27 protein-coding genes and 1 tRNA gene (1 of these 28 running past the window's edge) are annotated in these 57,671 nt (G+C 75.3%); 18 read left to right on the top strand and 10 right to left on the bottom strand.

The window, feature by feature from the left end; genetic code table 11:
* The 9 genes in view from D5H75_RS37385 to D5H75_RS37345 are tightly spaced (at most 23 nt apart) and all read left to right on the top strand, a layout consistent with a single transcriptional unit that may run on beyond the window.
* A protein-coding gene (locus D5H75_RS37385; protein ID WP_119931349.1) for a Rossmann-fold NAD(P)-binding domain-containing protein crosses the window boundary here: on the top strand, window positions 1-204 show its end. The gene continues 897 nt to the left of window position 1, outside the view; only the last 204 of its 1,101 coding nucleotides appear in the window; the start codon falls outside the window, past its left edge; the stop codon is at window positions 202-204.
* A 23-nt stretch (window positions 205-227) separates the two neighbouring features.
* The gene (locus D5H75_RS37380; protein ID WP_119931348.1) at window positions 228-1,604 is read left to right on the top strand and encodes a DUF6002 family protein; all 1,377 of its coding nucleotides are present in this window, start codon (window positions 228-230) and stop codon (window positions 1,602-1,604) included.
* Window positions 1,604-3,301 carry a beta-ketoacyl synthase N-terminal-like domain-containing protein gene (locus D5H75_RS37375; RefSeq protein WP_119931347.1) on the top strand — a complete coding sequence of 566 codons (1,698 nt, stop codon included), beginning with the start codon at window positions 1,604-1,606 and terminating at the stop codon, window positions 3,299-3,301. Before D5H75_RS37380 ends, D5H75_RS37375 begins: the two co-directional genes overlap by 1 nt.
* Window positions 3,298-6,336: a thioesterase domain-containing protein gene (locus D5H75_RS37370; RefSeq protein WP_119931346.1), complete on the top strand. Its 3,039-nt coding sequence runs from the start codon at window positions 3,298-3,300 to the stop codon at window positions 6,334-6,336. Before D5H75_RS37375 ends, D5H75_RS37370 begins: the two co-directional genes overlap by 4 nt.
* Entirely contained in the window at window positions 6,333-9,857 is a 3,525-nt protein-coding gene (locus D5H75_RS37365) for a non-ribosomal peptide synthetase (RefSeq protein ID WP_119931345.1), read from the top strand. Before D5H75_RS37370 ends, D5H75_RS37365 begins: the two co-directional genes overlap by 4 nt.
* Complete coding sequence (locus tag D5H75_RS37360; RefSeq protein WP_242454745.1) at window positions 9,854-15,088, top strand: type I polyketide synthase; 5,235 nt, start codon at window positions 9,854-9,856, stop codon at window positions 15,086-15,088. The genes D5H75_RS37365 and D5H75_RS37360 overlap by 4 nt, the downstream gene beginning before the upstream one ends.
* 4 nt (window positions 15,089-15,092) lie before the next feature.
* Complete coding sequence (locus tag D5H75_RS37355) at window positions 15,093-15,278, top strand: MbtH family protein (RefSeq protein ID WP_119931344.1); 186 nt, start codon at window positions 15,093-15,095, stop codon at window positions 15,276-15,278.
* The gene (locus D5H75_RS37350) at window positions 15,275-20,746 is read left to right on the top strand and encodes a non-ribosomal peptide synthetase/MFS transporter (RefSeq protein WP_119931343.1); all 5,472 of its coding nucleotides are present in this window, start codon (window positions 15,275-15,277) and stop codon (window positions 20,744-20,746) included. The genes D5H75_RS37355 and D5H75_RS37350 overlap by 4 nt, the downstream gene beginning before the upstream one ends.
* Window positions 20,739-22,688, top strand: coding sequence for a non-ribosomal peptide synthetase (locus tag D5H75_RS37345; RefSeq protein ID WP_119931342.1), 1,950 nt, complete (start codon window positions 20,739-20,741; stop codon window positions 22,686-22,688). The genes D5H75_RS37350 and D5H75_RS37345 overlap by 8 nt, the downstream gene beginning before the upstream one ends.
* A 65-nt stretch (window positions 22,689-22,753) precedes the next feature.
* Here the strand turns inward: D5H75_RS37345 and D5H75_RS37340 are convergent, their stop codons facing one another.
* The gene (locus tag D5H75_RS37340) at window positions 22,754-24,139 is read right to left on the bottom strand and encodes a cytochrome P450 (protein ID WP_277950002.1); all 1,386 of its coding nucleotides are present in this window, start codon (window positions 24,137-24,139) and stop codon (window positions 22,754-22,756) included.
* A 331-nt stretch (window positions 24,140-24,470) separates the two neighbouring features.
* On the opposite strand from D5H75_RS37340, the gene D5H75_RS37335 reads away from it, so the two are divergent.
* Window positions 24,471-24,544: transfer RNA gene (locus D5H75_RS37335), tRNA-Ile, on the top strand.
* Window positions 24,545-24,632: 88 nt separating this feature from the next.
* Here the strand turns inward: D5H75_RS37335 and D5H75_RS37330 are convergent.
* From D5H75_RS37330 to D5H75_RS37310, 5 genes are all read right to left on the bottom strand, one after another.
* Window positions 24,633-25,034, bottom strand: a complete 402-nt coding sequence (locus D5H75_RS37330; RefSeq protein WP_119931340.1) for a DUF397 domain-containing protein — start codon at window positions 25,032-25,034, stop codon at window positions 24,633-24,635.
* 38 nt (window positions 25,035-25,072) lie between these two features.
* The gene (locus D5H75_RS37325) at window positions 25,073-25,516 is read right to left on the bottom strand and encodes a DUF5753 domain-containing protein (RefSeq protein ID WP_119931339.1); all 444 of its coding nucleotides are present in this window, start codon (window positions 25,514-25,516) and stop codon (window positions 25,073-25,075) included.
* 86 nt (window positions 25,517-25,602) lie between these two features.
* Window positions 25,603-27,033 carry an aldehyde dehydrogenase family protein gene (locus D5H75_RS37320; protein ID WP_119931338.1) on the bottom strand — a complete coding sequence of 477 codons (1,431 nt, stop codon included), beginning with the start codon at window positions 27,031-27,033 and terminating at the stop codon, window positions 25,603-25,605.
* The gene (locus D5H75_RS37315) at window positions 27,030-28,985 is read right to left on the bottom strand and encodes a GMC family oxidoreductase (RefSeq protein ID WP_202638893.1); all 1,956 of its coding nucleotides are present in this window, start codon (window positions 28,983-28,985) and stop codon (window positions 27,030-27,032) included. Before D5H75_RS37315 ends, D5H75_RS37320 begins: the two co-directional genes overlap by 4 nt.
* A gap of 206 nt (window positions 28,986-29,191) precedes the next feature.
* Window positions 29,192-30,070, bottom strand: coding sequence for a 1-aminocyclopropane-1-carboxylate deaminase/D-cysteine desulfhydrase (locus tag D5H75_RS37310; RefSeq protein WP_242454744.1), 879 nt, complete (start codon window positions 30,068-30,070; stop codon window positions 29,192-29,194).
* 153 nt (window positions 30,071-30,223) lie between these two features.
* On the opposite strand from D5H75_RS37310, the gene galK reads away from it, so the two are divergent.
* Window positions 30,224-31,348, top strand: a complete 1,125-nt coding sequence (gene galK, locus D5H75_RS37305) for a galactokinase (protein WP_119931335.1) — start codon at window positions 30,224-30,226, stop codon at window positions 31,346-31,348.
* 287 nt (window positions 31,349-31,635) lie between these two features.
* Here galK and D5H75_RS37300 read toward each other — a convergent pair whose 3' ends face one another.
* Both D5H75_RS37300 and D5H75_RS37295 read right to left on the bottom strand, forming a co-directional pair.
* The gene (locus D5H75_RS37300) at window positions 31,636-34,824 is read right to left on the bottom strand and encodes a S41 family peptidase (protein ID WP_119931334.1); all 3,189 of its coding nucleotides are present in this window, start codon (window positions 34,822-34,824) and stop codon (window positions 31,636-31,638) included.
* 735 nt (window positions 34,825-35,559) lie between these two features.
* Window positions 35,560-36,264 carry a hypothetical protein gene (locus D5H75_RS37295; protein WP_147425410.1) on the bottom strand — a complete coding sequence of 235 codons (705 nt, stop codon included), beginning with the start codon at window positions 36,262-36,264 and terminating at the stop codon, window positions 35,560-35,562.
* 339 nt (window positions 36,265-36,603) lie between these two features.
* On the opposite strand from D5H75_RS37295, the gene D5H75_RS37290 reads away from it, so the two are divergent.
* The 3 genes from D5H75_RS37290 (at window position 36,604) to D5H75_RS37280 (ending at window position 39,631) form a co-directional block, all read left to right on the top strand.
* A complete protein-coding gene (locus tag D5H75_RS37290; protein WP_119931332.1) occupies window positions 36,604-37,590 on the top strand; it encodes an ABC transporter substrate-binding protein in 987 nt (328 codons plus the stop codon).
* Between the two features lie 245 nt (window positions 37,591-37,835).
* Window positions 37,836-38,846 carry a FecCD family ABC transporter permease gene (locus tag D5H75_RS37285; RefSeq protein ID WP_202638900.1) on the top strand — a complete coding sequence of 337 codons (1,011 nt, stop codon included), beginning with the start codon at window positions 37,836-37,838 and terminating at the stop codon, window positions 38,844-38,846.
* Window positions 38,843-39,631, top strand: a complete 789-nt coding sequence (locus tag D5H75_RS37280) for an ABC transporter ATP-binding protein (protein WP_119931331.1) — start codon at window positions 38,843-38,845, stop codon at window positions 39,629-39,631. Before D5H75_RS37285 ends, D5H75_RS37280 begins: the two co-directional genes overlap by 4 nt.
* A 111-nt stretch (window positions 39,632-39,742) precedes the next feature.
* Here the strand turns inward: D5H75_RS37280 and D5H75_RS37275 are convergent, their stop codons facing one another.
* Window positions 39,743-39,925: an antitoxin gene (locus D5H75_RS37275; RefSeq protein ID WP_277950001.1), complete on the bottom strand. Its 183-nt coding sequence runs from the start codon at window positions 39,923-39,925 to the stop codon at window positions 39,743-39,745.
* A 65-nt stretch (window positions 39,926-39,990) separates the two neighbouring features.
* Window positions 39,991-41,088, bottom strand: coding sequence for an endonuclease/exonuclease/phosphatase family protein (locus D5H75_RS37270; protein WP_119931329.1), 1,098 nt, complete (start codon window positions 41,086-41,088; stop codon window positions 39,991-39,993).
* Window positions 41,089-41,356: 268 nt separating this feature from the next.
* On the opposite strand from D5H75_RS37270, the gene D5H75_RS37265 reads away from it, so the two are divergent.
* The 4 genes from D5H75_RS37265 to D5H75_RS44440 all read left to right on the top strand — a co-directional run.
* Window positions 41,357-43,150: a fatty acyl-AMP ligase gene (locus tag D5H75_RS37265; protein WP_202638891.1), complete on the top strand. Its 1,794-nt coding sequence runs from the start codon at window positions 41,357-41,359 to the stop codon at window positions 43,148-43,150.
* Window positions 43,151-43,153: 3 nt separating this feature from the next.
* A complete protein-coding gene (locus D5H75_RS37260) occupies window positions 43,154-43,510 on the top strand; it encodes an acyl carrier protein (RefSeq protein ID WP_242454743.1) in 357 nt (118 codons plus the stop codon).
* Window positions 43,511-43,538: 28 nt separating this feature from the next.
* Window positions 43,539-45,851 carry an MMPL family transporter gene (locus tag D5H75_RS37255; RefSeq protein WP_119931327.1) on the top strand — a complete coding sequence of 771 codons (2,313 nt, stop codon included), beginning with the start codon at window positions 43,539-43,541 and terminating at the stop codon, window positions 45,849-45,851.
* 291 nt (window positions 45,852-46,142) lie between these two features.
* On the top strand, window positions 46,143-57,671 hold an 11,529-nt coding region (locus tag D5H75_RS44440), incomplete at its 3' end, for a non-ribosomal peptide synthetase (RefSeq protein ID WP_119931326.1).

Below are 57,671 nucleotides of genomic sequence, written 5' to 3'. Positions count from 1 at the left end.
GGGCTGGACCTGGCCGGCGCCGTCGCCTTCAACCAGCGGGCGGCGGCGTACGACGGGGTCGTGGTGGACGGCGACCGGGTCAGGTTCACCGAACCGGCGGCGCCCGAGCTGCCCCGGGAATTCACCGTCGCCGAGATCGAACCGGTAACCGGCCTGTTCCACGAGTTCAGGGCCCGGCTGCGCGAACGCTCCCCGCATCTTTAGAAGCAGAACGAGGTCCGTCAACGATGCCGAACTCCTTTGTGCCCGCCGCGTCCGGGTCCGCCCGCACCGCCAACCTGCTGGCCGACTTCTACGACCGGCTGCCCCGCGCTATCGCCGCCTGCGTGGACGACCCCGCCCCCGTCAAGGACGGCAGCGCGTTCTCCCCGGGCTTCCTGCTGCCCGAGCTGGACGACCGGATGCGGGAGTACCTGTCCGTCGCCACCGCCTCCTGGCAGGGCCTCGGGACGTACGGCGGGCACCGGCTGTCCCTGCTCGACCTGACGGGCAACCCGGGCACGGGCACCACCAAGACCTTCGCGTCGCTGCTCATCGTGGCCCGCGCGGTGGAGTACATCCGCAGGCACGGCGAGCGCGTCACGATCTTCTCGCCCACGTCGGCCAACAAGGGCACGGCCCTGCGCGACGCCGTGCTCCGCGCGATCGAGGCCGGCCTCGTCGAGCCCGGGCAGCTCCGCGTGGTCGTGCTGGCCCCCGAGTCGTGCCTGGCCAAGCTGCGTTCCAGCAGGCTCTCGACGGACCCGGCCCTGCGCGAGCTGAACCCCCTCCTGGTCTACACCGGGGAGCACGCCGAGGACGTCAAGGCCATCGGCCGCAGGTTCGCGGACAAGCACATCGGCGACTTCGCGGCCATGGGCGACAACCTCTGGTACTCCCTGGAACTGGCGAACTACCTGGTCGCCGACACCGCCCGCGCCTTCTTCGAGCACGCCGCGGACCCCGCGGGGGAGCGGCCGCGCCTGCACGCGCACGCCGTCTCCAGCGCCTTCGGCCTGCTCGGCTACCACCGCGGCCGGGCCGTGCTGGAGGAGGAGGGCGCCGCCGACCCCGCGACCCGCCCCGCCAGCCTCCTCGTCCAGCACCTGGGCACCCCCGACATGGTGCTCAACCTGCGCCACGGCGACTTCGACCGGGCCGCCATCCCCGCGTACGCCCTGGGCGAGGACGGCCTGTACGCCCAGTCGGCGGACCCGCGCTTCCCGCAGGTCACCTACGACCCGGACGAGGTGCTGGACCCGACCTTCTACACGCACAGGCCCGCCACGTCGCCCGCGATGAACGACCTGATCGCCCGCTTCGGCGGCGACGGGATCGTGGTGTCCCTGGCCGAGTGCGTGGCCCGCTACCCGCGCCTTCGCGCGATGCTCGCCGGGACGGGCTGCGAGCTGCCCGCCGACCCGCGCACGCTCCGCGAGTGGTCGCTGGTGATGGCCATGACCGGCGTGCTCAACGCCGTGGACCGGGGCCTGGTGGACGAGGGCCGCGACATCGTGGTCCACGGCTCGGGCTGCTACACGGCGGCCGGCTACCGGCCGGTCGAGGACGCCGCGATCACCCGCGTGGGCACGGTCGAGGACGTCGCAGAGGCGGTCATCGGCTGATGGGCGGGGACGCGATCGCCGTCGTCGGGATGGCCGGGCGGTTCCCCGGCGCGCCCGACGTGGCGGCCCTGTGGCGGAACCTGCTCGGCGGCGTGGACGCGGTCCACGACCACACCCCCGCCGAGCTGCGGGAGCTGGGCGTCGGCGAGCGGCTCATCGCCGACCCCGCCCACGTGCCCGCGCACGGGCGGCTGGAGGGCGTGGCCGACTTCGACGCCGAGTTCTTCGGCGTGCCCGACGCCGAGGCCGTACGGATGGATCCGCAGCAGCGGCTCTTCCTGGAGCAGGCGTGGGCGGCGCTGGAGGACGCCGGGCACGACCCGGCCGCCCGCGACGGCATCGTCGGGGTGTTCGCGGGCTCCTCGCTCAACCGGTACTTCCTGTTCCGCCAGTTCGGGAACCCGTCGGCCACGGACGACTGGGAGTCGCTGCTGCTGCCCGGGTCGGCGGCCGACTACCTGCCCGCCCAGGTGGCGTACCGGCTGGGCCTGACCGGGCCGGCGATCGCGACCCAGACGGCCTGCTCCAGCTCCCTGGTCGCGGTGTGCACGGCCGCGCAGAGCCTGCTCGACTACCGGTGCGACCTGGCGCTGGCAGGCGGGGTGAGCGTCACCGAGCCGCGCTTCCGCCACACCCCGGGCGGGCTGGTCTCGCCTGACGGGCGGTGCCGCGCGTTCGACGCCGCCGGGCAGGGCGCCGCGTACGGCAGCGGCGTCGCCGTGCTGGCGCTGAAGCGGCTGGAGGACGCCCAGGAGGACGGCGACCAGGTGCTCGCGGTCCTGCGCGGCTGGGCGGTCGGCAACGACGGCGCGGCCCGGGCCGGGTTCGCCGCCCCGGGGCTCGACGGGCAGGCCGCGGTCGTGGCCGAGGCGCTGGCGAGCGCCGAGGCGAGCCCCGCGGACATCGGCTACGTCGAGGCGCACGGCAGCGGCACCCTCGCCGGCGACGCGATCGAGGTGGCGGCGCTGGCCAGGGCGTTCGGCGACGGCCTCGCGCCCGGCTCGTGCGCGCTCGGCTCGCTCAAGACCAACCTGGGCAACCTGGACGCGGCGGCGGGCGCGGCGAGCCTCATCAAGGCCGTGCTCGCCGTACGCCACGGGATCGTCCCCGCGAACCTGCACTTCCGGACGCCCAACCCGGAGATCGACTTCGCCTCCTCGCCGTTCTTCGTCCCGGTGGAGAACCACCCGTTCCCGGCGGGGCCGCGGCTGGCCGGGGTCAGCTCCTTCGGGCTGGGCGGCACCAACGCGCACGTGATCGTGGAGAACGCGCCCGAGGAGGCCCCGCGCGCCGGCGCGGACGGCGGATGGCACGCGCTGCCGGTGTCGGCGCGCACGCCGGAGGCGCTGCGCGAGGCGCTGACGCGGCTGGCCGATCACCTCGCCGCCCAGGTGGCGGCCGGCGCGCCGCCGCGGCCGGACGACGTGGCCCGCACGCTCGCGGGGCGGCGGGCGTTCGCGCGCCGGGCGGCGGTGCTCTGCCGGGACGTCGCCGAGGCCGTGCCGCTGCTGCGCGCCGCCGCCGGCGCGGCCCCGCCGGACCACCCGGCCGGCGCGCCCGCCGAGCTGGTGGCGCGGGCGTCCGCGTGGGTCTCCGGGGCCGACGTGGAGTGGCCCGGCACACCCGGGGCGCGGCGCGTCTCCCTGCCCGCGTACCCCTTCCAACGGCGGCGTCACTGGATCGAGGCACGGCCATGAGCGACTGGTTCAGCACGCCCCACCACCGCCCCGGAGCCCGGGCGCGGTTGTTCTGCCTGCCGTACGCCGGCGCGGGGGCCGCCGCCTTCCGGGGCTGGTCGGCCGCCGCGGGACCGGACGTGGAGGTCCTGGCGGCGGTGCTGCCGGGCCGGGAGAGCCGGATCCGCGACAACGCCCCCTTCGACCTGGCCGAGCTGGCCACCGAGGTCGCCGCGCTCGCCGACCGGCCGTACGCGATCTACGGCCACTCCATGGGCGGCCGGATCGGCTTCGAGCTCGTCCGCGAGCTGCGTCGGCGCGGCGTGCGCCCGCCCGTCCGGCTCTACCTCGGCGGCTGCCGCCCGCCGGGCCTGGCCGACCCGCTCGCGGGCCTGTCCGCCGTGGACGACGAGACGCTGCTCGCCCGGCTGTCGGCGCTCGGCGGCATGCCCGCCGAGCTGCTGTCCGAACCCGAGCTGCTCGACCTGGTGCTGCCCGCGCTCCGGGCCGACTTCGGCTGGCTGGACGCCTACCGCCACCGGGAGGAGGACCCCCTCCCCGTGCCGATCACGGCGTTCGCCGGGAGCGAGGACCCCGCCGTGCCCGCCGAGGCCATGCGGCACTGGGCCGCGCACACGGCGGCCGGGTTCGGCCTGCGCGTCGAGCCGGGCGGCCACTTCTTCCTGCACGAGGCCCGCGACCGCATCCTCGGCGAGATCCGCGCCGACCTCGCCGCGGCCACGCGCGGCCACCTCATCCCGCTCGGGGACACGGGCTGGTCGGTGTGGCGCGACGCCATCCTGCGCAGCACCGGCTTCCCCGCCGACGGGCTGGACCTGTTCGCCGCGCCCGGATGCGCCGAGGCCGCCGACGACCTGCTCGCCGGGCGGACCGACGCCGCCCTGTTCGACAAGGCGTTCGCCGAGGCGCTGGCCGAGGGCGCGGCGCGGGCGAGCGAACTGGCCGCGGACCCGCTGTTCCGCGAGGCCGTGACCTGGCAGAACCGCAACGCGCTGACGGCGCTCGACGGGCTCGTGCGGGGCGGCCCGGAGGAGCGGCGCAACCACGAACGGCGGGCCCGCGAACTGCTGGTGGCCAAGTACTGGCAGCGCTACTGCGCCAAGAACGAGACGATCGGCTTCTTCGGCCCCGTCACCTGGACCGAGATCGACCCGGCCGCCCCGGCCGCCACCGTCGCGCCGGGCCCGCGCCCGCTCCGGCGGCGGCGGGTCTCCTTCGAGGACTGGGCCGTCCGCGCCTACGCCGGGACGCTGGCCGCCGACCCGGGGTTCCGGCGGCTGATGCCCGTCGGGCTCCGCCCGCACCTGACCCTGCGCGGCCGTGAGCTGCTCCGGCCCGCGCAGCCGCCGCTGGCGCTGTCGGCCGCCGAGGCCGCCGTGCTGGCCCACTGCGACGGCCGCCGCTCCGCCGCCGACGTCGCCGCTCTCGCCGCGGGCGCCGCCGGCATCCGCACCGAGGCCGACGCCCTCCTGCTGCTGGACCGGCTGGACGAGCGCGAGCTGCTGTCCTTCGGCCACGACCTGGCCCAGGACCCCGACGCCGAGGTACGGCTGCGCGACCTGCTCGGCCGGGTCGCCGCCGCCGATCCGGCGTACGACGTGAGCGGGGCCCTCGCCGGGCTCGACCGGCTGTGCGCCGCCCGCGACCGGGTGGCCGACGCGGCGGGCGACCCCGGCGCGCTGAAGGCCGCCCTCGACGCGCTCGACGAGGAGTTCACCGCCGTCACCGGCCTGCCCGCCGCGCGCCGGGCGGGGCAGACCTACGCCGGGCGCGGCCTGGTCTACGAGGACACCGTCCGCGACGTGGACGTCCGCTTCGGCGGGCCGCTGCTCACGGAGCTCGCCGAACCGCTCGCCCTGCTGCTGCGCGCGGCCCGCTGGCTCACGGCGGCGCTGGCCGACGCCTACGGCGCGGCGCTGCGCGAGCTGTACGAGGAACTGCGCGCCGAGGGCGGCGAGGTGCGCCTGTCCGACGTGTGGTTCCTGGCCCAGGGCCTGCTGTTCGGCTCGGGCCCGCGCCCGGTGGACGAGGTGGCCCGCGAGTTCGCCCGCCGCTGGGCGGCCCTGTTCGGGCTGGACCGGCCCGCGGACGGCGAGCTGCGGTTCACCGCCGCGGAACTGGCCGAGGCGGTCGCCGCGACCTTCCCCGCCGACCGTCCCGGCTGGTCCTCCGCCCGGCTGCACAGCCCGGACCTGCAGATCTGCGCCGACAGCGCGGAGGCGATCGAGCGGGGCGACTACCTGGTCGTGCTGGGCGAGATGCACGCGGCCTGGCCCACGTTCGACTGCGCGGTGTTCACGCGCGCCCACCCCGACCCCGGTTCGCTGCGGGACGCCCTGGCCGCCGACCTCGGCCCGCACCGGGTCCGGCCGCTCTACCCGGCCGACTGGCCGCGCTACACCGGCCGCGTGTCGCACAGCCTGGACGGGCCTGCCGACCGGCAGCTCGGGTGGACCTCCGCGCCGGGGGCCGACCCCGACCGGCTGCTGCCCGCGACCTCGGTGCTCGTGACCGAGGAGGAGGGCGAGCTGATCGCGCGCGCCCCCGACGGGCGGCGGTGGCCGCTGCTGGAGATGTTCGCCTCGCTGGTGTCCATGCACGCGGTGGACGGCTTCAAGCTGACCGGCGCGGCCACGCACGAGCACACGCCGCGCATCTCCATCGACCGCCTGGTGGTCGCCCGGGAGACCTGGCGGACGACCGTGGGCGCGACGGGCCTGACCTCGGCGCGCGGCGAGCGGGACTGCTACCTGGCGGTGCGCGCCTGGCGGCGGGCCCTCGGGCTGCCCGAGCGGGTGTTCGTGAAGCTGAGCACCGAGATCAAGCCGACGTACGTCGATCTGGGCAGCCCGCTCTACGCCTCGCTCCTGTGCGCGATGCTGCGCCGCGCCGGCGACGAGTCCGCCCGGCTCGTGATCACCGAGCTGCTGCCGGGGCCCGGCCAGGCGTGGCTCGCCGACGCCGAGGGCCGCCGCTACTTCACCGAGCTGCGCCTGCACGCCACCGACCCGGTACCGGCCTGGGGGACGACATGAACACCACCGCCCTCGCGGGCGCGACCCTGCCCGGCCTGATCCTGGACCGCGCCGGCCTGCGGCCGGACGCGACGGCCGTACGCCAGTGGGACCGGGCCCTGACCTACGCGGACCTGGCCGGCGCGGCCCGGGCGCTGGCGGCCGAGCTGCGCGCCCGGGGCGTGCGGCCCGAGCACCGGGTGGGGGTGTGCCTGCGGCGCAGGCCGTCCCTGGTCACGGGCGTGCTCGGCGTGCTGCTGTCCGGCGGCGCCTACGTGCCGCTCGACCCCGACGGGCCGGCGGAACGGCGGGCGGAGATCGTCCGCGACGCCGGGATCGACGTGGTCGTGGCCGACGAGGAGACCGCGGCGCTGTTCGACGGCGCCGTCCTGGTGCCCGCCCCCGGAGGAGGCCGGGGCGCCGGGGACGGCCCGGCCGGCGCGGAGGAGGCGGCGTGCCCGGCCCGCCCGGGGAACGCCGCCTACGTCCTGTACACCTCGGGCTCCACGGGCCGCCCCAAGGGCGTCGTGGTCAGCCACCACAGCCTGCTGTGCTACGCCCTGGCCTTCGGCCGCTTCACCGGCGCGGACGAGGACACCCGCGCGTTCGGGTTCGCCTCCCTCGGCTTCGACGTGTCCGTCCTGGACATCCTGGTGCCGCTGGCGGCGGGCGGCTCGGTGCAGCTCGCGGGCGAGGCCGACCGGGCGGACCCGGCGCGGCTCCAGCGCTTCGCGGCCGAGCACGGCGTCACCTGGGGCTGCGTGCCGGTGGCGCTGCTGCCGCTGCTCGACCCCGCCGGGCTGCCCGCCTGGCGCACGGTGATCACCGGGGCGGAGGCGCCCGGGCCCGAGCAGGTCGAGCGCTGGTCGGCCGGGGGACGCCGGTTCCTCAACTGCTACGGGCCGACCGAGGCGACGGTCTGCGTGACGGCGTTCGAGGCGTCGGGCCGCTGGGAGCGGCCGCTGCCCATCGGCCGGGCGCTGGAGGGCCACCGGGCGTACGTCGTGGACGAGGACCTGCGGCAGGTCGGGCCGGGGGAGCCGGGCGAACTCCTGATCGGCGGCTTCGGGCTGGCCCGGGGCTACCTGAACGCGCCCGCGCTGACGGCCGAGCGGTTCGTGCCCGACCCCTTCGGGGAGCCGGGCGGCCGGCTCTACCGGACCGGCGACCTGGTGGTCCGGCAGGAGGACGGCGAGCTGCTGTTCCTCGGCCGGACCGACCGCCAGGTCAAGATCAGGGGCCAGCGCGTCGAGATCGGCGAGGTGGAGACGGCCCTGCGGGCGCACCCCCGGGTCGCCCACGCCGTGGTGGAGGCCGTCGAGGGCCCGGACGGCGCCCGCCTGGTGGCCTTCTGCACCCCGGGCGACCTGCCCGGGGACGAGCTGCTGGCCCACTGCGCCCATCGGCTCCCCGCCGCCATGGTGCCCTCCCGCGTGGTCGCGCTCGCGAGCCTGCCGCTGCTCGCCTCGGGCAAGGTGGACGGCGAGGCCCTGCGCGCCCTCCTCGGACGCGCCGCGCCGCGGGCGGGCCGCGCCCCGGAGACCGGGCTCGAACGGCGCGTGGCGGACCTGTGGGCGCGGGTGATCGGCGTCCCCGCCGATCAGGTCGGGATGGACGACGACTTCTTCGCCTCCGGCGGCCACTCCATCAGCGCGATGCGGCTGGTGTCGGCGATCCGCTCGGAGCTGGGCCGGCCCGTGGCGGCCGAGGACGTGTTCGCCGGCCGTACGCTGGCCGGGCTCGTGGCCGCGGTCGAGCGCGCCGAGCCGGGGGACGACCCGCTTCCCCAGGGCAGCCCGCCGACGCTCACGGCCGCGCAGCGCCGCCTGTGGTTCGTGGACCGGCTCGCCCCCGACAGCGCCGCCTACAACATCGCGCTCGCCGAACGGCTGCGCGGCCCCCTCGACGTCGCGGCGCTGCGCCGGGCGCTCGCGGCGGTCGCCGCCCGGCACGAGGTGCTGCGCTGGCGGGTGCCGGACGCGCGCGGCCTGCCGTACGCCGAGGCGGACCCGCCGGGCGAGGTGCCGCTGCCGATCGACGACCTGAGCGGCGACGACGCGCGGGAGACCCGGCTGCGGCGGCTGCTCGACGCGGAGGCGGGCCACCGCTTCGACCTGGCCACGGGACCGCTGTGGCAGGCCCGGCTGGCACGGCTCGCGCCCGAGGAGCACGTCCTCGCGCTGACCTTCCACCACGCGGTGTTCGACGGGTGGTCGCAGCGGCCGTTCCTCGCGGACCTGGCCCGCGCCTACCGGGACCCGGACCTCGGCCCGGCCCCCGCCGGGTTCGCGGACTACGCGGTGTGGCGGGAGGCCCGGGACGCCCGGCGCGGCGCGGGCGACCTGGCCTGGTGGAAGGAGCACCTGGCGGGCGTCCCCGCCACCTTGGAGCTGCCCGCCGACCGGCCGCGCCCCCCGGTCCAGACGTACGGCGGCGCGATGGCGACGGCGGCGCTGCCCGCCGGGGCCTCCGAGGCGGTGCGGGCGCTGGCGGCCCGGCTCGGCACGACCGCGCCGACGGTGCTGCTGGCGGCGTTCGGCGAGGTGCTGCGGCGGGTCACGGGCCGCGACGACCTGGTGGTGGGCACGCCCGCCGCGGACCGGCGGCACGTCGCCTTCCAGGACCTGGTGGGGTTCTTCGTCGAGGTGGTGCCGCTGCGGTTGCGCATGGGCGGCGGCCAGAGCTTCGCCGAGCGGGTGCGCGACTGCGCCGAGGAGTTCCTCGCCGTCCTGGCCAGGCCCGGGGCGACGCTGGAGCGGATGGTGGAGGCGCTGGCCCTGCCGCGCGACCCGGCGCGCGCGCCGCTGGTGCAGGTGCTGTTCAACGTCTACAACTTCCCCGAGCCGCGGCTGGACCTGCCCGGCGTCACCGCCGAGCGGGTCCCGCCGGGGCTGGCGGGCTCGCCGTTCGACCTCACGGTCTACGTGGTCGAGCGCGACGGGTCGTACGCCGTGGACTGCGTCTACAACCCCGACCTGTTCACCGCGGGCCGGATCGGGACCCTGCTCACGGCGTACACGACGCTGCTGGGCGAGGCGGCCGCGGCGCCCGAGCGTCCGGTCGCCGGCCATGACGTGCCCGGCGTCGCCGCCCTGGCGTCCGGCGTGACCGGGGTGACCGGGGTGACCGGGGTGACCGGGACGACGGGCGGGACCGGGGCCGCGGGGGTGACCGGGGCGTCGCCGTCCGCCCCCGTGCCCGTGAGCGCCCCGGCCGCCGGATCGGCCGCGCCCGCCACCGAGACCGAGCGCCGGGTGGCCGGCGTCTGGTGCGAGGTGCTGGAGCGGTCCGCCGTGAGCGCGACCGACAACTTCTTCGACGTGGGCGGCACCTCGCTGACCCTCGTCGTCGTGCAGGACAGGCTCGCCGAGCTGACCGGGCGGCGGCTCCCGCTGGTGGACCTGTTCCAGCACACGACCGTACGGGCCCTGGCCGCCCACCTCGACGGCGGCACCGGCCGGCCGCTCCTCGGCAGGGCCGAGCAGCGGGCCGAGGCCCGCCGTCAGCGAACCGACCTACGCAGGAAGAGAGGGCGACAGTGACAGAGTTCGGCGCGGAGCCCATCGCGATCATCGGCATGAGCGCCCGGGTGCCGGGGGCCGGCGACCTGTCCCAGTTCTGGCGCAACCTGGTGGACGGCGTCGAGTCGGTGACCGTCTTCAGCCGCGAGGAGCAGCTCGCCCGGGGCGTCCCCGAGGCGGAGCTGGACAACCCCTCGTTCGTGTCCGCCCAGCACGTGCTGCCGGGCATGGAGGACTTCGACGCCGCCTTCTTCGGGATGACCGCCCGCGAGGCCGAGCTGGCCGACCCGCAGCAGCGCCTCTTCCTGGAGCAGTCGCACGCCGCCCTCGTGGACGCCGGGTACGACCCCGAGCGCTACGACGGCGAGATCGGCGTGTACGGCGGCGCCGGGCCCAGCCAGTACCAGTGGCTGAACCTGCGCACCAACCCGCGCGTCGCGAACGGCGCGGGCGCGCTGGGCCTGTCGGTCGGCAACAACCCCGACTACATCGCCACCTCCGTCTCCTACCGGCTGAACCTGCGCGGCCCCAGCCTGACGGTCGCCACCGCCTGCTCCACCTCGCTGGTCGCGGTCCACCTGGCCTGCGAGGCGCTGCGCGGCGGCGAGTGCGACATGGCGCTGGCCGGCGGCGTCTGCGTCGAGCTGCCGCACCACCGCGGCTACGTCGCCATGGACGGCTACACCTCGCCGGGCGGCCACGTGCGCCCGTTCGACGCGGGCGCGGACGGCACCATGTGGGGCAGCGGCGTGGGCGTCGTGACGCTCAAGCGGCTGGAGGACGCGATCGCCGACGGCGACCACATCCGCGCCGTCATCCTCGGCAACGCGATCAACAACGACGGCACCAGCAAGATCGGGTTTTCCGCGCCCAGCGTCCAGGGGCAGGCTGAGGTGATCGCCCAGGCGCTCGGCGTGGCGGGCGTGGACCCGCGCACGATCGGCTACGTCGAGGCGCACGGCACCGGGACCGCCCTCGGCGACCCGATCGAGATGTCGGCGCTGACCGCCGTGTACGGCCGCGACACCGACGAGACCGGCTGGTGCGGCATCGGCTCGGTGAAGTCGAACCTCGGCCACCTCAGCCAGGCGTCCGGCGTCGTCGGCCTGATCAAGACCGTGCTGTCGATGGAGCACGGCCTGATCCCGCCCAGCGTCAACTACGAGCGGCCCAACCCCGCCATCGACTTCGACGCGAGCCCCTTCTACGTCGTCTCCAGCCTGACCAAGTGGGAGGGGCCGAAGCGGGCCGCCGTCAGCTCGTTCGGCATCGGCGGCACCAACGCCCACGTCATCCTCCAGGAGGCGCCCCCCGCCGAGCCCTCGCCCCGCGCGCCCCGGCCCGAGCTGCTCCAGCTCTCGGCCCGCACGCCCGAGGCGCTGGAGGCCACCCGCGCCGCCCTGGCCGAACGGCTGGAGCGCGACCCCGGGCTCTCCCTCGCCGACGTGGCGTTCACGCTGCGGCACGGCCGCAAGGCGTACCCCCACCGCCTGGCGGTCCTGGCCGAGGACGCGAGCGCCCTGGGCGACCGCAAGCGGTGCCACACCGGCCAGGCCGCCGACCCCGCGCCGTCCGTGGCGTTCCTCTTCTCCGGGCAGGGCGCGCAGTACGCGGGCATGGGCGCCCGGCTCTACGAGGCCGAGCCGGCGTTCGCCGCCGCCGTGGACCGCTGCGCCGAACTGCTCCTGCCCGAGCTGGGCGAGGACATCAGGCCGCTGATGTTCGGCGCGGACGACGAGCCGCTGCGGCGGACCCGGCTGGCCCAGCCCGCGCTGTTCACGATCGAGTACGCGCTCGCCGCCCTCTGGCAGGAGTGGGGCGTACGGCCCGCCGCCATGATCGGCCACTCCATCGGCGAGTACGTCGCCGCGACCCTCGCGGGCGTGTTCTCGCTGCCCGACGCGCTGCGGCTGGTCGCGGCGCGGGGCAGGCTGATGCAGTCGATGCCCCCGGGCGCGATGCTGGCCGTGCAGCGCGACGTGGAGCAGGTCTCCGCCACGCTGCCGGACGACCTGTCGATCGCCACCGTGAACGGCCCCGGCACCTGCGTGGTGGCCGGGCCGGTCGAGGCCGTCGAGGCGTACACCGAGCGGCTGCGCGCCGACGGAGTCCGCTGCACGCCGCTGCGGACCTCGCACGCCTTCCACTCGGCGATGATGGACCCGATCCTGGCCGAGTTCACCGGCGTCGTCGCGGCGGTGCCGAGGACCGCGCCCGCCCTGCCGTTCCTGTCGAACGTCACCGGCCGCTGGATCACCCCCGAGCAGGCCGTGGACCCCGCCTACTGGGCCCGGCACCTGCGCGAGACGGTGCTCTTCGGCGACTGCGTGGCCACCCTGCTCGCCGAGGGCTCGTGGGCGCTGCTGGAGTGCGGCCCCGGCAAGCAGCTCGCGAGCCTGGCGCGGATGCAGCTCCGCGAGGCGATCGCGGCCGGAGCGACGGCCCCGCTGGCGAGCCTGCCCGGCCCCGCCGAGAAGACCGGGGACCTGGAGACGCTGTACGGCTCGGCGGCCCGGCTCTGGGTCGCGGGCGTCCCGGTGGAACCGGCCGGGACGGGGCGGCGCGTGTCGCTGCCCGGGTACCCGTACGAGCGCAGGAGGCACTTCGTCGAGCCGGGAGAGGGCGCGCTCGCCGCCGCGGTCCCGGCGCCCGCGCGAAGGACGATCGACGACTGGTTCGAGGTGCCGGTCTGGCACCAGGTGACCGGCGGGCCCCTGGGCGAGGTCCCGGCGCGCTGCGTCGCCTTCGTGGACGGCGACCGGGCCGCGCGGCTGTGCGCGGCGCTGCGCGCGGCGGGGACCGAGGTGGTCGAGGTGCGGCCCGGCGCGGCCTTCGGGCCCGCCGAGGGCGGGTACACGCTGCGGCCGGGGGAGCGGGACGACTACGACGCCCTGGTCGCGGCCCTGTCCGCGAGCCCGCTCACCCGGATCCTGCACGCCTGGGCGCTGGCCGGCGAGCCCGCGGGCGACGACCCGGCCGCCGCCGAGCGCGCCCAGGAGCGCGGCCTGTTCAGCCTCCTGCTGCTCGTCCAGGCACTGGCGGCGGCGCAGGCCGCCGAGGGCGTGCGGATCGACGTGCTGACCGAGGGCACCGAGGACGTCCTCGGCGGCGACCTGACCCGGCCCGAGCACGCCACCGTCGCGGGCATCACCCGCGTGACGCCGCTGGAGATCGCCGGGCTGACCGTCGGCCACCTCGACCTGGACGCCGCCACGGCCGACGCCGACGTGCTCGCCGAGCTGCGCCGCCCCGCCCGGGAAGAGGTCGTCGCGCTGCGCGCCGGCCGCCGCTGGCAGCGCCGCGCCGAGCCCGTCGCCCTGCCCGCCGGGCCGGTCGCCGGGCTCCGCGAGGGCGGCCGCTACCTGATCACCGGCGGTCTCGGCGGCATCGGCGTCACGCTCGCCGAGGAGTTCGGCACCCGCTTCCGGGCCCGCCTGGTGCTGGTCGGCCGCACCGGCCTGCCGCCGCGCGAGGAGTGGGACCGCCCCGGCGACGCCCGCACGGCCCGCGCGATCGCCGCCATCAGGCGCGTCGAGGCCGCGGGCGGGCGGGTCATGGTCGTGGCCGCCGACGTCGCCGACCCCGAGCGGATGCGCGCCGTCATGGCCGAGGTGACCGCGGAGTACGGCGGGCTGGACGGCGTCGTGCACGCGGCCGGGCTGCCCGGCGGCGGGATGGCCGAGGTCAAGGAGCTGGACCGGGCCCGCGCCGTGCTCGCGCCCAAGCTCGCGGGCACGCTCGCGCTGTGGCGGGCGATCGCCGGGCAGGACCTCGACTTCGTCGCCCTGTGCTCCTCGGTCACCGCGCTGACCGGCGGGTTCGGCCAGGTGGACTACACGGCCGCCAACGCCTTCCTCGACGCGTACGCCAGGGCCGCGCGCGGCCCCCGGGTGATCTCGATCAACTGGGGCGCGTGGCGCGAGGTCGGCATGGCCGCGGAGGCGCGCGGCGAGGCGCCGCCGGAGCCGCTGGAGCACCCGCTGCTGCGCACCCGCAGCGGCCTGATCGCCAAGGGCCTGATCTCGGCCGGCACCCACTGGGTGCTGGACGAGCACCGGATCGGGGACACGCCCGTCCTGCCCGCCACCGCCCAGCTCGAATGCGCCCGCGCGGCCTTCGCCGCCTGCGTCCCCGCCCCCGGCGAGGGATACGTCGTCGAGCTGACCGACGTGGTCTTCACCGAGCCGCTGGCGGTGCCCGAGGGCGCCCGCGCCGAGGTGGTCGTCTCGATCGCGGCCGACGGCCGCTTCGAGGTGGCCGCCGACGGCCGTACGCGCACCTCGGGCACGGCGGCCTGGGCGCGCCCGGCGGCGGGCGCGGCCGACCCGGAGGAACTGCTCGCGCGCATGCGGCCCGCCGCGCCGGCGGCGGAGGGGCGCGTGAGCGCGCTGACCTTCGGCCCGCACTGGCGCGAGCCGGAGCGGACGTGGACCGGCGACGGCGAGGAGCTGGCGCTCGTCACGGCTCCGCACCCCGCCGAGGTCGCCGACTGGGTCCTGCACCCGGCGCTGCTCGACGTGGCCACCTCCTTCAGCGGCGCCCGGGGCGGCGGCTCCTACCTGCCGCTGAGCTACGGGCGGCTCACCGTCCACGCGCCGCTGCCCGAGCGGTTCCTCAGCCACCTGCGGCACCGCGGCTCCGGCGAGGAGATCGTGGCGGTGGACCTGACCCTGCTCGACGAGTCGGGGACGGTGCTGGCCGAGATCGAGGAGTTCACGCTGCGCCGCGTGGACCCCGGAGCGCTGTCCCTGGCCGCCCCGGCCGCCCCGGCGGCGGACCCGGGCTCGGGCATCGGCCCGGCCGAGGGCGTGGAGGCGTTCTGCCGGGCGCTCACCGCCGGGCTCGGCCCGCAGGTGGTCATCAGCGCCACGCCGCTGGCCGAGGTGGCCGAGCGGGAACGGCGGCCCGCCGAGGTCGTCGCCCCCGCCGGGCCCGCCGCCGAACGCGAGACGCCGTACAACGCGCCGCGGGGAGAGCTGGCGGTCACCCTCGCCCGGATCTGGGGCGAGGTGCTGGGCGTGGCCGAGGTCGGGGCCGACGACGACTTCTTCGACCTGGGCGGCAACTCGCTGGTGGCCGTCCAGCTCATCGCCCAGGTGCGCGCCGCGATCGGCGTGAAGCTGCCGATGCGCACCCTGTTCGAGGCCCCGACGGTCGAGCAGATGGCCGCCCGGGTCGAACAGCTCTCCGCGGCCCCCGGCCCGGACCCCGCGCCGGCCCCGGCCGCCATTCCGCGACTGTCCAGGAGGTAGTCAGATGCCCGAGCAGGGCTGGCTGGTCGTCGTCAACGACGAGGAGCAGTACTCGATCTGGGCCGCGGGCGACCCCCCGCCCGCGGGCTGGCACCCGACCGGATTCGAGGGGGACCGCGAGGCGTGCCTCGCCCACATCGACGAGGTGTGGACCGACATGCGCCCGCGCAGCGTCAGGACCGCGGAATGACCGAGACCCTTCCCGGCGAGCTGCCCGGGACCGTCCCCGGCGGGGCGGCCGGGACCGTCGCCGCGCCCGGCGAGGTGGCCGGGACGGCGGACGGTGAGGTGGCCGGGACCTCGGACGGCGGCGGGGCGGCCGCGCCGGGCGACGACGGGTGGGTGACCCCGGCCTCGTTCGCGCAGGAGCGGGTCTGGCTCGCCAGCCAGCTCGCCGGGGACGAGCCGGTCTACAACGTCGTGGACCGGATCCCGCTGGACCTGCCGCTCGACGCCGCCACGCTGACCGAGGCCCTGGCCGAGGTCGTCCGCAGGCACGAGACCCTGCGCAGCGGCTTCACCACCGTGGACGGCGCCCTGATGCAGGTCGTCCACGACTCCGTGCCCGTCGAGCCCGAGCTGATCGACCTGGCGGACCTGCCGGAGGAGGAGCGGCGGGAGCGCGCGGCGCGGGTGCTCGACGAGTTCGGTCGGCTCGCCCTGCCGCTCGACCGGGCCCCGCTGTGGCGGGCCGCGATGGTACGGCTCGCGCCCGCCGAGTGGTGGCTGGCGTTCGTCGCGCACCACACCGTCGTGGACGCCACCTCCCAGCTCAACCTGGCCGCCGAGGTGCGCGAACTGTGCGCGGCGGCGATCGAGGAGCGGCCCGCCGACCTGCCGGAACTGGCGATCCAGTACGCCGACTACGCGGCCTGGCAGCGGGACGCCCTCTCGGGCGCGGCGTTGGAGGCGGAGCTGGCGTACTGGCGGGAGCGGCTGGCCGACCTGCCGCCCGTGCACGCCCTGCCCACCGACCGGCCGCGCCCCTCCGCGCCGAGCTTCCGGGGCGGGGAGGTGACGTTCCGCCTCGGCGAGGGCGTGCTCGCCGCCGCCGACGCGCTCGCCAGGCGGCACCGCGCGAGCACGCTCATGGTGCTGCTCGCGGGGCTGACCGCGCTCATGCACCGGCTGAGCGGCCAGCAGGACATCGTGGTCGGCGCGCTCGTGGCCGGCCGCGACCGCCCCGAGCTGGCGCCGCTGATCGGCATGTTCGTCAACAACGTCGTGCTGCGCAGCGACCTGTCCGGCGACCCGTCCTTCGACGAGCTGGTGCTGCGCGAGAAGGACGTCGTGCTGGAGGCCTGGGAGCACCAGGACGTCCCGTTCCACAAGGTCGTCGAGGCCGTCGCGCCCCGCCGCGACCCCGGCGTGCACCCGCTGTTCCAGGTCAGCCTGAACTACCTGCCCCAGTCCGGCGCGGCCTTCGGCAACGGCACCTCCCGGCGCGACCTGTCGTTCGACCTGACCTCCGGCGAATGCCGCCTGGAGTACAGCGCGGACCTGTTCGACCACGCGACCGCCGAGAGCATCGCCGAGCGGTACGCCGCGCTCCTCGCCGACGCCGTCGCCCACCCCGGCCGCCGGATCTCGGAGCTGGCGCTGCTGCGCGAGGGCGAGCGCGAGTGGCTGCTCTCGGGCCTGAACGACACCGCGCGGCCGTACCCGGACCACGCCACGCTGCACGGGCTGATCGAGGAGCAGGTCGCGCGCACCCCGGACGCGCCCGCGCTGACGTTCGAGGGCGAGACCATCACCTACGCCGAGCTGAACGCCCGGGCCAACCGGATCGCGCACGGGCTGCGGCGGCGCGGCGTCGGCCCCGAGACGCTGGTCGGGGTCTGCGCGGAGCGCTCGTTCGAGCTGGTCGCGGCGATCCTCGGCGTCATGAAGGCGGGCGGCGCGTACGTGCCGCTCGACCCGGAGTACCCCGTGGACCGGCTGGCGTTCCTGGTCGAGGACGCCCGGGCACGGGTCCTGCTGGCGCAGCGGCGCCTGACGGACCTGCTCCCCGAGGGCGGCGAGGTGCTGCCGCTCGACGACGCGGAGACCTGGGCGGGCGAACCCGAGGACAACCCCGGCAGCGGCGTCACCCCGGACAACATCGCCTACATGATCTACACGTCCGGCTCGACGGGCCGGCCGAAGGGCGTGCCCACGCCGCACCGCGCCGCCGTCAACCACATCGACGACATGCAGCGCCGCCACGGGCTCGGCCCCGGCGACACGATGCTGCAGAAGACCGTCATGAGCGCCGACGTGTCGATGCGGGAGTTCATCTGGCCCCTGCAGACCGGCGCCCGCATGGTGCTGGCCCGGCCCGGCGGCCACAAGGACGCCGCCTACCTGCGCGACCTGATCAACGCCGAGCGCGTCACGATCACCAACTTCGTCCCGTCGATGCTCGCCGTCTTCCTGGAGGAGGACGTGTCGAGCTGCACCTCCCTCCGCGTGGTCACCAGCGGCGGCGAGGCGCTGCCCGCGCACGTCGGCGCCCGCTTCAGCCGTACGCTGCCGGGCTGCCGGCTGGTCAACATCTACGGGCCCACCGAGACCACCATGGACGTGACCTGGTGGCCGGTCACCGCCGAGCGCCTTGAGGGGGAGAGCATCGCCCCGCTCGGCGGCGGCATCCAGAACACCACCCTGTACGTCCTCGACGCGGCGCTGCGGCCCCAGCCGGCCGGGGTGCCGGGGGAGCTGTGCGTCGGCGGGGTGCAGGTCGCGCGGGGCTACCACCGCAGGCCCTCCCTGACCGCGAGCCAGTTCGTGCCCGACCCGTACGGCCCGCCGGGCTCGCGGTTGTACCGCACCGGCGACCTGGCCCGCTGGCGGCCGGACGGGACCCTGGAGTTCCTGGGCCGGACCGACGGGCAGATCAAGCTGCGCGGCCTGCGCATCGAACTCGGCGAGATCGAGTCGGCGCTGCGCGACCAGCCCGGCGTGCGCGACGCGGCCGTGCTCGTGCGCGAGGACGTGCCCGGAGACAAGCGGCTGGTCGGCTACCTGGCCGTGACCGCCGAGCCGGACCTCGCCGAGCTGCGCGCCACGCTGCGCAAGCGGCTGCCCGACCACATGGTGCCCTCCGCGTTCGTCACGATGGAGCGGTTCCCGCAGACCACCAACGGCAAGCTCGACCGCAAGTCGCTGCCCGCCCCCGAGGGCCGGCGGCTGCTCGCCGCCGAGATCGTCGCGCCGCGCACCGAGGTCGAGCGGGAGATCGCCGCGATCTGGACCGAGGTGCTGGGCATCGAGACCCTCGGCGTGGACGACGACTTCTTCGACCTGGGCGGCCACTCGCTGCTGGCCACCCAGGTCATCGCGAAGATGCGCCGGATCACCGCCGAGACCGGTCGGCAGGTCAGCGTCATGGACCTGTTCCAGTCGCCCACGATCCGCCAGCTCGCCGCCCTGGTCTCCGCAGGCCCCGGCGAGGAGCGGCCGGCCCGGCTCATCCACGAGCTGACCGCGCCGATCCCGGCCGCGGACCGGCGCGTCTCCTACGTGTGCGTGCCGTACGGCGGGGGCAGCGCGGTCGTGTACCTCCCGCTCGCCGAGGCGCTGCCGTACGGGCACTCGCTCTACTCCGTGGCCATCCCCGGCCACGACGTGGGGCTCGACGAGGAGGCGCTGCCGTTCGACGAGCTGGCCGCGCGCTGCACCGAGGAGCTGCTGCGCGACGTCGAGGGCCCGATCGTGCTGTACGGCCACTGCGGCGTCGGCGGGGCCCTCGTCATCGAGCTGGCGCGGCGGCTGGAGGAGGCCGGCCGGGAGGTCCTGGCGGTCTACACCGGCGGCGTCTTCCCCTCCGCGCAGCCGCCCGGCCGGTTCAGCCGGTTCCTGACCTGGCTGGACAGCAAGACCAGCAACCGGGCCCACGCCAACTGGCTGAAGTCCATGGGCGTGGACATGGACGAGTTCGACCCGGCGCAGGCCGACCGGATCGTGGCCAACATGCGCCACGACACGCGGAACGCCGGGGCGTACTTCACCCGCCTCATCGAGGAGGGGGCCGCCCCGCTGCGCGCCCCGATCATCTCGGTCGTGGGCGAGCGCGACCCGCTCACCGACTACCACCAGGAGCGGTACCGGGAGTGGGCCTTCCTCACCGGCACCACCGCGCTCGTGGTGCTGGAGGAGGCCGGGCACTTCTTCGTCCGGCACCGCGCGGGCGAGCTGGCCCGCATCCTCACCGGGACCCACGTGGAGATCGCCAGGGACGACGGGCGGTCGCTCACCCGGCAGGCGCGCGGCGAGGACGCGAGCTGGTGGCTGGAGGGCGTCTCCCGCTCGGGCGTGCCCGCCGCCGGCGCGACCCCGGGCATGGGCCGCTTCCTGTCCGTCACCGCCGGGCAGCTCGTCTCCATGCTGGGCTCCGCGCTGACCCAGTGGGCGGTCCCGGTGTGGATCTACCTCCAGACGGGCTCGCTGCTGTGGTTCGGCCTGTTCGGCGTGTTCGCGTACGCCCCGGGCCTGATCGCCATGCCGCTGGCGGGCGCGCTGGCCGACCGGTACGACCGGCGGCGGATCCTGCTGCTGTCGAGCGTGGCCTCGGTCGCCTGCGAACTGGCGATGGCCGGGCTGGTCTGGACGGGACGGACCGACATCGGGCCCATCCTGGCCCTGGTCGGCCTGCTCGGCGTCGCCTCGGTCTTCCAGCGCGTCGCCTACACCGCGGCCATCCCGCAGCTCGCCCCCAAGCGGTACCTGGGCCACGCCAACGGCGTCGCGCAGCTCGTGAACGGCACGGCCATGCTGGTCATGCCGCTGATCGCGGCGGGGCTGCTCGCCGCCATCGGGCTCGGCGGCATCCTGGTGCTCGACATCGTCAGCTACACGGCCTCGATCGGCGTGCTGCTCGTCGTGCGGTTCCCCGCGCTGATGGGCCGCCGCCGCAGGGAGCCGCTGCTCACCGAGATGGCCGAGGGCCTGCGGTACTCCTGGAACACCCGGGGCTTCCGGGCCATGCTGATCTACTTCTCGGTGCTGAACCTGCTGCTGGCCGCCCCGCTGCTGCTCGTGTCGCCGCTGGTGCTGGGCTTCGGCACCACCGCCGACGTCGGCGTGGTCGCCTTCGCCGAGGGGCTCGGGACCGTGCTCGGCGGCCTGCTCATGTCGTTCTGGGGCGGGCCGCGCCGCCGCCGGATGGTCCGGCTGATGACCTTCACCCTGCTCGTGGCCGCCTGCTGCGCCGCCACCGGGCTCCGGCCCAGCCTGCCGCTGATCGCGTTCGGCATGCTCGGGATGGGCTTCGGGCTCGCGCTCAGCCAGGGCGTCTACATGACGATCGTCCAGGTGAAGGTGCCGCAGCGGTTCCACGGCCGGGTCATCTCGATCAACCAGGCGATCTCCTGGGCCGCGTTCCCGCTGGGCTTCGGCGTGCTGACGCCGCTCGCGGGGAGCGTGCTCGAACCGCTGTTCACCCGGCAGGGCGCGCTGGCCTCCACGGTCGGCGCGGTGATCGGCACCGGTCCCGGCCGCGGCCTGGCCTTCGCCTACCTGCTGTGCGGCGTCGGCCTGGCGATCGCCGCCGCGATCGGCCTGCGCGTCCGGGCGCTCGCCCGGCTCGACACCGACCTCCCCGACGCCCTTCCCGACGACCTGATCGGCATCCAGCTCCGCGAGCGGCGGCTGGCGGCCACCGGAGCACGAGATGACTGACGGACAGTTCGCCGCCGCGCACCGGGGCGACCCCGAGCACCGGCCGTGGACGGCGCGGACCATCCACGAGCGCTTCTGGGAGGTCGTGGCCGCGCACCCCGGCCGCGCCGCGGTCGTCGGGGACGGCGAGACACTCACCTACGCCGAACTGGGCGCGCGCGCCGCGGCCGTCGCCGCCGCCGTGCGCGGGCGGGCGCGCGTCGCCGTACTGCTCGACCACGGGGCCGGGACACTGGCCGCGATCTTGGGGGCGCTGTCGGCCGGGGCGCTCTACGTGCCGCTCGACCCGCGCTATCCCCTGGTACGGCTGACGCGCATGGCCGAGCTGGCCGAGCCGGACGCGGTGCTGGTGACGCCGGGGCACGCCGCCCTGGCGCGGCGGCTGGCCCCGGGCGCGCAGGTGGTGGACGTGTCCGCGCTGCCCCCGGCGGACCCGCCGGGGGCGATGGCGTCGGAGCCGGACGCCCTGGCGTACATCCTGTTCACCTCCGGGTCCACCGGGCGGCCCAAGGGCGTGGCGCAGACCCACCGCAACGCGCTGTTCCAGGTCCGCACGCACACCGCGAACCTGCGCATCGGGCCCTCGGACCGGGTGAGCGTCCTGTCGTCGTTCAGCTTCGACATGGCGATGACCGACGGCTTCTCCGCCCTGCTCAACGGCGCGGCCTCGGTGCCCGTGGACCTGCGCGAGCAGGGTCTCGCCCGGCTGGGCGAGGTGCTCACCGGCCGGGGCGTGACGATCTACCACTCCACGCCCACCGTCTACCGCTACCTGCTCGACGCGCTGCCGCGCGACGCGATCCTCCCGTCGGTCCGGGCGGTCGTGCTCGGCGGGGAGGAGGTGGTCCGGCACGACCTGGACAGGTTCGTCCGGCACTTCCCCGCGACGTCGGTGTTCGTCAACGGGTACGGCGCGACCGAGATCTCCTTCGCCGTCCAGAACCACCTGACGGTGGAGGACATCCGGGCCGGTCGCGGCGTGGGCGACGGGGTCGTGCCCATCGGCTTCCCGCTGGACGGGACCGAGGTGGGACTGCGGCCGCACGGCGCGGCGGCGGGCGAGGCGGAGGGCGAGATCGTCGTCCGCAGCGAGTATCTCGCGTCGTACTGGCGGGCGGCGGCCGGCGACGACTCGCGGTTCGGCGTGGACCCCGACGGCGTGCGCCACTACCGCACCGGCGATCTGGGCCGCCGCCTGCCCGACGGCCGCATCCGGTACCTCGGCCGCGCCGACCGCCAGGTGAAGATCCGCGGCCACCGCGTCGAGCCCGGCGACGTCGAGGCCGCCCTCGCCGCCCTCCCCGAGGTCACCCGCGCCGCCGTCGCGGTGCGGGAGACGGACCGGGGGGTGCCGGGGGAGAAGCGGCTCATCGCCTACGTGATCGGCGACCTCGCCGACCCGGCGCTGCTGCGCAAGGCCCTGGGCGACGTGCTCCCGGAGTACATGCTGCCCGCCCTGATCGTGAAGGTGGACTCCTTCCCGCTGACCCCCACGGGGAAGGTGGACACGGCCGCCCTCCCCGATCCCGAGGCGCCCGCTCCGGAGGCGGCCACTCCGGGGGCCTCCTCCGGGGACGCGCCGCCGGAGGGCCTGGAGGAGGTCGTCGCGGGGGCCTGGCGCGACGTCCTGGGGCTGCCCGAGGTGGGCCGCGACCAGAACTTCTTCGACCTGGGCGGGCACTCGCTGCTCATGGCCCGTCTTCAGCAGCGCCTGGAGGACGTGCTGGGCGCCCGGCTCCCCCTCACCACCCTCTACACCCACCCCACGGTGAACGGCCTGGCGGAGCATCTGGCGGCTTCCTCTCCCTCGTCCCCGGCCGCACCCGCCTCGCCGTCCTCGCCGGGTTCACCTGGTTCGCCAGTTTCGCCGGTTTCGCCCGCCGAGCGCGCCGCGCGCCGGCACCAGTCCCGCTCCCGGCGTCACGGCGGCGCTTCCCGCTGACCGCCGGACCGCGTCCGTACGGCCCCGCCCCGGCGGCGGCCGTACGGGCGCGTGCCGGGGCGCGGCTAAGCGGGACGCCTCGGGCGGAAGGCGGCGCGGAGACCCGCCGGGGCGAGGCGGCCGGAGAAGGCGGGGACCGTCGCCGCGGCGTCCGGGGCGTCCAGGTGGAAGCGCTGGGCGATGCGGGACGCGGCCAGGGTGAGCTGGCGCATCGCGACCGACGAGCCGGGGCAGTAGCGGGGGCCGGAGCCGAAGGGCAGGTGGGCGCCGGGCGGCGGATGCGCGGTGTCCCAGCGGGACGGGTCGAACTCGTCGGGGCGGGGCCACCAGCGCGGGTCGCGGTGGATGAGGTACGCGGTGAGCAGGACCTCGTCCCCCGGGCGCAGCCGCCACCCGCCCAGCTCGGCCGGGACGCACGCGACGCGGGTCAGCATCCAGGCCGGGGGAGACAGCCGCAGGACCTCCCTGACCACCGCCTCGGCCAGGGGCAGCCGGGCCCGGGGACACCCCTCGCCGGCTCCGGGGGTTCCGGGGGTTCCGGCGGACTCGGGGGTTCCGTCGGACTCGGGGGATTCGGCGGCTCCGGGGTCTCCGGGGTTCCGGGGGGCTTCCCCGGCTGCCGCCGCCTGGGCGGCCTCGGAGGCGAGGGCGGCGGTCAGGCCCGGGCGGAGCGCGAGTTCGCGGACGAGGGAGGTCAGCGCGGCGGCGGGCACGCCGTGGCCGCCGATCAGCAGGCTCCACAGCGTGGTCGTCACCTCCCGCTCGCTCAGCGCCGGGCGCGCGTCCAGCAGGACGCCGAGCAGGTCACGCCCCCCGCTCCGGGCGGCCCCGGCCCGCCGGGCGGCCACGATCCGGGTCAGCGCCTCCGTCATCCGGCCGTGGGCGCGGAAGAAGCGGCGGTTCCGCCGCGACGGCACCCAGGCGGGGAGCTGGTAGGACGCCTCCTCGAACGGCAGCAGCGCCGCGTGGTTGACCGCGAGCAGCTCGGGGACCTCCGCAGCGTCCGCCCCGAGGCACAGCCCGGCCACCGTCTCCGCGGCGAGGCCGAGCATCACGGGCAGCACGTCCACCGGCCGCCCCGCCGTACGGCCGAGCGCGGCGTCCAGGGCCGCGAGGAAGGCCGCGTCCCACTCCCCGGCCGCGTCGTCGCCGAGCGCGCCGCGCAGCGCCCGCCGCGCCCGCATCCAGGGCCCGGCGAACTCACCCGCGTCACGCGGCGCCGACGCTCCGGCGAACGGCGCCGCCTCCGTGACGTACTCCCGGTTGGTGGCGGCCAGCACCTGATGGGCGAGCCGCGGATCGACGGTGAAGACGGTCCGCTCGTCGAACGAGAACACGTCGCCGAACTCACGGTGATGACGGCGCAGGAACCCGATCCGGTCCCGTTCGTACTCGGCGACGTTGCCCATCAGCCAGTGCCCGCGAGGCCCCGGCGGCCGTGCCGCGTCCAACCGGCGGCGTCCGCCTACTTGCCGTGGTGGTACGGCCAGTAGATGTACCTGCCGCTGACCCTGACCTTGCCCACGAGACGCGCCGCCACGTGCCGCAGCACCCGCATGTCCCTCACCGTCCTCACGGCTGGAGCCGACACCCCGACTATGGATCACGCCCCTTACCCGGTCAATGCCCAGGCCCGGCCGCATCCGGCCAGTCCACGCCGGGTTCCCGAACCCCGTTCACACAACCGTCCCGCCCCAGTGCGACCGCCCGCCGCCGCCGCTAAGGTAGGCGAGAGCATGATTGCGTCGTCACACTTCCCGATGACAGACTGCACGCGTGCACGGGGCGGTAGCTCAGCTGGTTAGAGCAGCGGACTCATAATCCGCCGGCCCTGGGTTCAAGTCCCAGCCGCCCCACCCCGGAAGACCCGGACGGCTCGCGGCGACGAGCGGGGCCACCGCCCCCGGCCTCACGCCCCGAGCCGGTACGGACGCCTTTGCGCGGTCACGCCATCGAGGGCGCCGCCAGCCAGGCCAGGGTGAACTCGCCGTCCTCGACCACTCCGGCGAGGAACGCGCGCCACTCGGCGGCGGTGTAGCGCACCCGCGTCTCGCCGTCGGCGTGGGTGTAGGTGAGGACGACTTCGCCGGCGTCCTCCGTGATGAGGAGTCGCCGCCCGAGCCGTAACGGCGTGGACAGGCGTTCGAGCTGAAGGACGCCCTCTTTGGCGCGGCCGACGATGGCGAGCCAGTCTCCGGGGGGCAGCTTGATCGGGGGATCGTCGGGATGGTTGGAGTTCCGCACCCAGACGTGGCTGCCGTCATAACGGGCGGAGACGCAGTTGCTCTGAGCGCCGCTCCGGGTGCTCTTTCGCCAGCCGCCAGAGTTGGTGCGCTCGCCGCTCATCGACGACCTCTTTCCGGGCGAAGCAGGTATTTCCCAGTTTATCGGGCAACCTTGGCGATCATGTCGATCGACTCGGCCGGTGTCATCGCCAGGTCGATGAGCTGGTCGAAAGCCTCCAGGTACTGCGTGACGCTCGCTTCGTCCTCTATGTACGCGTCGCTGTCCAGCATTTCCACGGAGACGACGTCGAGGCTGGCCAAGCGCAGGATGGTGAAGGCGCCGTGCATGCCCGCATGCGGCCGGTCGGAGAAGGGCAGCACCTGGATCGTTATTCCGTCCCGCCGCGCCAGGCGCCGGAGGTGCTCAAGCTGGGCGCGGAACACCGATGGGCCGCCGAGAGGCTGGTGGAGGACACCTTCGCCGAGGATCGCGTGCAGGCGTGCCGGCTCCTCGCGGGTGAGCGCTGACTGGCGGGCCATCCGGACCGCCACGAAGTCGTCGGAGGGTGCGCACGCGGTCCTGGCTCGCACGTCGAGACGCACGGGTGTTTCTTGCCAGAGCGCTGTCGTGCGAGCGGGTCGACGTCGACGCGGCGGTGCTGCTTCTCAGCGAAGTGTTGGGTGGGGTGTCAGAGGTGGAGGGTGGTGAAGGTGGTGAATTCCGCTATGCCTTGGGGGCCTAGTTCCCGGCCGTAGCCGCTTTGGCGGTAGCCGCCGAAGGGGGCCGTGGGGTTGAAGGGGGCGCCGTTGACGGCCACCTGGCCCGTGCGCATGCGGCGGGCGAAGGCGATGGCGCGGTCGCGGTCGCTCGCCCAGACGGCGCCGGAGAGGCCGTAGGGGGTGCCGTCGGCGATCCTCAGGGCCTCCTCGTCGCCGCCGTCGTAGGGGACGACCGTCAGGACGGGGCCGAAGACCTCTTCCTGCTCGATGCGGGAGCCGGCCTCGGCGACCAGGACGGTGGGGGTGACGAAGTAGCCGGTGGGGAGGTGTTCCGGCTGTCCGGGCCCGCCGGCGACCAGGCGGGCGCCTTCGGCGATCGCCTCGGTGATGTAGCCGCGGACTCGCTCCTGCTGGGTCTTGCTGACCAGGGGGCCCTGCTGGGTGCCGGGGGCCAGGGGGTCCCCGACCACCGCGAACTGGGTGAAGAGGGACAGCAGTTCCTCGGCCTCGGCCAGCCGGTCGCGGGGGACCAGGAGGCGGGTGGTGGCGCTGCAGGTCTGGCCGCTGTTGATCAGGCAGCCGGTGAGGGAACCGGCGACGGCCTGGCCGAACTCCTCGGCGGACAGGTCGTCGAGCAGGACGCTCGCCGACTTGCCGCCCAGTTCCAGGGACGTGCGCTTGGGGGCCCGGGAGGCCAGTTCCGCCACGCGGCGGCCCGCGCGGGTGGAACCGGTGAAGGAGACCATGTCCACGCACTCGTGGGAGACGATCGCCTCGCCGACCACCGGGCCGGTGCCCGGGACCAGGTTGAAGACGCCCGGCGGGAGCCCCGCGTCGTGGATGATCTCGGCGAGGACGTACGCCGGGCCGGGGACCAGCTCGGACGGCTTGACGACGACCGTGCAGCCCGCCGCCAGGGCGGGGGCGACCTTTGCGGCGATCTGGTGCAGCGGGTAGTTCCACGGCGTGATCGCGCCGACGACGCCCACGGGCTGCCTGACCAGCAGGGAGTTGCCCGACTCGCGCTCCCACTCGATCTGGTCCGCGAAGTCGGCGATCGAGGCGAAGTCGATCACCGGCAGGCCGGCCTGGACCAGGACGGCGAGCTGCCAGGGCGACCCCATCTCGCGCGAGGCGAGCGTCGCGATCTCCGCCGCGCGCTCCTTCAGCCCCTCGGCGATCGCCGTGCACGCCTTGACCCGGTCCTCCAGGGAGGTCGCGGCCCAGCCGGGGAACGCCCGGGCGGCGGCGCGGGCGGCGCGGTCCACGTCCTCCACCGTGCCTTCGGGGACCGTGCCGATGACCTCCTCGGTGAAGGGGTTGGTGATCGGGAGGGTCCCCGAACCCGTGGAGGGGATCCAGGCGCCGTCCACGTAGATGCGGTCCCGGGTGTGGTTCATGCGTCGCTCGCTTTCCGGCCGCCGATGCGCTCGGCCGTACGGTGGGCCAGGGCCATGCAGGTGAGCATGGGGTTGGCGCCGGACGGAGTGGGGAACGCGCTCGTGTCGCCGATCCAGACGCCGGGCACGTCGTGCAGTTCGCCGTCCGGGCCGGCGACGGAGGTCCGCGGGTCGGTCCCCATGCGCGCGCCGCCCATCTGGTGCGCGCTGGCCATCGGGAGGCCGCCCGCGCCGATCGGCATGGCGGAGAGCCCGGCGAGCCAGGCGTCCAGGTCGTCGCCGCGGCGGAACGTGGGCGCCGGTCCCAGCCACAGCTCCAGCGCGCCCGCCGCCAGGTGGAGTTCGGCCAGGACGCGCAGGCCCTTGCGGTACGTCGCGACGTCGCGCTCGTCGCTCAGCGCGTACGTGTGCACGGCCTCACCGTTCGCGTCGATCGTGACCTGGCCGCCGGCGTGGTCGCGCAGGAGGAAGAGCAGCGGCGACATGCGCCCGAGCTTGCTCATCGCCTCCTTGGCCAGCGCGCCGTCCCGCTTGGCGAGCTGGTAGCCGTACAGGCCGGGCATGTAGTGCACGCCCTCGACGAGCAGGCCGTGCCCGTCGCCCAGGTCCCTGAACTCGTCCATCACCGCGGCCTGCGGCGGCCCCCACCAGGCCCGCTGGTCCTCGGCGTAGACGCCGAAGACCGCCACGGCCGGGTGGAGGTACAGGTGCCGCCCGACCGCCGGGCCGCCGATCCCCGACCGGAGCAGCAGCGCGGGCGTCTCCAGCGCCCCGCACGCCGCCACCACGTCGGCCGCGCGCACCGTGATCCGCGCCTCCGCCCCCGTCTCCGGGTCGGTGTACGTCGCCTCGACGCCCGCGGCCCGGCCGTCCTCGACCAGGATCCGGTCGGCGCGGACGTTCACGACGATCGTCGCGCCGTGGTCGTACGCGTCGCGCAGGTAGGTGCTGAGGGTGCCGCGCCTGCTGCCGCTGACGTCGCCGAACTGGGTGTACCCCGCCGCGACCGGGTCGTACGACGCCTCGTCCACGTTGCGCACGGCGGTGTGCATGGACCAGCCGAGCGCCTTGGCGCCCTCGGCCATGCGCTGGTGCGGGCCGTTGAAGTCGCTGCACCGGTCGTTCGCGCCCATCCGGGTGAGGACGGCCTCCATGTGGCGGTCGAACTCGGGCGTGTCCAGCCCGTCCAGGCCGTGGTCACGCGCCCACTCCCGGCGGACGGCGTCGCTGGGCCGTACGCAGTTGTGCCAGTTGACCGTGGTGCCGCCGCCCAGGGTGCGCCCGGCGAGCAGGCCCACGTTGCCGTCGGCGGTGGTCGCGAGGCCCTGCCGGTAGAGCATGGCCTTGGTGGCCTCGCGTTCGAGCTGGCGGTAGTCGCGCTCGCTGGTCGCGCCGCCGGCCTCCAGGACCACGACGCGCCGCCCGCGCGTGGCGAGCTCGCCCGCGATCGTGCCGCCGCCCGCGCCGGAGCCCACGACCACGACGTCCGCCTCGATCACGTCGCCGTCCGCGGGGATGTGCGGGGTGATGTACGGCTCGGCGTCCGGCGGGGTGATCTGCGGGCCGGGGTAGCCGTACTGCGGCCAGAAGGGGTTGCGGCCGTTCTCGTCGGTGAGGGAGTGGGCGAGCATGCAGGCGGCGCCGCGCAGGGTGGCGATCGCGGCGTGGGCCTCGGGCGCGAGGGCCTGGGCGACGGCGAGCAGCCCCTCGCGGGCGTGCCGCCCCTGGTGCTGGAAGCCGAGCAGGGCCAGGCCGTCCAGGAGCTGCGCCATCCCCGCCTGGCCGTCCTCGGGGAGCTGGGTGAGCAGGTCCGCGAGCGCCTGGTCGGCGCCGACCGCGGAGCCGGGGGTGGCCCAGAAGCCGTGGGGGTCCTCCGCGACCTCCAGCGCGGGGACCGCGGTGTCCACGAGGGCGCGCAGCACCTCGCGCTGCGCGGGAGTCAGAGCCGGCACGGTGCCTCCGTCGGTCGTGGGGCGGGCCTGCCTCGACGGTGCCCGCGGGGGCATCGGCAGAGGTGTTGGCTCCACGTATACAGCGGCCCCGGCGGGCGGCTCAATACTTTTCCCGAACGCCGTTCTAGAGGATTTCCCCGGGGGCACGGCGGGGCGGGGCGCTCACCCCGGATCGGGTAGGCGTACGCCTCCCGGTCCCGTGCGGCCTAACCGGTGATGACGGCGACGACGCGGGCGCCGGGGGCGAGGACGCCGCGCCCGGCCAGGGCGTACACGCCGTACATCATCTTGGCGGTGTAGACCGGGTCGAGCGCGATCCCGTGGCGGTCGGCGAATCCGGCGGCGAAGGCGTCCAGCTCGGGGGTGCTCTTCGCGTAGCCGCCGAAGTGGAACCCGGTCTCCACGTGCCAGAAGCCGCGCGGCCCGCCGTACGCCTCGGTCTGCAGGCGCGCGACCTCGCCGGTGAGGAACGCCCCGCCCTTGAGCACGGAGAACCCGATCGCGCGGGCGCCCGGCGGCAGCCCCGCGGCGATCCCGGCCAGCGTGCCGCCCGTCCCGGCGGGGCAGCAGATCACGTCGTACGGCACGCCGACCTCGGCGGGCAGCTCCGCGCACCCGCGGACCGCGTGAGCGTTGCTGCCGCCCTCGGGGAGCAGGTAGAAGTCTCCCCACTCCTCGCGCAGCCGGTCCAGGACCGCGGGCTCGGTCTTGCGGCGGTAGGCGGCGCGGTCGAGGTAGGTCAGCCGCATCCCCCTGCTCACGGCGTACGCCAGGGAGGGGTTGAGCGGGAGGTGCTCCTCGCCCCGGATCACCCCGACCGTCTCGAACCCGTGCAGGCGCCCGGCGGCGGCCGTCGCCCGGATGTGGTTGGAGTACGCCCCGCCGAACGTCAGGATGCGCTCGTGCCCGGCCGCGGCGGTCAGGTTGTGCTTGAGCTTGCGCCACTTGTTGCCGGTCACCTCGGGATGGATGAGGTCGTCCCGCTTCAGGAACAGCCGCACCCCGCGCAGCCGTACGTCCTCGACCGGCAAGAGCGGGGACGGCACCCGGGGCTCCACGCCGGCGCCGGTTTCCCGGAGCGTCACGCCCGGATCGGGGCGGGGGACCGCGGGCGCGCGGGGGCCTCGCGCGGCGGGGTCAGCCGCGGGCGGCATGGGGGAGGGCGGCGTCGTCGTTCACTGCGGAGATAATTTACGTCGTCCGCCTGTCGCCCGCCCATTCGTCCTAGGGAGCACTACGTGTCGCGAGCCGGGGAAGCGTTCCGTGAGGTCTACGGCCAGGCCCCCGAGGGGGTGTGGCGCGCGCCGGGACGCGTCAACCTCATCGGTGAGCACACCGACTACAACGACGGCTACGTCATGCCCTTCGCCGTCCCCTGGGGCGTGACCGCCGCCGTCTCCCGCCGCGAGGACGGCCGGGTCGCCCTCGCCTCCCTCCAGGCCCCCGGCCGCGAGGTGACCCTGGACGAGCTGGTTCCCGGCCGGGTCGAGGGCTGGGCCGCCTACCCCGCCGGAGTCGTGTGGGCGCTGCGCGAGCGCGGCCTCCCCGTCGGCGGCGCGAACATCCTCGTCGACGGCGACGTCCCCGCCGGGGCCGGGCTCAGCAGCAGCGCGGCCCTGGAGGTCTCGGTCGCCCTCGCCCTGAACGACCTGTACGGCCTGGGCCTGCCCCGCACCGAGATCGCGCTGCTCGCCCAGCGCGCGGAGAACGACTTCGTCGGCATGCCCTGCGGCGTCATGGACCAGATGGCCTCGGCCCTGGGCCGCGAGGGCCACGCCCTGTTCATCGACTGCCGGACCCTGAAGGCCCACCCGGTCCCGCTCGACACCGGCGACATGACGATCCTCATCATCGACACCCGGGTCCACCACGAGCTGGCCGACGGGCAGTACGCCGTGCGGCGTGAGCAGTGCGAGCAGGCCGCCAAGACCCTCGGCGTGGTCTCCCTGCGCGACGTGGAGGACCTGGCCGGGGCCCTCTCGCGGCTCTCGGGGGCGCCCCGCAGGCGGACCGAGCACGTGGTCTGCGAGAACCACCGGGTCCAGGCCGTGGTGGGCCTCCTCCGCGCCGGCGCCGTCCCCGAGATCGGCCCCATGCTCAACGCCTCCCACATCTCCCTGCGCGACCTCTACGAGGTCTCCTGCGAGGAGCTGGACGTCGCGGTCGAGTCCGCGGTCCGGGGCGGCGCGCGGGGCGCGCGCATGACCGGCGGCGGCTTCGGCGGCAGCGCCATCGCCCTGGTCGCGAACGACAGGCTGGAGGACGTGAAGTCCGCCGTCCGCGCCGCCTACGCCGACCGGGGCTGGCAGGAGCCCCGCTTCCACCCCGCCACCCCCGCCCAGGGCGCCCACCGCCTGGCCTGACCCCGCCGAGCCGTACGGCCGGGCGGGCCTCGGCGGCCGTACGCCGGGGCGGGTGTCGGCGGCCGTGCGCCGGGGCGGGTGTCAGAGCAGGAGGTTGACCAGCACGGTCAGCAGCACTGAGAGCACCACCGACACGATGATCATGGTGAGGCACCCGGCCCACCCGCCCAGCACCCTGACCTCGGTCCGCCCGATCCGCATGCCACCCTCCTGCCCCGCTCCGGCCGTACGACTCGCGGGCGGGGCGGGATCCTCACGGGCGCCCGGCCGGGATCACGCGGGCCGTCTCATTCGCGCGGGGGGAGGCGGGGGATCTCCAGGCGGGGGCGGGCGGCGGGGTTGGGGGCGTGGGGCGGGTTCTCGGCCATGCGGTCGAGGGCGACCTGGATGGCGCGGTCGAGCTGGGCGTCCTTGCCCGCGGCGTAGTCCTGGGGGGTGATGTCGACCTCGATGTCGGGGTCGGTGCCGTAGTTCTCGATGCGCCAGCCCACGTCGTCGAAGGCGAAGGAGAACTCCGGCTGGGTCGTGACCGTGCCGTCGGCCAGGCGGTGGCGGGGCCAGATGCCGATCACGCCGCCCCAGGTCCGCTTGCCGATGAGCGGGCCCAGGCCCAGGAGCTTGAAGGTGTGGCTGAAGACGTCGCCGTCGGAGCCGGCCCACTCGTTGGTGATGCCCACGAGGGGCCCGCGGGGGGACTCCTGGGGGTAGGGGGTCGGGCTGCCCCAGCGGGGGAAGTCGTAGCCGAGGCGCTTCCTGGCCAGCTTCTCCACCAGGAGGGCCGACACGTTCCCGCCGCCGTTGAACCGCACGTCCACGATCAGCGCCTGGCGGTCGTACTCCGCCAGGAAGCCCCGGTGGAACTCGGCGAAGCCGTCCACGCCCATGTCGGGGATGTGCAGGTAGCCGACCTTGTCCTCGGAGCGCTCGTGGACCAGGGCCCGGTTGCGCTCCACCCAGTCCCGGTAGCGGGCGGGGCGCTCGTCCCACAGCGCGCGCACGCTCACGCAGCGCGGCGCCTCGTCGCCCCGGCGGATCGTGAGCTGGACCTCCTCGTCGGCCTGGTTGACCAGGTGCTCCTCAGGCACGGCGGGGCGGTCGCCGTCCTCGGGGAGCGTGCCCACGCTCTGCCCGTTGATCGCGAGGACCACGTCGCCCACCCGCACGTCCACGCCCGGCCGGTTGAGCGGGGACGTGGTGGTGATGTCCCAGGGGTCGCCGCGCAGGATCCCGGCCACTATGTAGCGGCCGCTCTGCGGGTCCACGGCCCAGTCCACGCCCAGGAAGCCCTGGGAGTACCGGGGGCCGACCCGGTACTCGCCGCCGCTCTCGTAGGCGTGGGACGTGCCCAGCTCGCCCTGCATCTCCCACAGCAGGTCGGAGAACTCGCCCCGGGTGGTCACGCGGTCCACCAGCGGCAGGTACCTGTCGTACACGCCCTGCCAGTCGATGCCGGCCATGTCCTCGGCCCAGAAGTGCTCGCGCTGCAGCCGCCACGCCTCGCCGAACATCTGCCGCCACTCGGCCTCGGGCCAGACCGACACCTTCACCCGGAACAGGTCGATCCAGCCGGTGTTGCGCCCGGGGAACCCCTCCTCGGGCGGGTCGCCGCCGGCCTTCATCACGCGGAGCCGCGCGCCGGACTGGTAGAGCAGGGTGACCCCGTCGCGGCCCAGCGTGAAGTCGCTCACGTCGGTCACCACGGCCTCGTACTTCTGGGTGTCGAAGTCGTAGGAGTACAACGTCGCCAGCCCGGTCGCCCCGCCCACGGGCACGCCCGTGAAGAGAGCCTTGCCCCGGATGCCGACGATGCGCCGGAACCGGCCCTCGCGCACGGGGAACTCGATCGCCCGGTCCTCGATCCCGTCGAAGTCGATCTCCACGCGCACGTCGCCGATCGGGGTGAGGAGCTGCTCGCTCCCGAGCGGCCGGGGCCGGGGCACGAACGGCGAGCCCACGTCCTTGCGCAGCGGCACCACGTACGGCTTGGTGCCCAGCGGGAAGCCCAGGTCGAACTGGAGCGCGTCGTACACCGGGTTGAACGTCCGCGCCCCGATGAAGTACAGGTAGTCGCCCGCCGGATCCCACGCGGGCCGCCGGTCGCGCAGCACCGGGCGCGTCACCTGGTGCGTCGTGCCGGTCTCCACCTCGCAGACCTTGATCGCCGTGCTGTGCCCCGCGTCCGGGTAGGTGTACGCCAGCCAGCGCCCGTCGGGCGACCACGCGGGGTCCTCGATCGCCCCGAACGGGCTGGCGTCCACGAACCGCTCCCGGGGCTCCTCCTGGCTCACGTCCACGAGCACCAGTTCGTTGCGGTGGTTGGTGATCGCCACCAGGTCGCTCCGAGGCGAGACCTCCAGGTCGATCACCCGGCCCACGTCGGCGTTCTCCAGCGTGCGCGGGGGCCGGCTGCCGTCGGCGGTGAGCACCGTCAGCCGCTCGGGCTGGGCGTCGTCGCTGGCCGCCGCGACCAGCCGGAGCTGGTCGTTGAGCCAGGTCAGCAGCCGGTACCGCACTCCGTCGGGGTGGCCGTGCTGGCGGACCGCGCCCTCCCAGTTCGCCAGCGAGAACGCCTTGCCCCGGGTGGTGATCGCCAGCGCGCTGCCGTCGGGGCTCAGGGTCGCGCTCTGCAGGTACGCCGCCGCCGAGACGAACTTGCGGTTCCGCTGCGTGCGCGAGCTGCCGAGCCGCACGTCGATCTTCCGGGTCTCGCCGGAGCCGGGGTCGAGCAGGTAGAGGTCGCCGCCGGAGTGATAGACCAGGGTGCTGCCGTCGGTGGACAGGTTGCGGGCGTAGTACTCCTCATGGTCGGTGTGCCGCTTGAGGCCCTTCCCCGTGGGCGTGCACGAGTAGACGTTCCCCACGCCCTCGTGGTCGGACAGGAAGTAGATGCGCCCGCCGATCCAGCACGGCGAGGCCAGGTTGCCCTCCAGCGAGATCAGCCGCGCGAACTCGCCGCGCCCGCGCCGGTCCACCCACAGGTCGCCCGCGGTGCCGCCGCGGTACCGCTTCCACCGCGCCGGGTCGGCGGTGTTCCGCCCCAGCACGACCCCGCCGCTCGGGCCGTACGACAGGGTGCCGGCGGGACCCCACGGGATGCGCTCGGGGAGCCTGCCGCCCCCGGGATCCACCCGGTACAGCCACTTGTCCCCGGCGAACGGCTGCCCGGCGGCGCTCGCGTAGACGATCGACCCGTCCGGGGCCCACGTGGTGACCGTGCACCGGTTGCCCTGGTACGTCAGGCGGCGGGCCGTGCCGCCCGTCGCGGGCATGACGTAGACCTCCTCGGGGCCCTCCTCGCGGCCGATGAACGCCAGCCGGGATCCGTCGGGGGACAGGCGCGGGAAGCTGGCCTCGGCCACCCCCGCCGTGAGCCGCCAGGCCCGTCCGCCCTCGATGGGGACCATCCACAGGTCGTCCTCCGCGACGAAGACCACGACGTCGTTCCACACCGTCGGAAACCTGAGGTAGCCGGGCATCTGTCCCTCTTCTCCCCGAATGCTCCCTGCGCCAGCGCACTGCCCGCTGGGCCCTTCCACCGCTTCTGCACCCCGGTACCCCGCGAGCCGCGCCCCTCACTCCCCGCGCCCAGATCACCACCGTCCCGGGACGCGGGGGACCGGCGGGGCTCCAGGGGCCGGAGGTACGGCGTCACGCGAGGGGGCGGCGGCACGGCCAGAGGGAGGGGAGGGACGGCCGCGCAGGCGGCGAGGCGGGAGGACGGCGGCACGGCGCGAGGCGGGGGGCCGGCGGGTCCGGCGAGGGAGTCGGCGGACCGGGGAAGGGAAGATCCCGGGCGGGATGCCCCGGCCCGGGATCAGCGCGTCACCGCCTAGTCGCGGGCCTGGCGGCGCTGGCTCCTGTCCGCCTGACGCGCCTTGGCCTTCTGCTGCGGAGCGGCGTGTTCGGACTGGTCCGCCGGGTTGGCGGCGGCACGACGCTCCGCGTCGGCCGCGGCGCGGTTTCGGTTCTTCCTCTGCTGACCGGCCACTTCTCCCCCTTGGTTGTACTGACCGATATGTCGTCTGATCAGGCGTTTCAGGCGACATCGACCGTGCTACCCCGGGCAACTGGAGCAATCGCCATCTGTAGGGCTATCTACAGCAAAGACAGCCTTTGTCCTGTATGTAGTGATCCCGAGACACCGCGCACGGCCGGAGCCCCCGCTCCCGGCCGCACGCGGCGCCCCGGGCCGTACGGCCCGCGCCGGCGGCTCAGGCGGCCGCGGCCGAGGGGGAAGGGGAGGGGAGCGGCGTCCACTCGTCGTCGCTCATCCGCAGCAGCCGCAACCCCATCGCGCCGAAGCCGGCCAGCAGGATCACCGGGCCGATCAGGTAGAAGAACATCGTGCCGGTCGGCGCGGACACGAACAGCGCGTTCCCCGCGAGCACCGACGCCGGGAACCACCACCCGGCGAGCCCGGCCCGCCACACGGCCGCCGCCAGCAGCACGAGCCCGGCCAGGGGCAGGATCACCCCGGGGAGCTGCCAGGCCGGGATGACCACGGAGAACGCCGGGTTGTCCGCCTCCGTGACGACCTTGGCCTGCTCCGGCGGGAGCTGCCGGTAGACCGCGAGATGGAAGATGTCCGACAGCATGAGCGAGGACATGTTGATCGCGCCGATGACCGACGCCGCCCCCGCGATGTGGGCCAGCACGACCCCGCGCCGCCGTACGACGTGGACCAGGCCGATGATCCCCGGCACGAAGAAGACCCAGCCGTAGTGCAGGAGGGTCGAGTGCCAGGCGGTCTGGACCGGGTTGGCCGCGTAGGCGAGGAGCATCTCGTGCCCGTCCGCGGAGGACGCGTCGATGACCAGCGACAGGACGATCAGCGCCGGTGCGAGGATGAGGCTGACCCCCGCCGCCCACCGGCGGAACGAACGCGGGTCGCTGAAGCTGAAACTCATACCGCTCATGCCGCCGGAGAGTAGGAAGCGCGGGCCCGCCTGGTCGTCCCCCGCGGGGCTGTCCGCGCGTCCGTCCCGAGGAGTACGGCGGGGCCGCACGCCGAGGGACTCCGGCGCCGGGGTCTCCGGTGAACGGGACAAACCCCGCATCCGGCGCACTCCCCATGTCCTGCTACCGTTCAGGGCGCGCAGAGTGCAGCGAAGTCCGGTGCGAGTCCGGCGCTGTCCCGCAACTGTCATCCCCCTCGGGGGTAGCCAGGTCGCCTCACCTGCGCCGACGATTTCGACCCTCGTGGGAAGGGCGACCGTCTGGGTCTCGCGCTTCCCGGCAACCACAGGAGATCAGTAATGAGACCCACGCGCGCCCTCGGCGCCGCCGTGTTGCTGGGTGTCCTCACGCTGGCCGGCTGCGGCCAGTCCGGCACCTCGGGCACCTCCTCCAAGGACTCGGCCGCCCCGGCGGGATCCGCCCCGGCCGCATCCCAGGCCCCGGCGGCCGGGGCCTTCCCGGTCACCGTCAAGGGCGGCGACGGGGACGTGACGGTCCCAGCCAAGCCGGTCCGGATCGTCTCGCTGTCCCCGACCGCGACCGAGACGCTGTACGCCGTGGGCGCGGGCGAGCAGGTCGTCGCGGTGGACGACCAGTCCGACTTCCCGGCCGGGGCGCCCAAGACCAAGCTGTCGGGCTTCAAGCCGAACGCCGAGGCCGTGATCGGGTACAAGCCCGACCTGGTCGTGCTCTCCAACGACACCGCCGGCGTCGCGGCCGCGCTGCGCAAGCTCAAGGTCCCGGTGCTCCTCCAGTCGCCCGCGACCAAGATCGACGACGTCTACACCCAGATCACCAACCTGGGTACGGCCACCGGCCACGCCGACCAGGCCAAGACCGTGGTCGAGGGCATGAAGTCGCAGATCGCGCAGGCCGTGGAGCAGGCCGGGCAGGCCAAGGCGGCCAAGGAGCTCACGTACTACCACGAGCTCAGCCCCGACCTCTACACCGTGACCTCCGACACCTTCGTCGGCCAGGTGTACTCCCTCTTCGGGCTGAAGAACATCGCCGACGGCGTGGACGACAAGGCCGGCGGCTACCCCAAGCTGTCCGCCGAGCACGCGGTGAAGGCGGACCCGGACCTGGTCTTCCTGGCCGACACGGTCTGCTGTGGCCAGAACGCGGAGACCGTCGCCAGGCGCACCGGCTGGAAGGACCTCTCGGCCGTCAAGAAGGGCCTGGTCATCCCGGTCAACGACAGCCTGGCGTCCCGCTGGGGACCGCGCCTGCCGGAGTTCGTGAAGATCGTCGGCGACGCCGTCCGCAAGGCCGCAGCCGCCAAGTGACCCCGCGCGATCCGGCGACCGGCGGCCCCGCCTCCTCCGCGGAGCCGGGGCCGCCCGCCGCGCGGCCGTACGGCACGGCCCCGGCCGTGGGCGGCGCTGACGACGCCGCCGGCACCGGCGGCGCGGGCGACACCGGCGGGCTGGACGGCGCGGGCGACGCCGGCGGGCTGGACGGCGCGGGCGACGCCGGCGGGCTGGACGGCGCGGACCGCGCGGGCGGCGGAGGGCGCGGGCGGCGGTGGCGGATCCGGCCGCTGGTGCTGTCCTGCGTGCTCGTGGTACTGGCCGTCGCGCTGCTCGCGGGGCTGACCGCCGGGGCGGCGGGGATCCCGCCGGCCGGGGTGCTGCGGGCGCTGGCCGACGCGCTGCCGTTCGTGTCCCTGGACACGGGCCTCGCGCCGGTGGACCAGACCGTGCTGTTCGAGCTGCGGCTGCCCCGGGTGCTGATCGGCGCGGCCGTCGGCGGGCTGCTCGCGATCGCCGGGGCCGGGTACCAGGGCGTGTTCCGCAACCCGCTGGCCGACCCCTACCTGCTCGGCGCGGGCGGCGGCGCGGGGCTCGGCGCCACCATCATGATCGTGTTCTTCTCGGACGCGCCCGACACGGGCGTGCCCCTCGCGGCGTTCGCCGGGGCCGTGGGCGGCGTGCTGCTCGCCTACAACCTGGGGCGCGCGGCGGGCGGCCGGGGGACGGTGACACTGGTGCTCGCCGGGGTGGCGGTGTCGAGCTTCCTCGCGGCCGTGCAGGCGTTCCTCCAGCAGCTCCGGGTCGAGGAGCTGGAGCGCATCTACGCCTGGATCATGGGCGGGCTGGAGTCGGCGGACTGGGAGACGCTCACCATGATCGCGCCGTACTCGGCGGTCTCGGTGGCCGTGCTGTTCGCCCACGGGCGGCTGCTCGACGTGCTCAGCGTGGGCGACGACGAGGCCACCTCGCTCGGCGTCTCGGCGGCCCGGGTGCGGTTCGTCGTGCTCGCCGCGTCCTCCCTGGCCACGGCGTGCGCGGTGGCGGTGAGCGGGCTGGTGGGCTTCGTCGGCGTGGTGATCCCGCACGTCGCGCGGCGCCTGGCGGGCGGGTCCTACCGGGCCGTGCTGCCGCTGTCGTTCCTGCTCGGCGCGGCGTTCCTGGTCCTGGTGGACCTGCTCGCGCGCACCGTGATCGCGCCGGGCGAGCTGGCCCTGGGCGTGGTGACCGCCTTCGTCGGCGCGCCCTTCTTCGTCGGCGTGCTGCGGGCGACCCGCAGGGAGGCGTCATGAGCACGGCGGGCGCCCCCGGCGTCCAGGCGCGCGGCGTCGGGGTCCGGCTGGACGGGCGCGAGGTGCTCCGCGACGTGTCGGTCACGGCGGCCGCCGGGTCGTGGCTCGCGGTGATCGGGGCCAACGGCGCGGGCAAGTCCACCCTGCTGCGCGCGATCACCGGGCTCCTGCCGTACAGCGGGGAGGTCCTGCTGCACGGGAGGCCGGCCGACCGGCTCAAGCCCCGGGAGCGGGCCCGCCTCGTGGCGTACGCCCCGCAGAGCCCGGAGCTGCCGGGCGACACTTCGGTGTACGACTACGCGCTGCTGGGGCGGTCGCCGTACATCCGGCACTTCGGGCGGGAGACGCGGCACGACCGCGCGGTGACCGAATCGGTGCTGGAGCGCCTGGACCTGGCCCGGTTCGCGCGGCGGCGGCTGGGGCGGCTGTCCGGCGGAGAGCGCCAGCGGGTCGTGCTGGCGCGGGCGCTGGTCCAGCAGGCGCCGGTGCTGATCCTCGACGAGCCGACCACGGCCCTGGACCTGGGGCACCAGCAGCAGGTGCTGGAACTGGTGGACCGGCTCCGCCTGGCGGACTCGCTGACCGTGATCACGACCCTGCACGACCTCACGCTGGCGGCCCAGTACGCCGACTCGATGCTGCTGATGTCGGACGGGCGGGCGGCGGCGTCCGGCCCGGTCGGCGAGGTCCTGACCGAGGAGGCCGTGGCCGCCCACTTCGGCGCGCGGGTCCGGGTGGCCGAGGGCGAGGACGGCCGTCCCCACCTCTTCCTGCTGCGCCCCTGAACGTCCGGGCCCGGAACTCCGGCCCGGATTCCCGGCCGGTGAACGTCGCGGGAACGGGAAGGGGGCCGTGCGCCCTGCCGCGCACGGCCCCACCGGGGGCGGGGACGGCCCTCAGCGGCGTTTCTTCCGCCACTGGTCGATCTGCTCGCCGGCCTTCCGCTTGGCCTGCTCGGTCTGCTTGGCCCACTTGCCGTCCGTGCGCTTGTTCACCTCGTCGCCCGCCCGGTCCAGGCCCTGCCGCATCCGGTCGCGGTTCTGCCCCATCATGTCCTTCAACCTGTCGCCGAAGCCCATAGGTCCCCCTCGGCCCATCGGTAACATCTCAAAAACGACATACCCCCAGCAATCCGGACGAATCCCTAATCCGGGAGCTGGAGTTCGGCGAACGTCATCCGGTGGTCAGCGCCCTCCAGCCGGTACGTCTCGAACCGCCGCACGGCGACGTCGGCGTCGGCGAGCACCCGGTCCAGCGTCACCCCGGGCGTGAACTCCACCCACGGCCCCAGCTCGGGCCACGTCGGGGTCAGCCCGCGCCCCGTCGCGTCGGCGGCGTCCCGGTATCCGGCGTCCAGCAGGTCCCGCACCGGCCGGTGGTCGAGCGTGGCGTTGAAGTCCCCCGCGAGGATCCGCACCGTGTCCGCCGTGTCCCGGGGGTCTCCCGGGTCGCCGGGCCGGGGCAGCGCCTCCAGCCCCGCCTTCCAGCACGGTTCCCGGTCCGGCCGCGCCGGCGCGCACGGGTGCACCGACACCACCTCCACCGCCGGCGCCTCCGGCACCCGCACCCAGGCCCGGAGCTGCCCGAACCCGCCGAAGTCGATCGCCGGTCCCGACGCCTCGACCGGGAACCGCGCGTAGACGCCGGACCCGCCCACCCCGTCCCGCGCGAGCACCTTCCGGTACGGCAGGAGCCGCCCGAGCCCCGCCTCCTCCAGCCGCTCCACCGCCCCGGGGGTCAGCTCCTGCACGGCGAGCACGTCCGCCCGCGCGAGCCGTACCCGCTCCACGACCCCGGCGGCCGACGCCTGGCCCATCAGCAGGTTCGCCGTGAGCACCCGCACCACGGGCCCGTCGGGGGCCGGGCCCCACGTGCCGTCGGCGATCGCCCGGGGCAGTACGGCGGAGCCCAGCGCGACGGCCGCCGCCACCGCGACCGCGAGCGCCGCCCACCGCCGCAGCGCCAGGACGGCCGGCGCCGCGACGCCCGAGGCCGCCGCGACGTACGGCGTGAACGCCACGAGCTGCGCCCACCGGAAGCCCGCGTCGACGCCGCCGAGGCGGAGGACGGCCCACGCCGCGAACGGGAGCGCGGCCGCCCAGGCGAGGACCGTGGCCAGGCGCCGGCGGCCGCCGCGCCGTACGGGTCTGTCCGGAACCGTCCGGGACGGGCCCGGGGCGGCCCCGGCCGGCCCGGCGTTCCCGCTGGTCGCGGCGGGCGGGGTGGAGGGGGTGAGGGTCATGGGGACATCGTGCGACAGGGGAGGGGGCGGTGGGGGCGTCCGCACCGGGTTCGCGCGGCTTCTGCATGGTTCTTATACAAAATCCGGAGGTTTGGGGCCTGCGACGACGCCGCTCATTTATCGGCAAGTGAGCATTCGACCGGTCCATATGCTCAAGTCGGTGAGGCGTTGCGCACCTGATTGCTTACTCATATTTTTGGATGTCTCTTGTCCTGCGGGGGAATTCCGCACTCTTCGAGGAGTGGGTGTGACGTCCCAGGCGTCCTTTGTGCATCGTGTCCGCGCGCAGACCGAGCGGCTGGGGGACACCCGGTCGTACACCTTCGTCCAGGGCCGCCGGGGACAGTTCACCGAGACCCGCCGCACGTTCACCGAACTCGACCTGGAGGCGCGCGCGATCGCCGCCTGGCTGGGGGAGCGGCGGATGGCCGACCAGGCGGCGCTGCTGCTCTACCCGGCCGGACTGGCGTTCCTGGACGCCTTCCTCGGCTGCCTCTACTCCCGCGTGGTCGCCGTGCCCTCCCCGCTGCCGCAGACCGACCCGCGCGCGCTCGAACGCGCCGAGGGCATCATCAAGGACGCCGACGTGCGGCTCGTGCTCACCGACGCGGCCTCCCGCCCGATGCTGGCCGAGTGGCTGCGCTCGGTGGGGCTGGACGGCCGGGTCGAGTGCGTGGCCACCGACGAGGGCCCCCTCGCCGACCCCGCCGCCTGGACGATGCCGCGGATGGACGCCGGCACCCTCGCCTACATGCAGTACACCTCGGGCTCGACCAGCGAGCCGCGCGGCGTGATGCTCCGGCACTCCAACATCCTGCACAACGAGGACTCCATCTACCTGGCCCTCGGCGCCCCGCTCGTGGGCACCGGCGTGGGCTGGCTGCCGCACTACCACGACATGGGCCTGATCGGCATGCTGCTGCAGCCCGTGCACTCCGGCGGCGACCTGGCCTTCGCCTCGCCGATCGACTTCGTGATGCGGCCCGCGCTGTGGCTGGAGATGATCGACCGGTACCGCGCCGAGTACACCGTGGCCCCCAACTTCGCCTACGAGTGGTGCCTGGCCCGGGTGACCGACGCGCAGCTCGCCGGGCTCGACCTGTCCAGCCTGCGCTTCGCCATGAACGGGGCCGAGCCGGTGCGGGCCGAGACCCTGCGCCGGGTGGACGAGCGCTTCGGCCCCGCGGGCTGGAGCCCCACGGTGTGGGCCCCCGGGTACGGCATGGCCGAGGCGACCCTGCTCATCACGTGCACGCCGGTGGGCACGGGCGCGGTGGTGGGCCGGTTCGACCCGGCCGAGCTGGAACGGCACCGCGCGGTCCCCGCCGAGGACGGCGTCGAGCTGGTCGCCAGCGGCCGTACCGACCGGATGACCGTCGAGATCGTGGACCCGGAGACCGCCGAGCCGCTGCCCGAGGGGCACGTGGGGGAGATCTGGGTGCGGGGCGAGAGCGTCGCCCAGGGCTACTGGCAGCGCGAGGAGGCCACCCGCGAGACCTTCGGGGCCCGTACGGCCGGAGGCGGCGGGCCGTACCTCCGCACGGGCGACCTGGGCTTCCTGCGCGGCGGAGACCTGTTCGTCACGGGCCGGATCAAGGACCTGATCATCGTCAACGGCCGCAACCTCTACCCCCAGGACATCGAGGAGACGGCGCGGGGGGTGCACCCGGCCGCCGGGGCCGTGGCGGCGTTCGGGCTGGACACGGGCGCCGAGCACGTCGTGGTCGTGCAGGAGGTGCGGCCGAGCCGCCTGGGCGAGCGGACCCCGGCCGGCCTCGCCGCCGAGGTCAGGGCGGAGATCGCGCGGGCCCACGCGGTCTCGTCGGTCAACGTCGTGCTGGTCGAGCGGGGCGGCGTCAGCAAGACCACCAGCGGGAAACTCCAGCGCCGGCGCACCCGCCAGGCGCTGCTCGACGGGGCGCTGCCGATCGTGCACGCCGAGCTCTCCCCGGGCGTGCGGGATCTCCTCGGGGCGGGCTCCCCCGGCGTACTCGGGCGGGACGGGCACGGCGAGCGGGCCGGGACGCACGGGCCGGGCCCGCGCGTGGACGAAGGAGCGTGAGAGATGGCGAGCGGACTGGCCGAGGGCGTCGGCACGGCGGCGCCGGGCGCGGTGACGGGCGCGATGACGGGCGCGGTGACGGGCACGGCGGCGGGAACCCCCGCGCCGGGGACCGGGCACCCCGTGGGGACGATCGAGCGGTGGCTGGCGGAGCGCGTGGGGGAGTACGTCCTGCGCCCGCCGGAGGAGATCGACCCGACGGCGGCGATCGCCGGGTACGGCATGGACTCGGTCTACAACCTGAGCCTGTGCGGCGACATCGAGTCGGAGTTCGGCCTGGAGGTGGACCCGACGCTGGTGTGGGAGCATCCCACGATCGAGGCGATCGCCGCGCATCTGCGGGCGCGGATGGCCGGCTGAGGACACGTCGCGACGGCCGAGCGCGCGCATGAGAAGGATTCCCGTCCGCCGTCTGAAGTGGGTCGTCCTCGCCCTGTGGGTCGGCGTGATCGCGGTGCTCGGCCCGTCCGCGGGCCTGCTGTCCACCGTGCAGAAGGACGACATCGCGGAGTACCTGCCGGCCAACGCCGACTCGGCGCGGGCGGTGCGCCGCATCCTCGGCATGCAGGGCGACAACCTGCTGCCCGCCACGATCGTCTACGAGCGCGAGTCGGGCGTCACCGCGGCGGACCGGGCCAAGGTCGCGGCGGACCTGAAGGCCGTGGCCCGGATCCGGAACGTGGTGGCCGAGCTGCCGCCGTCGGCCGGGACCGCGGGGCGCACGTTCGGCCCGGTCGAGTTCAAGGAGGAGCTCGACAAGTACCGCGACAAGAAAGGGCGCCTGCCCAAGGAGCTGCGCGCGGTCGAGGCCAAGTTCAAGATCCCCTACATCCCGCCCGCCGGGAAGCCGGTCAAGCTCATGTCCTCGCAGGAGTCGGCGGACGGGCAGGCGCTGCGGCTGGTCGCCATCGTGCGGGACACCGGCGTGGCCGAGACCACCGCGACGATCAACGAGATCCGCCGCGTCGTCAGGGCCGGCCTCCCGCCCGGGCTCAGCGCCCACCTGACCGGGACCGTCGGCTACCAGGCGGACGCGCAGGCCGTCTTCGGCATGATCGACGGCGTGCTGGTGCTGGCCGCGCTGGGCGTGGCCGTCGTCGTGCTGCTGATCACCTACCGCAGCGTCGTCCTGTGGGCGATCCCGCTGTTCATCGTCGTGCTCGCGCTGGCCGTGGCGATGGGCGTCAGCTACCTGCTCGCCGCCGCCGGGCTCATCACGGTCAGCAGCCTGGCCGTGTCGCTGCTGATGGTGCTGGTCGTGGGCGCGGGCACCGACTACGCCCTGCTGCTCATCGCCCGCTACCGCGAGGAGCTGCGCCGCCACGAGGACCGGCACGAGGCCATGGCGGTCGCCGTACGGCGGGCCAGTCCGGCCATCGTGGCCAGCGCGGCGACCGTCATCGCGGGCCTGCTGTGCCTGATGGTGGCGGAGCTGAACTCCACCAGGGGGCTCGGGCCGGTCGCGGCGATCGGCGTGGCCTGCGCGATGATCGCGATGATCACGCTGCTGCCCGCCGTCATGGTGGTGGCCGGGCGGTGGGTGTTCTGGCCGCTGGTGCCGCGCCACGACCCGGGCGCGGCCGGGGAGTCGGGCGAGGCGGGCGCGTGGGGACGGCTCGGCCGGTGGATCGGCCGCCGCGCCCGGCTCGTGTGGATCGTGACGTGCCTGGCGCTGGGCGTGCTCGTGCTCGGGCTCACGTCGTACAAGGAGGGCGGGCTGGCCAACCGGGACGCCTTCACCGGGCGGCCGGAGGCGGTCGTCGGCGAGGACATCAGCGATCGGCACTTCCCTCGGGCGGCCGAGGACCCGGTGCAGGTCGTCGCCACGAACGAGAAGCTGCGCGACGTGATCGTGAGCGCGGCGCGGCTGGACGAGGTCACCTCGATCACGCTGGGCAGCGCGGGCACCGACGACGTGCTGGTGAACGTGACGCTCAAGGACAAGCCCAACACGCGCGAGGGCCAGGGCCAGGTGCTCCACCTGCGCGACCGCATGTTCGCGGTGGGCGCGCCCGACGTGAACGTGGGCGGGACGGTCGCGCTGAACTACGACCTGCAGCGAGCGGCGGAGCGCGACCGGCTGCTGATCATCCCGCTGGTGCTGCTGGTCGTGTTCATCGTGCTGGCGATGCTGCTGCGGGCGATCGTGGCGCCGCTGCTGCTGCTGGCCACGGTCGTGCTGTCGTTCGCGGCGACGCTGGGGATCAGCGCGTTCCTGTTCGAGCACGTCTTCGGGTTCGCCGGGGTGGACCAGGCGTTCGTGCTGGTGGTGTTCGTGTTCCTGGTCGCGCTCGGCGTGGACTACAACATCTTCCTCATGCACCGGGTCCGCGAGGAGTCGGTGCGGCACGGCACCCGGCGCGGCGCGATCCTGGGGCTCGGCGCGACCGGCGGGGTGATCACCTCGGCCGGGCTCGTGCTCGCCGGCACGTTCGCGATGCTCGGGGTGCTGCCGATGACGCAGACCGTGCAGATCGCGGTCGCGGTCGCGCTCGGGGTGCTGCTGGACACGATGATCGTGCGGTCGATCCTGGTCACGGCGCTGACGCTGGACGTCGGGGACTGGGTGTGGTGGCCCGGGGCGCTGGCGCGCGGGTCGCTGCCGAGGCCCCGGATGCGGCGCCGCCAGGTCCCGTCGGGGGTGCGCACGGTGGAGACGCGGTGGCTCTTCTCCGACCCCACCTACCAGCCGCGGCTTTGATCACATGGTGAGCGTTCGCTGTGCCGCAGCTAACAACTCGTCCCCTGCAATTTATCAGTCCAATGATAAGAAAGGGGGTGGATGGGGGTATTGCGGCGTAGAACACGATCCTGATTTAATGCAGAGGCCGCTTTCGGGGGCAGAGATGGCGAAGGCTCCGTGTTAGCGCAGTGCCGACGGCTGGTGGGGTGAATGTGGGGAACGTAGCAGATTTGTCGCTCGCCCCGGCCGGCGCGAATAACTGAACCGGAAAGAATGGCGATGTTTTCCGCTGAAAATGGTCGCTGGTCTTTGTCTTCCGCCCAGCACGGGGTCTGGTACGCGCAACAGCTCAACCCCGCCGATCCGATTCACGTCGCCCAATACCTTCACATCGAGGGCCCGCTCGACCCCGGGCTCTTCCGCGAGGCCGTCCGCCTGGCCGCCGACGAGGCCGAGGCCGTGCACGTCCGCCTGGCCGAGGACGCCGGAGGCGTGGTCCAGATCCTCGACCCGCGCGAGGTGGACCTGCCCCTCGTGGACCTCGCCGCCGGCCCCGACCCGGGAGCCGCGGCCGAGGCCTGGATGCGGGCCGAGATGGACACGCCGCTGGACCTCACGGGCGACCGCCTCTTCCGCACCGCCCTGCTACGGCTCGGGCCCGACCGGCACGTCTGGTACCTCCGCTGTCACCACGTCGCCGTGGACGGGTACAGCGGCCCGATGCTCACCCGGCGGCTCGCCGAGGTGTACTCCGAGCTCGCGGCAGGCCTGCCGTACGCCCGCACGGACCGGCTGGGGTCGCTGGCCGACCTGCTCGCGGAGGAGGCCGCGTACACCGGGTCGGCGCGGCAGGAGGCCGACCGGCGGTACTGGGCGGGGGTGTGCGCGGACCTGCCGGACCCGGTGAACCTGGCGGGGCGGTTCGCCGTGCCCTCCTCGCGCTTCCACCGGGCCACCGAGAACCTGTCGGCGGAGGAGGCCGCCGGGCTCGCCGAGGCGGCGCTGCGGCTGGGCACGAGCCCGTCCGGGCTGGTGATCGCGGCCGTGGCGGCGTACGTCGGGCGGCTGACCGGGACCGCCGACCTCGTGCTGGGGCTGGCGGTGACCGCCCGGGCGACGCCGGTGGCCCGCCGCACCCCCGGCATGGTCGCCAACGTGCTCCCGCTGCGGCTCTCGCTGACGCCCGGGATCACCGTCGCCGACCTGGTGCGCCAGGTGACCAAGCGGGTGGGCCGGCTGCTCGTGCACCAGCGGTACCGGTACGAGGACCTGCGGCGCGACCTGCGCCTCGTGGGGGACGACGGGCGGCTGTTCGGCCCGATCGTCAACGTCATGCAGTTCGACACCACGCTCGACCTGGCCGGCTGCACGGCGACCGCGCACGCGCTGTCCACCGGGCCCGTGGACGACCTGTCGGTGAACGTCTACGACGGGCGGGTCGACTTCGACGGCAACCCCGCGCTGTACGGCGAGGCGGAGCTGGCCGGGCACCACGCGCGGTTCATGCGGTTCCTGCGGGAGTTCGCGGCCTCGGCGCACGACCGGGCCGCGGACACCGTCGAGATCATGGACGCGGCCGAGCGGGAGACGGTCCTGGGCCGCTGGAACGCTACAGACCGGCGGGTGCCGCACCGCACGGCGGTCGAGCTGTTCGAGGCCGCGGTGGCGCGGGACCCGGACGCCGTGGCGCTGGCGCACCGGGGCGCGCGGCTGACCTACCGGGAGCTGAACGCGCGGGCGAACCGGCTGGCGCACTACCTGCTGGCGCACGGGGCCGGGCCGGAGCGGCGGGTCGCCCTGGCGATGCCCAAGCGCCCGGAGCTGATCGTCGCGGTGCTGGGCACGCTGAAGGCGGGCGCGGCGTACGTGCCGGTGGACCCGGCCTACCCGGCCGAGCGGGTGCGGACGATGCTCGCCGACTCCGCGCCCGAGCTGGTGCTGACCACCGCGGCGCTCGCCTGGGATCTGCCGGGGGACCGGCCGCCGGTGCGGCTGGACGACCTGGACCTGTCGGCGTACCCGGACTCCGACCCCTCCGACGCCGACCGGGGCACGCCGCTGCTGCCCGCCCACCCCGCGTACGTGATCTACACCTCGGGCTCCACCGGGCGGCCGAAGGGCGTGGTCGTGACGCACGCCGGGCTGCCGGCGTTCGCGGCGCACGAGGCCGGGCACTTCGCGGCCGGGCCGGACAGCCGGGTCCTGCAGTTCGCCTCGATCAGCTTCGACGCCTCGGTGCTGGAATGGCTGCTCGCGTTCGCCTCCGGGGGGACGCTCGTGCTGCCGCCCGAGGACGTGTACGGCGGGGAGGCGCTGGCGTCCTTCCTCGACCGCGAGGGGATCACGCACGCCCTGATCACCCCGGCCGTGCTCGCCACGCTGCCGCCCGGGCCGCTGCCGGGCCTGCGCACGCTCGTCGTCGGCGGCGAGGCGACCCGGCCCGAACTGGTGGACCGGTGGTCGCCGGGCCGCCGCATGATCAACGCGTACGGGCCCACCGAGACGACGATCGTGGGCGCGATGAGCGGCCCGCTCGCGCCCGGCGGGCCGATCCCGATCGGCCGGCCGGTGTTCAACAACCGGGTGTACGTCCTGGACGCGGCGCTGCGGCCGGTCCCGCCCGGCGTCGTGGGCGAGCTGTACGTCGCCGGGGTGAGCCTGGCGCGAGGGTACCACGACCGGCCGGGGCTGACGGCGGAGCGCTTCGTGGCCTGCCCGTACGGCCCGCCGGGGGAGCGGATGTACCGCACGGGCGACCTGGCGCGGTGGACGGCCGACGGCGAGCTGGAGTACGCCGGGCGCGCGGACTCCCAGGTCAAGGTGCGCGGGTTCCGCGTCGAGCCGGGCGAGATCGAGGCCGTGCTCGCCCGCCGCCCGGGGGTGCGCGAGGTCGCCGTCGTGGTGCGCGAGGACCGCCCTGGGGACCGCCGGCTGGTGGCCTACGTCGCCGGGGAAGCGGACCCCGCGGACCTGCGCGCCGCCGCCGCCGAGTCGCTGCCCGCGCACATGGTGCCGTCGGCGGTGGTCAGGCTGGACCGGCTCCCGATCACCGGCAGCGGCAAGCTGGACCGGGCCGCGCTGCCCGCCCCGGGCCCGGCGGCCGGCGGTGGCCGCGAACCGGAGGGCGAGCGCGAGGAACTGCTCGCCGCGATCTTCGCCGAGGCGCTGGGGCTGGAGCGGGTGGGGGCCGAGGACGGCTTCTTCGACCTGGGCGGCGACTCGATCGTGGCGATCCAGATCGTGTCCCGCGCCCGCCGCGCCGGGCTGTCGATCTCGCCGCGCGACGTGTTCCAGCACCGCACGGTCGAGGCCCTGGCCCTCGTGGCCGGGTCCGTGGAGGCGGCCGGCGACGAGGACCGGGACCGTCCCCTGGTGGAGCTCGGCCCGGGGGAGCTCGACGAGGCCGTCCTCGCCGCGGCCGAGGACGTGTGGCCGCTGTCGCCGCTGCAGACCGGGTTCTACTTCCACGCCCTGCTGGACGAGGGCGCGAGCGACGTCTACACCGCCCAGCTCGTGCTGGACCTGGACGGCGACCTCGACCCCGCCGCGCTGCGCGCCGCGATGGACGAGGCGGTCCTGCGGCACCCCAACCTGCGCGCCGCGTTCCTGCAACGGCCCTCCGGCGAGCCCGTCCAGGTCGTGCACCGCTTCGCGTCCGTGCCCTGGCGCGAGGAGGATCTGACCGCGCTGCCCGGGGACTCCCGCGAGGCCGCGGCGGCGCGGCTGGCCGGGGAGGAGCGGTCGCGCCCGTTCGACCTGGCGTCCCCGCCGCTGCTCCGCGTCGCGCTCGTGCGGCTCACGCCGTACCGGCACCGGATCATCGTGACGAACCACCACATCCTGCTCGACGGCTGGTCCACGCCCCTCCTCGCGGCCGAGGTCTTCGCGCTCTACACCGAGCGCCTCTCCCCCGGGGCGTACGACGGGGTGCACCGCGCCGGGGAGCCGGACGCGCGGGACGGCGGCGCGGCGCCGTACAAGCGGTACCTGGCCTGGCTCGCGGGGCGGGACCGGGACGCCGGGCTGGACGCGTGGGGCCGCGCGCTCGCGGGGGTCACGGAGCCGACGCTGGTGGCGCCGGAGGCGGCGGACCGGCCGCCGGTGACGCCCGAGCGGGTCTCCGCGGACATGGCGGCGGACCTGGCCGGGAGGCTCGCGGCCGTGTCGCGGGCGCGGTCGGTGACGCTGACGACCGTGCTCCAGGCGGCGTGGGGGATGGTGCTCGCGCGGATGTGCGGGCGCGGCGACGTGGTGTTCGGCGGCACCGTGTCGGGGCGGCCGGCCGAGCTGCCCGGGGTCGAGGGCATGATCGGGCTGTTCATCAACACCGTGCCGGTGCGGGTGCGGCTCGACCCCGCGGAGACGGTCGGGGAGCTGCTGGAACGCGTCCAGGGCGAGCAGGCGGCGCTGTTCGCGCACCACCACGTGAGCCTGCCGGAGATCCAGCGGGCGGCCGGGACCGGCCCGCTGTTCGACACGCTCATGGTGGTGGAGAACTACCCGCTGGACCCGGGGGACATCGCGGCGGGCGGCGTGCGGATCACGCCGGGAGACGTGACCGACACGACGCACTACCCGCTGACACTGCTGGTCATCCCGGGGGAGCGGCCCCGGCTGCGGCTGCACTACCGGCCCGACGTGTTCACCGCCGGGCAGGCCGGGCGGGTGCTGCGGCGGCTGGTGGAGGTGCTGGAGGCGATCGCCGCCGCGCCGGACGCCCTCGTGGGCCGGGTGGACGCGATCTCGGCCGGGGAACGGGCGGAGATCGAGCGGTGGAACCGGACCGGGCGGCCGGTGGCCCCCGCGACGCTCCCGGAGCTGTTCGAGGCGCAGGTCGCGCGCACGCCGGACGCGACGGCGCTGGTGTCCGAGGGCGTCTCGCTGACGTACGCCGAGCTGAACGCGCGGGCCAACCGGCTGGCGCGGCACCTGGCGGCGCGCGGGGCGGGGCCCGAGACGGTGGTCGGGCTGGCGCTGCCGCGCTCGGCCGGCCTGCTGGTCGCGATGTACGCCGTGGTGAAGACGGGGGCGGCCTACCTGCCGATCGACCCGTCGTACCCGGCCGAGCGGATCGCCTACATGATCGAGGACGCCGCGCCCGTCGTGGTGATCGACGAGTCGTGGCTCGCGGAGGCGGACGTCTCCGGCCTGTCCCCGGACGACCTGGAGCGCGGCCCCTCACCCGCGAACCCCGCGTACGTGATCTACACCTCGGGCTCGACCGGCCGCCCCAAGGGCGTCGCCGTCGCGCACGAGGCCATCGTGAACCGGCTCGCGTGGATGCAGGCGGAGTACGGCCTCGGGCCCGGCGACCGCGTGATGCAGAAGACCCCCGCCGGGTTCGACGTGTCGGTGTGGGAGTTCTTCTGGCCGCTCCAGACCGGGGCGGCGCTGGTGATCGCCCGCCCGGACGGGCACCGCGACCCGGCGTACCTGGCGGAGCTGGCGCGGGAGCGGCGCGTCACGACGATGCACTTCGTGCCGTCCATGCTCACGGCCTTCCTGGCCGAGCCCGCCGCGGCCGGCTGCGACTCGCTCCGGCGGGTGTTCTGCAGCGGCGAGGCCCTGCCGCTGGACCTGGCCGAGCGGTTCCGGGCGGCGTTCCCCGGGGTCGCGCTGCACAACCTGTACGGCCCGACCGAGGCCGCGGTCGACGTGACGCACTGGGAGCACCGGCCGGAGCCGGGCGCGGTCACGGTGCCCATCGGGCATCCGGTCTGGAACACGCGGGTCCACGTGCTCGACCCGTTCCTGCGGCCGGCCCCGGTCGGGGCGCCGGGGGAGCTGTACCTGTCCGGGGTGCAGCTCGCGCGGGGGTACCTGGGCCAGCCCGGGCTGACCGCCGAGCGCTTCGTCGCCGACCCGTACGGCCCGCCGGGGTCGCGGATGTACCGCACCGGCGACCTGGTCCGCCGCCGGGAGGACGGCGCGCTGGACTACATCGGCCGGGTGGACTTCCAGGTCAAGATCCGCGGGCAGCGGGTCGAGCCGGGCGAGGTCGAGGCCGTGCTCGCCCGTCACCCGGGCGTCGCCCAGGCCGCCGCCGCCGTGCGCGGAGACCGCCTCATCGCCTACGTCGTCCCGGCGCCCGTCCAGGCGGCCCCCGGGGTGCGGGAGGACGCCGTGCCCCTGAACGGCGGGGCCCGCGCCGGCGCCGTACGCCTGAACGGGGCGGACGCCGTACACCTGAACGGGGCCGGGCCGCTGGACGCGGCGGCGGTCCGCCGGCACGCGGCCGCGTCGCTGCCGGAGGTGATGGTGCCGGCGGCGGTGGTGTTCCTGGACGCGCTGCCGCTGAACGCCAACGGCAAGCTGGACCGGGCCGCGCTGCCGGAGCCGGACTTCGCGGCCGCCGCGACCGGGCGGGAACCCTCGAACGCCCGCGAGGCCGTGCTGGCGTCGCTGTTCGCCGAGGTCCTGGGCCTTTCGCGGGTCGGGGCCGACGACGGCTTCTTCGACCTGGGCGGCGACTCCATCGTGGCCATCCAGCTCGTGGCGCGGGCCCGGCAGGCGGGCCTGGTCTTCTCGCCCAGGGACGTGTTCCGCAACCCCACGGTCGAGGCGCTGGCGGCGGTCGCCCGCGTGGACGACGGGCGCGCGGCCGAGCCGCCGGGATCGGGCGTCGGTTCCGCCCCCGCCACGCCGATCATGCGCTGGCTGCGCGAGCTGGGCGGGCCGGTGGACGGCTTCAGCCAGCACGTCGTCCTGCGCGTCCCGCCCGGCCTGCGGACCGGGGACGTCACTCGGGCGCTCCAGGCCGTGCTGGACCACCACGACGTGCTGCGCGCCCGCCTCACGCCGGACTGGACCCTGGAGATCCCCGGGCCGGGCGCGGTGGACGCCGCCGCCCGCGTGCGCCGGGCCACGGACGACGACATCGCCGCCCAGACCGAGGCCGCGCGGCGGCGGCTCGACCCGGCGAACGGGATCATGGTCCAGGTCGTCCTCGCGGACACGGCGCTGATCGTCGTGGCGCACCACCTGGTCGTGGACGGCGTCTCCTGGCGCGTGCTGCTGCCCGACCTGGCCACCGCGCTGGCCGGCGGCGCGCTCGCCCCCGTCCCCGCCTCGTTCCGCCGCTGGGCCGTACGGCGGGCCGCCGAGGACCGCCGCGCCGAGCTCGCCGCCTGGCGGGACGTCCTCGCCGGGCCCGACCCGCTGCTGGGCGACCGGCCGCTCGACCCGGCGCGGGACGTGTCCGCGACGCGCGGCGAGCTGACCCTGACCCTGCCGCCGGACATCGCCGGGCCGCTGCTCGCCGAGGTGCCCGCCCGCTTCCACGCCCGGGCCGACGACGTGCTGCTGACCGGGCTCGCCGTCGCGGTCGCGCGCTGGCGCGGCGGCCCCGGGACGGGCGTGCTCGTGGACCTGGAGGGCCACGGCCGCGACGAGACCGCCGCCGACCTGGGCCGCACGGCCGGCTGGTTCACCGCGCTGTACCCCGTGCGGCTGGACGCGGGCGACGTGGACCCGGCCGAGGTCTGCGCGGGCGGCGACGCGGCCGGGCGCGCGATCAAGCGGGTGAAGGAGGGGCTGCGGCGGGTCCCCGGCGACGGGTCCGGCTTCGGCGTGCTGCGGTACCTCGACCCGGAGACCCGCGACGAGCTGGCCGGGCTCCCCCGCCCGCAGATCATGTTCAACTACCTCGGCCGCCTCGACGCCCCGCGCGGCGGCGACTGGGAGCCCATCGCGATCGGCGGCGGCCAGGACCCGGACCTGCCCCTGGCGCACGCGCTCTCCGTCAGCGCCGTCGCCCGCGCGGGGGAGGGCCTGACCGCCACCTGGACCTGGGCCGGGGGCGTGCTCACCGAGGACCGCGTGCGCGACCTGGCCGAGACCTGGTTCGCCGTGCTCCGCGGCCTGCGGGACGCCACCGGGGCCGGGTTCACCCCCTCCGACCTGCCGGTGCCCCTCACCCAGGCCGAGATCGAGGAGCTGGAGCGCGCCGAGCCGGACCTCGCGGACGTGTGGCCGCTGTCCCCGCTCCAGCAGGGCCTGTTCGTGCACGCCCTGCTCGACGAGGAGGACGTCTACACCGTCCAGCTCGCCCTGGACCTGGACGGCCCCCTCGACGCGGCCCGGCTCAGGTCGGCCGCCGAGGCCCTGCTGCGCCGTCACCCCGGCCTGCGGGTGACGTTCCGCCAGCGCCCCCACGGCGACGCCGTACAGCTCGTCCACGACCGCGTGGACCTGGCGTGGACCGAGCGCGACGTGACGTCCGCGCCCGACCCGGCGGAGGAGGCGCGGCGGCTGACCCGGGAGGAGCGGCAGCGGCCGTTCTCGCTCGGGCGCGGCCCGCTGGTGCGCTTCCTGCTGGTCGGGCTGGGCGGCGACCGGCACCGCCTGGTGCTCACCAACCACCACGTCGTGCTCGACGGCTGGTCGGTCCCGGTGCTCGTGGCCGAGCTGTTCGCGCTCTACCAGGGGACCGCGCTCGCCCGGCCCGCGTCGTACCGGGGCTACCTGGAGTGGCTGGGCGCGCAGGACCGGGAGGCGGCGGAACGGGCGTGGCGCGACGCGCTCGCGGGTGTCACCGAGCCCACCCTCGTCGCGCCCCGGCTGGCCGGCGCCCCGCCCGTCGCGCCCGAACGGCTCCACCTGACGCTCGGCGCGGACCTGACCGCGCGGCTCACCGCCTGGCTGCGCGGCCGCGGCCTGACCCTCAACACGGTCTTCCAGGCGGCCTGGGGCGTGCTGCTGTCCCGCCTGACCGGCCGCGACGACGTGGTCTTCGGCGCGACCGTCTCGGGCAGGCCCGCCGACCTGCCCGGGGTCGAGGACGCGGTCGGGCTGTTCATCAACTCCGTCCCCGTCCGGGTGCGGCTGACGCCCGGCGAGCCGCTGTCCGCGCTGCTGGACCGGCTCCAGGCCGAGCAGGCCGAGCTGTTCGCCCACCATCACCTGGGCCTCGCGGACATCCAGCGGGCGGCGGGCGCCGCGCGGCTCTTCGACACGATGATGGTGATGGAGAACTACCCGCTGGACCCCGCCGACCTCGGCGAGGCGCCCGGCGGGCCGCGCGTCGCCGGGGTGGAGACGGACGACGCCACCCACTACCCCCTGGCCGTCGCCGCGATCCCCGGCGAGCGGCTGACCCTCCGCCTCTACTACCGCCCCGACCTGTACGGCGAGGCGGAGGCGGCCGAGCTGCTGGAACGCCTGGCGGCCCTGCTCGAAACCGTCGCGGACACGCCGGAGCTGCCCGTCGGCCGGGTGGACGTGCTGACCCCCCGCGAGCGGGACCGCGTCCTGCGCGAGTGGAACGCCACGGACGCGCCCGTCCCCACCGGCCGCTCGCTCGTGGACCTCTTCGAGGAGCGGGTGCGGCTCGCGCCGGAGGCGCCCGCGGTGGTGGCGGACGGGGTGTCGCTGACGTACGGGGAGTTGAACGCGCGGGTGAACCGGCTGGCGCATCGGCTGATCGGGTTGGGGGTGGGGGCGGAGACGCCGGTCGCGGTGCTGATGGAGCGGTCGGTGGAGCAGGTGGTGGCGACGCTGGCGATCGTGAAGGCCGGCGGTTGCTATGTGCCGATCCACCACAGCCACCCGCCCGAGCGCATGTCCTACGTGATGGCGGACACGGGCGCCCCGGTGCTGCTGGTGGACGAGGAGAACGCGGTCCGCTGGTTCCCCCACGACGGCCGGGTCCTGCTGGCGCGCGACGCCCCGGGCGACGACAGCGACCCGGGCGTCGCCGTACGGCCCGCGCAGGCCGCCTACGTCATGTACACCTCGGGCTCGACGGGCCTGCCCAAGGGCGTGGTGGTCACCCATCGCGACGTCGCCGGCCTGGCCCTCGACCCGGTCTGGGACCGCGAGGCGCACCGCCGGGTCCTGCTGAACGTGCCCTACGCGTTCGACCCCTCGTCGTACGAGCTGTGGACGCCGTTGCTGACGGGCGGCGCGATCGTCGTGGCCCCGCCGGGGCCGCTCGACGCCGAGACCCTGGCCAGGACGGTCCGGGATCACCAGGTCACCGCGATGGTGCTGGTCACCGGGGTGTTCAACCTGATGGCGGAGGAGCGGCCCGACGCCTTCGCCGGGGTGCGCAGCGTGCTCACCGGCGGGGACGTGGCCTCCCCGCACGCCATGGCCAGGGTGCTGGCGGCGCGCCCCGGCCTCACGCTGATCAACGGGTACGGGCCGACCGAGACCACCCTTGTGGCCGCGACGCACCGGGTTCGGCCGGAGGACACCTCGGGCGACGTGCCGATAGGCCGCCCGCCCGCCAACATGCGCGCCTACGTGCTCGACGCGAACCTGCGGCCCGTCCCCCCGGGCGTCCCCGGCGAGCTGTACTCGGCCGGGCTCGGGGTCGCGCGCGGCTACCTCGGCCGTCCGGGGCTGACGGCCGAGCGGTTCGTGGCGTGCCCGTTCGGCCCTCCCGGCGAGCGGATGTACCGCACCGGGGACCTGGCGCGGTGGCGCGAGGACGGGGTGCTGGAGTTCCTGGGCCGGGTGGACGACCAGGTCAAGGTGCGCGGGTTCCGCATCGAGCCGGGCGAGGTCGAGGCCGTGCTGGCGCGTCACGAGGGCGTGGCCAGGGCCGCGGTCGTCGTCCGGGAGGACCGGCCGGGGGACAGGCGGCTGGTCGCGTACGTCGTCGGCGAGGCCGGCCCCGGGGAGCTGCGGGAGCTGGCCGCCGCCGCGCTCCCGGAGTACATGGTCCCGGCCGCCTTCGTGACCCTGCCCGAGCTGCCGGTCACGCCCAACGGCAAGCTCGACCGCAAGGCGCTGCCCGCGCCGGACCTGCCCGGCGCCGCCCCCGGCCGGGCCCCGCGCACGCCCGCCGAGGAGATCCTGTGCGGGCTGTTCGCCGAGGCTCTGGGCGTGGACCGGGTGGGCGTGGACGACTCGTTCTTCGAGCTGGGCGGCGACTCGATCGTCGCCACGCGGCTCGCCTCGCGGATCCGGTCGGCGTTCGGGGCCGAGCTGCCGGTGCGCGCGCTGTTCGAGACCCCCACGGTCGCGGGCGTCGCCGCGCTGGTCGAGGCGGCCTCCGGCGCGGCCCGGCCCCCGCTGGCCCCGCGCCCCCGCCCGGAATCGGTGCCGCTGTCGCACGCGCAGCGGCGGCTGTGGTTCCTGAACCGGTTCGACCCGGCGTCGCCGGTCTACAACGTGCCGATCGCGCTGCGGCTGCGCGGGGAACTGGACGCCGGGGCGCTGCGGGCCGCGCTCGCCGACGTGGCCGTACGACATGAGTCCCTGCGCACGGTCTACCCAGAGCACGACGGGAACCCGCGCCAGGTGGTGCTGCCCGGGGCGCGGCCGGAGGTCGCCGTGGTCCCGGCGGCGGAGGAGGACCTGCCCGGGCTGCTCGCCGGGGCGGTCGGGCGCGGGTTCGACCTGACCGCCGAGCCGCCGCTGCGCGCCTTCGTCTTCCGGCTCGCGCCGGAGGAGCACGTCGTGCTGCTGGTCCTGCACCACATCGCCGCCGACGGCTGGTCCCTCGCCCCCCTGGCCGCCGACGTGGTCACCGCCTACGCGGCCCGCCGCGCCGGGGAGGCGCCCGGGTGGGAGCCGCTGCCGGTCCAGTACGCCGACTACGCGCTCTGGCAGCGGGACCTGCTCGGCTCGGAGGACGACCCGGACAGCCTGGTCAGCCGCCAGCTCGCCTTCTGGCGCGAGGCGCTGGCCGGCCTGCCCGAGGAGCTGCCGCTCCCCGCCGACCGGCAGCGCCCGGCCGAGCCGTCGTACCGCGGCGGCGCCGTCCCGTTCACCGTCCCGCCCGAGGTGCTCGACCGGCTCGGCGCGCTGGCCCGCGAACGCCGCGCGAGCGTGTTCATGGTGGTGCGGGCGGCGCTGGCGGCGTTGTTGTCGCGGTTGGGGGCGGGTCCG

It is taken from the genome of Bailinhaonella thermotolerans, assembly GCF_003594875.1.
Classification (GTDB): domain Bacteria; phylum Actinomycetota; class Actinomycetes; order Streptosporangiales; family Streptosporangiaceae; genus Bailinhaonella; species Bailinhaonella thermotolerans.
Note: the sequence above shows the minus strand (reverse complement) of the source record. Positions and strands in the feature narration are given on the sequence as shown.

What these genes read in the sequence shown, in the direction of transcription:
- D5H75_RS37380 (WP_119931348.1), top strand. Translation starts at nt 228, where the DNA reads ATGCCGAACTCCTTTGTGCCCGCCGCGTCCGGGTCCGCCCGCACCGCC.
- D5H75_RS37375 (WP_119931347.1), top strand. Translation starts at nt 1,604, where the DNA reads ATGGGCGGGGACGCGATCGCCGTCGTCGGGATGGCCGGGCGGTTCCCC.
- D5H75_RS37370 (WP_119931346.1), top strand. Translation starts at nt 3,298, where the DNA reads ATGAGCGACTGGTTCAGCACGCCCCACCACCGCCCCGGAGCCCGGGCG.
- D5H75_RS37365 (WP_119931345.1), top strand. Translation starts at nt 6,333, where the DNA reads ATGAACACCACCGCCCTCGCGGGCGCGACCCTGCCCGGCCTGATCCTG.
- D5H75_RS37355 (WP_119931344.1), top strand. Translation starts at nt 15,093, where the DNA reads ATGCCCGAGCAGGGCTGGCTGGTCGTCGTCAACGACGAGGAGCAGTAC.
- D5H75_RS37350 (WP_119931343.1), top strand. Translation starts at nt 15,275, where the DNA reads ATGACCGAGACCCTTCCCGGCGAGCTGCCCGGGACCGTCCCCGGCGGG.
- D5H75_RS37345 (WP_119931342.1), top strand. Translation starts at nt 20,739, where the DNA reads ATGACTGACGGACAGTTCGCCGCCGCGCACCGGGGCGACCCCGAGCAC.
- D5H75_RS37330 (WP_119931340.1), bottom strand. Translation starts at nt 25,034, where the DNA reads ATGAGCGGCGAGCGCACCAACTCTGGCGGCTGGCGAAAGAGCACCCGG.
- D5H75_RS37320 (WP_119931338.1), bottom strand. Translation starts at nt 27,033, where the DNA reads ATGAACCACACCCGGGACCGCATCTACGTGGACGGCGCCTGGATCCCC.
- D5H75_RS37300 (WP_119931334.1), bottom strand. Translation starts at nt 34,824, where the DNA reads ATGCCCGGCTACCTCAGGTTTCCGACGGTGTGGAACGACGTCGTGGTC.
- D5H75_RS37295 (WP_147425410.1), bottom strand. Translation starts at nt 36,264, where the DNA reads ATGAGCGGTATGAGTTTCAGCTTCAGCGACCCGCGTTCGTTCCGCCGG.
- D5H75_RS37290 (WP_119931332.1), top strand. Translation starts at nt 36,604, where the DNA reads ATGAGACCCACGCGCGCCCTCGGCGCCGCCGTGTTGCTGGGTGTCCTC.
- D5H75_RS37280 (WP_119931331.1), top strand. Translation starts at nt 38,843, where the DNA reads ATGAGCACGGCGGGCGCCCCCGGCGTCCAGGCGCGCGGCGTCGGGGTC.
- D5H75_RS37275 (WP_277950001.1), bottom strand. Translation starts at nt 39,925, where the DNA reads ATGGGCTTCGGCGACAGGTTGAAGGACATGATGGGGCAGAACCGCGAC.
- D5H75_RS37270 (WP_119931329.1), bottom strand. Translation starts at nt 41,088, where the DNA reads ATGACCCTCACCCCCTCCACCCCGCCCGCCGCGACCAGCGGGAACGCC.
- D5H75_RS37260 (WP_242454743.1), top strand. Translation starts at nt 43,154, where the DNA reads ATGGCGAGCGGACTGGCCGAGGGCGTCGGCACGGCGGCGCCGGGCGCG.
- D5H75_RS37255 (WP_119931327.1), top strand. Translation starts at nt 43,539, where the DNA reads ATGAGAAGGATTCCCGTCCGCCGTCTGAAGTGGGTCGTCCTCGCCCTG.